Raw genomic sequence first — 57,671 nt, 5'->3', positions numbered from 1 at the left:
TGCGCGTGGCACTGCGCCAGGGCAACGATGTGCACTACCATCCGGGCGCGCTGGCACATCTGGCACCGACGCTGATGCGTTACTGGCGCGAGTCGGCGCCCGATCGCTATGCCCCGATCGTCACGGCCTACAGCGCACTGATCCGCCACTGCCTGAGCGAGCACGAGCGACTGATCACACTCGCCGGCGCGCAAGACCTGGTGCGCAAGTCGGGGTGGCTGCAGGCCTACCGCTCGGCACAGGCATTCGACCGGGCGGCGCACGAGGCAAGCGCCGTCGCCCGCGTGCACGACCTGGATTGGCAGGCGCTTGACCAGGCTGGCGCGGCTGCCACGGAGCCGGCCCTGCATGGACGGCTCGCCGGCGCGATCCATTGGCGCGATCCCTGGACGGTCGCCGACCCCGGGGAACTTGTTACTCGCTATGCCGCGCTGTTCGAGCGCATGGGCGGCGAATTCCGCCGCGGCGACGCCACGACGCTGAAACCGGCCGGGGCCGGCTGGACCGTGGCCACCGAAGACGGCCCGCTCAGCGCAGCACACGTGGTGATCGCACTCGGCCCATGGGCCTCGGCCCTGATCGAGACACTCGGCTATCGCTTTCCGCTATTCGTCAAGCGCGGCTACCACCGCCACTATGCGGCCGAGCCGATGCCGCGACTGCCGGTGCTCGACGTCGAGAACGGCGTCATGCTGGCACCGATGCAACGCGGCCTGCGCCTGACCACGGGCGCGGAGTTTGCCCTCCGCGACGCGCCGCCGACGCCCGTTCAGTTGGGGCGTGCCGAAAACTACGCGCGCGAACTGGTGCGGCTGGGGCCTCCAGTCGAAGCGCAGCCGTGGCTCGGCGCACGCCCCTGCGTGGCCGATATGAAGCCCGTCATAGGTCGGGCCCCGCGCCATCAAGGCCTCTGGTTCCACTTTGGGCACGGCCATCAGGGCTTCACGCTGGGACCGGTCACAGCGCGCTTGCTCGCCGAACTGATCGACGGCGAGCCGCCCTACATTGATCCCCTGCCTTACGATCCCAAGCGCTTTGCATCCTGAGATGTAACCAGGAACGTGTATCCCGTTCCCTTGGTTTGTGCGCCAAGTCCCCGCGTCTGCACGGGAATGGGGTCAGCTGATACGACGAACATGGCGAGCCGTTCAACTGGACCGCCTCAGCGGTGGTCCCGATAAATCCGGCCTCCGGGTTCTACCGCCAACTTGTTCCGCTGGCCGGCGATAGTCACCGAAGGACCCGAATTCACTCCCACTCGATTGTCAAGTCGCGGGCCAAAGCCGCATGGTTATTGGCTTTGCGCCCGTCGCACCTCCGCCATACCGTCATTGATACCGTCAAGACCCTGTTAGCATTCCGGGCGGCGCACACGGCAATACGACATGCAGGCCTGACCGGAGCAGCTTTGCTGTGTCTCAAAGTCCTCGGCATTCGCAATGAGAAGGTCGGGGATTCGATTCCTCTCTTCGGCGCCATTCAAATCAAACACTTAGCCCAGCCCGCCCGATTTGACCTTGACTTGTTGTTTCAGAGCGTCATGTAGCCCCCATGCAGCCGGCGTCGCGGGAATTTATGCGTACCGGACCAAGACGGCACATATTACCCGCGGAAGGAGGGACCCAGCATCTCAATTCCACCGGGAGCGACGCTGATCGCCGCCAAGAAGTCTGGAAGGTTGGCTCGGCTGATCGAACTCGGTCCATTCGTCGACGTGATCGTGCGCCGCTGGCAGGACTGCACAGGCAAACAGGCCACCTGGAGACAGACGGCCTGGCGTTTGCCGAGATCAAAGGGATGTCAACAGATCCGCCAGTCGACCATCCTGCGGAACACATTTGATCCTCCTGCCAAGCAACTGCCGACATTTTTCCATGTGGTTGACAGGCCCTCGATCTTTCGTAAGATCTTTCGACAATAACTCCGATGGGACGGCATCATTACACGGCAACAACAACCCGTGGGTTACGTTCTTGAACTGGCTGATCCCGTTCTCGATCCTGAACTCGTCCAAAGCAATGGATGGCACCACAAAGATGGCTTTCACATCGAAGTTTTCGTCGAGCCCGACGCAGACAAAGTGGGTCGGAGCCCTGTTGCCCTCCTTTTTCTTCATTGCCCAGCCCCAGTGCTGAAAGCCTTGGACGTTCGTGAGAAATTCTTGCTTCCGGCGGGAGGTCTTCACATCGATCTTAATCGCCGGAGCGTTGTCGTTGGGCTTGTACTCGAGATCGATGCCACTCTGCTTACCTTTGTGCGTGACGTCGCCGGGGCGTTCTGCATCCAGCATCTTCCTGACGAGCAGTTCACCCAAAAACCCAATAATCGTTGATAGGTTGAGGTTCTCTTTGCATACGTCGGACCGAAGCACTTGGCGCATTAGCGCGATGGTGTCGTCAATGGGGGCTGGAGGATAACTTTTCATTTTCTGCCCGGCAGGATTATGCAAAGAGATCAGCTTACCTGAGTCCGGCGAATTCAGGCGCCTGCATCGCAGATGTTTCGCACCCGTCGGCGGGCACCATGGTAAATACCGGCAGATGCTCGTATCGCAACGCTTCCGAAAACGTTGGGGCTAAACCGCGGGTTATGGACCAGGAAAAGGGATCCGCATGGCTCCCTCGATTGAGGGGGCGGGTAAATGCTACCCCCCGTATCTTGCGATGATTGCATTAACTCGCGTTCCCCGCAATAGGTCGATGACCTCATCCAAGCAGGCGATACAGTATGACATTGCTATCAGCTCCCCTGTGGTATTCCGGCCGAACACCCAGCGCGTGCCGAGGCTGAGCTATTGTCGCGCCCAGTGGGCTTCAATCTCCGCAATGATTGCGCCAATCTCATCGATCAAACTCAATCCTTGACCTCCCTTCCACCTGATGATCCGCAGTGATGGATGGTTGAGATCTTTTGCAATCGACCGCCCCAGTAGCCCCAAAAACGCCGCAATTAATCAACGCAATGGCACATCATTTTCGAAATGGTCGCCAGCCTGAATTCCTCTTTTGGCACGAATCAAATCAAACAGCGGAACCCGCTGCCCTTTATGCTACGCATGGCTCGTTTCAGCCAAGCAAGTTATGGCCCGTGGCTGAGCCAAATGAGCTCTGGCCCAGTCAGCGTATGCGATCAGTGTGGCAGAGTCGGTGAGCGTCATGGTCGAGGCCTATGGCGACGAGGTCGAGCCCAACCTGCGAAATGCTGTCAAGCGCCGCTTCTTGAGCGGAAGAGACGACCTTTCAAAACCGGCTGGCTGGACACCTTCAGCCGCTCACGCTGCTGCTCCCACAAAGCCGGCGGATCCACCGCCAAGTCGTACCACGTGATGTGGTTCGGCAGCGTATCGTCCAGGATACCGGCGACGATGTCCGGCGCGAGCGTAGTCAGGTTGACCATGCAGCTGACGTAGCTGTTATCGACGCCTTCGCGCTCGGCGATTTCCTTGAGACCTCGCCCGATACCAGCATGGCCAACCAGCGGTGGTCCGGGGCCAGCGCCAATTGCAGTGGTGTCACCGTCGTATTCCAGGGCCACGCCTTCACGGTTTCGGCAGCGTGACCAGCTTGCGGCCGCACCGCCGTTTGATCCGAATCGGCACGGACAGGGTCAGGCGCGCATCGCTGGTTTTGGCGATGTTCGGCTGGCCGGTCTGCTGGATGCGCGTCTCGCTCATGCCAGGCCCTCCTATGCTTGATCATCGGTCGCCGGGTGCAGCTAACGCCGCGCATTCCTGCCCCTTCCGCCCAGAGCCGGTTTGTCTAGCGACCGCGAATAGCGTATGGAAGCCTCCAACAGCGGAAAATGTATTAAGCAATTATTCGGGAATCCACTCCGTCTGAAGTTGCTCAATTGTCATTACCCATTCCGTGACTGAAATTCCGGCTTCCCATGTGGAGGCAGGCACTTCGTATCGCAGTGCTGAGGCATTACGGATCCCGACGGAACTGGTTTTTGCGGCTTCGATGAAAAAACATGTTTGCTTGACCATTCCGCCAATATCCGGGACGATCCTGGCTAGCGGCTCGACCCTCGCCGCTGTCCACTCGGCCGCCGAATCCTCATCGGTGAGGAAACGGAGATCGACTGCGCACAGTACGTACCGGGATGATTCTGCGGATGCCCTTTCAGCCTGCATCGGCGTCAGGCGAACGCCACCCGTTGTCGTCGCCTTCACTTCAAGAAGGTAAGGCCCAACCTCAAACTTGGTTGCGACTTCCTCAAGCACATCATCTGCGGAAAACGTGACCTCATAGTCAAAGCCCCTATCAACTAGCTCAAGCTTCAAACCATGGCTTTCGAGCGCTAATTTAACCGCTTCTTGAACGGCCAATCCCAAGCGGCGGCATCGCTCGACGTCGCGGCTGTGACGCTGCCGCGCCTCAATCTCATTGGCGAGTGATGCATATAACTCGAGGTTCGCGCCACCCGTTTCAACAAGCTTCGCAAGGCTGTCCCGTAGTCCTCTTCGTGTTTCCACATCGGGGGCAACCCCAAGCAGTCGCATCTCTAGCTCGTCTAATCCAAAGCATTCAGTGAGCAGCCTGATCGCAGCGTCATTATTCCGAAGCCATCCTGGATCTAGCAGGCTATCCAGCGTTTTTGCGTTGGCGAACCGGGGGACAGGGGACTTGGCGTCTTCTTCAACGATCGGAACCCAAGCCATAAATTTGAGGTCGGCGAGCCAGAGCGCACCTCGAACCCGCACATCCACATCGTCACGCCCCCTATGCCCTCTCACGATTCGCTCTTCCCGCCACGCAGGATCGTTAGGGGCGACGTGGCATAGGACAAGGCCGAGCAACGCCCGGGCCTCGTTTTCCCCCACTTTGCAGCGGTTCAGCATATCGGGCTGCAATAGGGCGATCTGGCTAAACGTCTCCCGTCTAATAGCAATGCCCACTGTGTCCCCAGAGCTGATTGCTGCAAGACGCCGACCTTCCAGTTCAACTGGGGTATCGGTCGTAATCGGATCAGCGATGGCGATCCCCAACGAAACCAGTACTGGAACGCAGTTTGGGATTCCGTTGTCTTCAGAGCCCGCATATAGGTCGTTCAATACGCGATGCGGTGGGTATGCAGTTTCAAATGGCCTCGCTGATTCATGCCATGTGCAAACTGGAGCCATCATCATTCGATCATGACTCCAGCGAACGGCGCGTTGCTTCGATGTGATCAGCGGCATTCGGCGTGCGATCGCTGCGGCACTCGCACCCTTCGATTCCCACAAGTAGCACAAGAGGCTGACACTGGCTCCTTGCAAACTGCGACTCCCTTCGTCGCAGTCTTTGTCCTCCGGGAATTTGGCATCCAGATGCCGTACCACCTCTTCAATCACATCGTCTTCAGCATCGCGTTTGCTGATAGCCTTTGCGAGCATCTCCGGTAGATAGCGCAGACAAGCAGGTTCTTCCAGGTCGTTGAAGCCCTGGAGAAGGAGCCGGTTCCGCACATTGTGCCCCATATCTGCACAGATGTCTTTGAGCCGATCGGAAATACCGTCATCGTGCCGCAGCCCATCCGGTGAACAAAGATGCTGATTTTGATTCGGAATAATGCCAGTAAGTACAGAAGTTTCTACACCGGAGCGGCAGCGCCAGCATTCACCTACAATATCCAGAAAGTTCGCCAGCCATTCTTTACGATTTCCTTCAACGCGTAATTCATCGAGCGTTTGAGCGTCTTCCCGGACATAGCCCGCGAGCCTACTTACGGTTATTCGCCCAAGTTCAAGGCCCAATTCATGCCATCCCTCGGAGATTTCGCTCCAGTCTTGAGCCAATTCTCGGCGCGGGGGTAAGAGATCCACGGCCGCGTCCACAAGAGGCCACATTCGTTCGACTGTGGTTTCGTCGATTGTTGAATTTGGCAAAAGCCGTGGAATCACAAAGTCCGCATATGGCGGCTCGGCGGCATTTGCCGGCAAAAACCGCGATGTGCAGTCGACAATCGGTAGTCTGGCGATTCGATCCGCGAATCCGAAAAGTTGATCGGACCACCACTGTTTCTCGTCAGGGTCGCTTGGATCGAACGCGGTAGCGGGCTTTCGTGCGCGCGCAAGCAGATGAGCACCTTCCCATTTCTGATTTATGGCATAACTCACAGCCACTACTGCGTCAGCAAAGGCTTCCTTAAGAAGTTCTTTGTCTTTTTCGCTCATTAAAAGGCCGCTGCGCTCTTGTTCGGGCTCGAATTTACCATCTAGCACGATGGTGATCGGGACGAAATTCGATCCGCGTAAAGGGTATTCGCGATACAAGCGCGGGGCATCCGGCGCGGGCAGTCTAACTTTCCAATCAGACTCAATTTTGTCAACCACCACGAGAGCCGAGGCGCCGGTATTTTCCGAGGACATGAATCGGAACACACGCAGTTCAGCACATGCGCCATTGATATGCTCAATTCGAAGTAGGCGATGTTCAACGAAACCGTCCCCGAGCGCCTCCCGTATGACTTTCCCAGGTATCCAGACTTCTATGTCGCCCCCCCCTCTTTGGAGTTCGACGCGGCCCAAGCTTTGACGCGTTGCGTACAAGTAGGGTAAGGCGCTTGTCAGTGCCTCGAAACCCAAGACCAAGGTGTCATCATCGCCAATTGCGTATTCAAAACGTGCGGAAGAGACCGAATCCAACTCGCTAACCGGAACTGCAGCCAGGATCGCGTTGTTGCAGGAATGGATGTTCGTCAATATCGCGTCCTCGTCGCCCCCCCTGTCGAGCGTCAGACTGAATTGCTCGCATCCCGTGGGTACGTCGAGGAGCCCGCAAAGACCAACACGCTCTGCTAGGACATGTGTAACGAGAAAGCCTGTGCCAAAGCGCCCGGTCGTCTGGTCAGATTCGAATTCCTTGCTCGATCCGCCAGACAGCAGCGCAGCAAGTTCAACGGAGGTAAACGGAGCACCGTCGTGCTCGAATAGCACATGTGACTGCTCTCGGCGAAGACATACTGTCACGGAGGCCCTGCCCACACGCGGTCCCGCATCCAGAGCGTTCTGAAATAACTCGAAGGGCCACCGAAGGCCGGCAGAGTGCGGCTTACCCCGAGCCTCAGCAACACGCGTGCGAATTCGCCTAGCTTCGTTGCGGGTGTGCTGCTCTTTAAGGGCTTCCTCGTATATTTGGAATGCTTTCTGGCTCATATATATTTTCTCCGCCACACTCCGTCAGACCGAGATGACTCGCCTGCGGACAATTCCGGTGATGAATTGACGAGACAAATGACTATGCGGGGAAGCGATCGTGCGAATAACCGAGTCGAACGTGTCTTTACGCTCTTCCACGCAGGCGACGGCACGACACCCGAAACCGCGTCTCGCCGCCTGCCGCCATAGATCGCTCGACGATCGCCGGGTCAAAGCCCTCGTCTCGTTTCCAACTAAGGTGCTCACAAGCCGTCGGCTTTCTTGGTCGACATTATTCTCCCTGAGCCGATTTCCTTTCTTGGGCAGCGCGCAATCAAGCTGCACCGAGCAGTGAGAGCATTAGCTTGACTGGCCCACCTGTTTGCGCCAAGTATTTCACACTGTGAGTAACGGTTGAATTTTTATCGACCCGTGGTCTACCATCTTGGCGGGCTGACCCAGGATTCGGTTCTGCAAAGCGTTTCCAAATCGCCCCTGGCAGCAGGCAGCCTCTGAAGCACTGAAGCAGATACGAACGGATCCGGTTTGGGGATGAGTCAGCACCGCTTTATCACCACGACCGCCGGGCGGCGGCAAGGTGGCGGCAAGGGCCAGCTGGCTTTTGCTAGCGAAGGAGCCAAACTCGCATCAAGGACAGGTTCATATCGGGATTCGCTCGATCCGCAGTTCCCGGGGGGCCTCGATGGCGAGGTGTGAGAAATTTTTGAACTGCTTCTTGCCCTCCGACCAACCAAGGGACACCATCACGAACACGCTTGGGAGTACTTCTTGGCGCTTCAAGTCGGTGATGGTGAAGATTTTGTCGCCCGCCTTTAGTCTGGTTGTCTTCGCGTCGTGAATGTCTAGCACTTCCAGCAAGCCATCGCCCACCCGGATTTTGCTACCCACAGTAACCCCAAGAGAAAGAGGCATTTTGTTCTCCACTCAATTGAACGGATTCGCAAGTATGTAGATGTGCCATGTTCCCGTTGGCATTCTCCAATGGGTTCAACCGAAGCGACTTTACGTTCGACCCCAGGTGATTTCAGGGTGAATCACCCGATGTCTCGGCCTTCCCCGCCAAACCACCGTTGACCTTACCGACCTCACGCTCAGATTTGTACACGGCCGGGGACGAAAACATATCGATCGAACGACGGATTACACCGCGGATGGCCTCAACAAAAGGTTGATTCAGACCTGAAACGAACCGCGCGGATGACTAGCTGGCGCTTTTCGCAATCCTCGGTAAGGAGGCTTCAGGCGTCTGATCCGCAGGCCGGCATAGAAACTACGGGAGCAGGATTGCCCCAGAGAGGGTGCTGCAAAGACGCCCCGCCTTTTCCTCAGTTCGCAAAAATCCTCGACACGGTTGCCGACAGCGCTTCGTTTTCCGACTCCGGAAAGCCGTAATGGTCAAACAGGTGATTGACCGCTCCGAAGCTTCGCTCCATGAAACGATAAAAGTCCTCCGGCGGCATGTATACCTTGCCGGGGGCGACCTTGACAGCAGATGCCAGACACATCCCGACCAGCTTGATCGAGGACGGAGTGAGGAAGAAGAACCAGAATGGCCACTCCTGATCGAGCCCGCGCAGGTAGCAGCACACCTCTGGGATTTCGAAAAGCTCGCGAGGATCGTCCTCATAGCCGCCGCCGCCCAAGGGACAAAATTCCCTTCCTGCTCCACACTTGCTGAGGGTTCCGGCACCAGCATCTGAAGAAAGCTCAGCGAACTATCCAGGTCGAAGGTCGCTATCTGCTCACGGTAGATGCTGAAGATGATGGGATCTTCAAAGTCGTCATCCTCTCCGCTTCCCTCAAGCATCACCCTCGTCCTCTTCGTCCTCGTCATAGTCCGGATCATCCTCGCCCCAGATGTAACGATAAAGACTGGGGCTTTCGTAATCCGCAGCGGTCGATAGCACCTGTCCTTTCAGTTGCGACACGATATCGCCAATATTGAGCGGCGTCCCAATAACGCCATCCTGATCTGCATGGTGATCGCAGATGTAGTCCCAGCCTTCATCGGTGACTGCCCATAGAGCCAATTGGGCATCCCTGTCCAACCCTCCCACAACGGAGCGCAGCAGATCCTCGATGGTGCCTTCATAGATCGACCAGTCAACCGACTCTCGCGCTGAACCTGAGCACACACTTCTTCCCACGCATTTTTTAGGTCCGAGTCTCCAGACAAAGTCGCTTCGATCCCCTCGAGGCTGTGAACCACATCGCTCACCGCCTGCTCACTTAGCCTAGCCGCCCAAGACGCAACGATGTGTTGCTCGATACGCATTCGTAATCTCTCCATGGTCAAACGCTTTGATTTATCGTAAGAGCGCAGTCGGTCGCCCCAATTCCATCAATGCAAAAAGCCTGAAGCGCTCGATGCGCCAGACCCACAAGGCCGGTGAGAAGCTGTTCGTCGACTATGCCGGACCGACCATCGCTGTGGCCGACGGCGACCGCGCTCACGTGTATATTGCAGCCGTGGCCCGTTGCGGTCCTTGCGCGCGCGGCCACCGGTGGCTTCACCACCGTGCCCGAGCATCTGCCCGCCGCCCTCGCGCCCACCTCGAGTCGACACCGCAGCGACTCATCCGTTGGGGCGAGCAGACCGGTGGCGCCACCGGCGCGGTCGTGCGCCCGCTGCTCGAGCAGCACAAGCATCCTGAACACGGTTACCGCGCCTGTCTGGGGCTGCTGAGCCTGGCCAAGCGCTATGGCAACGAACGCCTCGAGGCAGCCTGTGCGATCGCACTTGAGCTCGGCGCCTATCAGTACCGCCACATCACGAATGCAAGAATGTGCTTGAAACCGACAGGGATCGGCAGAGCGCGGCCCCCCTGCCGAGTGGGTCAGCCCCGATCACGCGCACCTGCACGGCCCTAGCTACTACCAATGACGCCGGCCGTCAGGCGGCGCTGATTCCCGCCATCCGCGTCAAATGCCCTGCGCCTCTGCTATCCAATATGCCGCCTTCTTGCAAATCTTGATACCCGCTTCCCCCCCAATGCCTTGTCACCGTCGGCTGAATTAGTTGTCTTTCAATTTCAACAGTTCGTCGTCCAGTCCATAGCGAACCACATCGATCCTGTCGCTGCGTTGGGATACAAAGTTACCGGTCAACACGGGAAGCTGGAATGGGAAAAATGCCGGATTGTTCAGGAGCAATCCCAAAGCGCCTTTAGCATCCGGGGTGGCAAGGAGTACGGACTCGAACATAAGGATGGCCAGGTTGGCATCGGCAACGCTCACCGGAGCGGCTTTCTCATAGCAGCCCTTAGCCTCGGAATCCCTCAGAACTCCCCAGGCAACAAAGGAGCGGATGACAAATCGCGCATAGCGGCTGACGGTTTGCCGGTCACCATACTGTTCCTTCAGGCGGTTGATGATCTGTGTCTGAGTCACCTGATCCTGCAAGGCCAGCAAGCGGCCAGTTTGCCGGGCCACATTGAACCAGAATGGGTAGACCGCTGAAATCACCCCCCAGTGAACAGCCAGACTCATCGAGGTATGTCCCCGTAGAAACGCCAATGACGCATCGCGGAAAGGAACCAACTCAGGATCGGGAGATACCCAGATTTTCATCAGGTTGTTGACGAGAAAGGTTCGGGTTTGATCGCTTCGTTCGCCCTCGGAGCCGTTGCCTTTTCTGTCCACGAGAAACTCGTGCAACTCCTGGCGGATGGTTTTGGGGTCGAGTCCCGCCAGCAGCAGATTGGCTGCTTTCTGCATCCACTCGAAACGGATCGCCTGCTTGATGCCGATGGTTTCGTGTCTTTTCCCCATCATTGTGCCCTCCTTTCAAACTTCACGAGGGGCACTATGACTTCTTCAATTGCCACACCGCCGTGACCTACGATGACCTCTCCCGGATTCACGAATGCGTCGTGACCACTAGTAATCAGGGGAAAATAACCCGCCGGCAATCCGACCGGCTGCCACTCGTGGGCAAACGGGAAGGATTCCGCGACCTGAGAACGAAGTTCCGGCGTCGGGTACACACGAACCCGCTCGCCGCGAGTCTCGGCAATCACACCTTCCGATGGACGGCCTTTGCCATCGCATTGGATGTTGCCGTGATCTGCCGTCAGCCAGACCTCATACCCATAGTCCAGCAGATCTCTAACCAACGCAGCGAGGAATCCACCCTGGCACCATTGCTTGATCTGGTTGTGCATCCCGGCCGAGCCAAGTTGCATTCCGTGCATGATTTTGTCCACCTTGTCGACGACCAAGCCCACGACCTTGGTCTTGCCGGGGTGGATTGCCGCGTCCAGCACGCTGGATGCATCGCCGTCGCCCAAGCCGCGCAGGTAGGCGACATCCAGTCGGGACTGGCCATGCCCCTCCCAGAATTGCTTCCAGAGCTTCTCTTCACTGTTAGTCGAGTTGATGGATGACGGAAAATAGAACGGCGGCTTGCCCGCAAAAATGGATTGTCTCGACACGGAAGTCAGCGTCGGAATCCAGGCGAAGGTCGCGGATTCACGCATCAGCAGGTTGGTATCCTGCTTTTGCAGAAGTTGGCGAATGGTCACCCACTGATCCAGAGCGAGACCATCGACAACGATCAACGCTGCGCGGCCGTTACCGGACTCCTCGATGTCTCGAGCCAAGCGGCGCGGCACATGGTGCAGCATGGCGGGAATTGTCGGCGGCAGGTTGATCAAACTGGCAAAGTGGTCGGCCAGCCAACCCGCAAATGTCGCGTTTAAGGCATCCCCGATTTCCCTGAGCCGATTCTGATGCTCGGCGCTGTTGCCGCAATGAACCAGCGAAGAGAGCTCGGCCCATTTCAGCGCAAAGGCGATCCAGTCAGAGTAACGAGCTTCCTCTTCGGGCAGCTCTTTTTCAACAAGGCCAAATAGACGAGAGATCCGCAGCCCCTCATCACCCCCACCGCCTGTGGTAATTCCGCATCGAACCCAGGACCCGGCATCCACTTCAATATCTCTGGCCTCGACGGGTGTAAGTTTCCCCTCCAGGAAAAGGTTGTCGATGTAGACCTTGATGTCCTGATGCTCGAACGGCAGATGATCAGGGCCGGGATACTTAAGACCATATTCCGGTGAGTCTTCCAGGACTTGATTGGTATGGCCAAGCCTGGAAAGGTAGACCGGCCAGCGTTCCTGCAGGAAGGCAAAGAACACCTCGTCGTCAGGAACGATTTCAGATAGCGGCCAGGCCTTGAATCCCGCATGGCTCTTGAGCACCCGAATTAGTCGCTCGGCCAACATCAGCGGGATCTGAAGCTTCCCATAGTGCAGACGAAGCAAGGCGCGAAGCAATTCCACCTCGCCCACAATCAACTCTGCGGCGATGCCGAATACGTGGCGGAGAATGAAATCCTTGGTGGCGTTGTCACCCATTCGATCCGGCGACGACTTGAGCTGTGCCTCAAAGAGCGCGTCGAGCAGGCTCCGGTCGAGCTTCTCGATCACCGGGTAGCTCAGGTTGGGAAATAGATCCCCCAGATTAAATGAAAGCTTGCGGCCCGCCTTGAGCAGGTCGTAGGGCAGGGATTCCAGCTCGGCATGCTGCAACCGGAGAATCACCACCAGATCGGTGTGCTCGCCCCGGTCCCAGATCGAGCGATATTTGGACTCATAGGCGTATCTGAATTCGACTGGGTCAATGAACTCGATCAGGTCGAATCCGCGCTCGCGAAGTTCCAGCGCCAACTTTTCCTCGGTCAGCAGACAGTCCGGGTCAGCGACCAAGGTCAGCTTGCTGACGTTGGGTACAAAGTCGTTCAGGATGGCATCTCGCCAACTACTCATTGAGCGCCTCCCCTGATAATGCGCAGCATCAGCAGCGGCCGGATTTCCGGCACGATCTGACGTGCTGATTTCAGTTCATTTCGCCACTCGGCTTCCTCCGCATCGCAGCGGGCCAGTCTGTATTGACGTACCTCAGGCAGACCAACCCGTTCAATTGCCTTACGGCGCGAGGCAAATGAAACAATTCCGCGTTCCTCCTCACGCTCCACAGAGGCAAGGTGCGCCTGCTGCAGAGAGCCGAAGAAAAGTTCCTTTCCGGCTTGTTCGGCCGCGGCCTGCAGACGCTCATGGGCGGTAACGGATTCATCCTGCCCGAGAGTGGCTTGCACCTGGGATTCGGCTGTCGGCAACGCGTCCCAAATATGTCGGGCCGTGGGCAGAAAAAGCTTGCCTTCCTCGCTCAAGAACACGCTGACATAGCCACGCCGAACCATGGGGATGCGCAGGAGTTGCGTATTCTGGTGCATCCCGGCCTGGAGTCGAATCTCAAACAGCCCCCAGAAACCGGAGATGCTGGCTGGCAGCCCACTGACGGTGACACAAGGCAGCGGCTGACCAGCCGCGACCTGCGGCAGGTTCAGGGCGAGCCCACGGACACGGCTGTTTTCAAGATTGAGCAGTGTGGCATCGGTCAGATGATCCGCTTCCCGGGCGCTGAACACGCATTTGCGATGTTCCTGGCCGTCCGGCCAATTCAACTCCCACCACGAACGCTTGCGGACGGCCACGCCGCCATGGGAGTTCAGATATCCTATAGTCATCCGTTCCACCCAATGGGGCAGCGGATTTGAGCGCAAACGGTCGGCGGTTTGCACATCCGGCTCTTCGGAAATGCCGTAGATTGCTGAGGACTTGCGCACCTGCTGAATCTCATCCCGAATCCGGGCCACCGTGTGATCGACGGAAGTCTCGATACCATCGGGGTTCAGAATCGCCGAGGCAAATACATCCTCGAACAACTCACCAGCCTGGGCGGAGTCGAGCACGTCACCGGTTTTGTCGATGCCGAACTCGTCAAAGATCACCGAGAGCTTCTGCTCCAGCACTTCGCGGACGCGGAACTCGACCGAATCCTCAAATACGAAATTGATCGCCCGCACCGTATGGGGCTGACCGATACGATCCACGCGGCCGATCCGCTGTTCGAGCCTCATCGGGTTCCAAGGGATGTCGTAATTGATGATCACGTGGGCGAACTGCAGGTTCAAACCTTCGCCGCCCGCGTCGGTGGAAACCAGCACGCGGTGCGTCTTGCGGAAGGCATCCTGGGCCTGCTTCCGGTCGTCCATATCCATGGAGCCGTTCAGGGTGGCCACCGAGATCCCGCGAGCCTCAAGAAATTCCTTGAGCATCTCCTGGGTCGGCACGAACTCAGTGAATATCAGCACCTTTAGATCCAGCTCGTTTTCCTCGGCCTGCAACTGATAGATCCATTCAATCAGCGCCTCAGCCTTGGCGTCCGAACCGGCCTGTTCACAACGAACAGCCGCGTCGAGCAGGGTTTCCACGTGGCTGCCCTCGCTAAGCAGGGCCGACACCTGGGATTTCAGCAACTCATCGAGCAACTCCTGGCCATCCATGTCATACAGTTCGTCAAAATTCTCGGAGCCATCCCCGCCGCTCTCAAGTTCCGCCAGGCGCAGGCTGACTTGTTGCTCGCCATCCTTCAGCGCTGCAAGCCGTCGCTCGAGTGTGGTGCGGATCGCCCGAGTGCTGGAGACCACCAGGCGCTGCATCAGGATCATCAAAAAGCCGATGTGGCGCTTCTTGTCCCGCAGTGCTTGGTTGTAGCCTTCGCGCACATAGTCGGTCACCGCTTCGTAGAGGATCCGCTGCAGATGGTGACGGCTGTCCCAAGCCACCGGTGCCATTTGCGTGCGTCGAGGCTTGAAGAGCGGCTTGCCGTCGGCATCGACAGCCTTGCGCTTTTCGGTGCGGATGATGTACGGGGCCACCCGGTCGCGGGAGACGCTCTCCGCATCCGGAAATGCCTCGTCATCCAGCAGGTTCATCAGGCGGTGAAAGGCATCGGTCTTGCCCTGGTGAGGCGTTGCGGAGAGCAGAAGCAAATAGGGCGCGGCCTCCGCCAGGCCTTTCCCGAGCTTGTACCGGGCGACTTGGTCGGTGCTACCGCCTAGGCGGTGCGCTTCGTCCACCACCACCAAATCCCAACCGGCGGAAATCAAATCCTCGAACCGGCTGCGGTTGTATTCGGCAACCCGTTCGGCGGTCCAGCCACGCCGCTTGTCCATAGGCTTGACCGAATCAAGCGAGACGATGACCTGATCGTACATCGACCAAGCCGAGTTCCGGTGGTCGGGCCCTGGAGCCAGGCGTTGCAGTGTGCGGATATCGTCGCCCAGAACGAGCTGGAATTGCTCGTTGAAATGAGTTTGCATTTCCGCCACCCATTGGGTGGCGAGGCCCTTCGGTGCGACCACCAGGGTTCGTCGCACATGCCCGCGCAGTTTGAGTTCGCGCATGACAAGACCGGCCTCGACGGTCTTACCAAGGCCCACCTCGTCGGCCAGCAGATAACGCACACGGTCGCCGGAGATTGCCCGGAACAAGGCGTGGATCTGGTGCGGCAGAGGAATGACATTGGACTCCATGGGAGCGAGCAGCGCATGGCCGTCAGTGCCACTGGTGGAGCCTTCGAGCACCTCGGCCACCTTGGCAGCAGCGGCCACATAGGCAATGCGTCCAGCTTCGACTTCTGGCTGCAGGTCGGCATTAAGCGACTGCAAGGCGGAGCGAGGAACGCGCACCACCTCGTCCTGGTTCGGCAGCCAGACACGGCACACCGTCTGCCCCCACAAGGTCTGTTCCTCGATAACCTTGCAGGTGCTGTTATGAACGGTGCTGTATTGCCAAACATCCTGCATCGGCATTATCCCGGAATTGAAAAATCATTGTGATAAACCACCGACGCCAACTCGACTGTCCCGTCAGCACATTCCCAGTAATGGAGGTGAAACTCCCTGTCGATATCGCGACGCTGCGCCTTATCGGAGCCTCTCATTCTTTGCGGATCATTCCCTCCAGGCCCCGTTCGAAGAGCGTGTACCGCTGAAAAATTCTGTCCTTTGATGGTCTCTACGATTGATCGGAGAATTTTTGGAGGCAAAGAATCCCCTTGGTCAGCACAAACTTGTTGGCACAACTCCCGAAATTCTGACCCTATGTTTGGAACAATCACGCTGCCCCAGTCAGGGGTATCGCCTTGTGTGATAGCGTACTTGAACAAGGCAACCCGAACGGCAAGCTCAATTCCAAGGTTGTCAGACGCGTCGACTAATATTGCCGACTCATTGAGACATTCGATCAGCCCGCGAAAATCATCACAGACCAACACATCGCCCTCAAAGACTTCCGGCGGGCACGGCAAAACAGGAATATCGTCTCTGGCATGTTCAAGATCGTGAATCTGGGCTCCTACTTGGATCACCTGTTTTGGTGCCTCCCTCAATATGAGCGAATGGCCGCCAAGAGGTTGGGAGCAGTGCTTTCGCAGAATTGCAATCAAGACAACGCATCGAGCGAGATCAGATTGGAGACCATTGTATGTCGTAAGCCGGATAATATCGGGATCTGTTTTAAGCTGATCCAACAACACATCTTTGATCCGATAGTAAGTTTCGAATGAGGGCGTAAGCGACAGTAGTCTTTCCGCGACCGTAGCGATGTCATTCACGCTGTATTCGACGATTCCATGTCTATTGAAGAGCTCGCGGAGGTGGTTTCTTAGTGGGAAGAGATCATCATCAATCAAAGCTTCTGAAGCCCTCTCGCTCATGTAAATGGCGACCCATGGCTCATCAAGCAACTTGCTCCAATCCAGTAGTGTGTCCACAAACTGGAAAGCATCATCCTTGGTGCAATCAACGCAAGGAGCCGCGAGCACGCCTGCGTCAATTGTTACGCTAGGCAGGCTATGCATCATTATTCCTCCGGCTGGCTTTCCGTTTCATCGCCGCAGCTCTCAGGATTTCTTCGGCCTGCTGTTGGGACTGGTCAAAGAACCCTTCCGGCCAGTCTGAAATGGCCCCATACTCGTTAATCACCACCTCACGGAAAGAAGAACCCTGTGATGGCTTTTCCACGAAGTAAATTTTGGCCTGACTGTTTAGCTCCTTCTCGGGTGATGCCGCTGCAATTCGGAAACGGAGCCGATCAATAAAATATTCGCTGTGGGTCTCAACAATGCACTGCTTATTGCACAACGCCATCGAAAGGAAGAAATCGCCCAGCAAGGTCTGAACCTTAGGATGTAAATGCAACTCCGGCTGCTCAAAAACCAGAGTGGAGTCCATGTCGGCCAGAAGACACATAACGAGAATCGGTAATACTTGACTGACGCCTACGCCCACATGTGTGAGGTCGTGAGTGCTACCCGAATTAGAAAGTCCTACCTTCAATTCATGACCCAACTTCCCCTGGTCCCGGCTTTCTACTGAGCTGGCCACACCCAGATATTGGAGCCAATCGATAACCGCAGCTTCGAGTGTTCGGGTAACTGTTCTGCGATCGATTACAGGATCTTTGAAATTTGCAGATGGGATGTACCGGATCTTCTTGTTCTTGTGCAATTCAAGAATGGAAGCCGTGTGTTCACCGCGTAATCCTACGTCATGTGGGTCGGCCGCTGGTGAGAGGGGGTAGAGCGGCTTGGGAGCATCCCTCAATGGCCCGAGGTATTTCAAAGACGAGGCAAAGAAATTGTCCAAATACCACGTGGCCTCTGTTATTAAGCGAGGTGGTCTAAGTTCGACAAAGGCATGCGTCTCCGACTTCTCCGCTATTGACGCCTTCATAGCCGCATGAATGCGGTCAAAAAGGTCCTCACGCTCACGAAGTGCCTGCTGCACTTTCAGACGCTCTTCGCGTGGCAGGCCACGTAGTCGTTCATGCCATGCGCTGAATGTGAGCGTCTCGGACTCGGGACCAAACAGTGACTCCTGCCGATACTTGTCGTTTAAGATCTGGTCGAAATCGATTGTTCGTTCCAGGAGTTCGCGCAAAACCGCAATGATCTCCTCGGAAAGAAGAATCTCCCTTCCCATGCTGCGCCGGAAACCCATGGCGCGACGCCCATCCTCCTGGAGTGCCATCGTGATGGCGTTCGCATCCTCTTCAATGGTATCGATGGCGTATATGACTCTCTCTGGAAGGAAGTGTCTTAGCATGCAGCCGATAGGCTTGGCGGAGCGAAAGTCCTCCTTGACTTCGGTCATGGAGCTCTCGTCTAGTTCAACAGCGTAGGCCAAGCTGGCACGTAGCTGATCGTCGATTTCGCTTACGCCATCAGCTCCTTCAATCTCGGAAATGGCCTTGCTGGAGTGGTGAATGGAGATGTTTGCTTTCTGATCAACGTTATCCTCGTCCCTGGATAAGCAGGACAACTGCGTGGCAAAAAGCCGAGGTTGAATTTGAAACAGATCACGCTGAGAGCTCGATGGATCAGCGTCGAAAGAGATCTCACAAGCGATTTCCTGAAGCTGATTGGAACGCGACCCATAGTAAATAGCACCACGAGGAGCGAATTGGGACCGCCTCGGGATTGCGGCCTCCCGATCCGGCAACGGTCGACATGTGCATTTGATGGTAATTTGATCCGACTCTCCACCGTTGGACTTGAGGTCATCAAACTGGCCCAGACTGGTGAGCGCTCCATTTAATACGACAGATCGTGAGCCGACTTTGTGCGCCAAAGTCTGTGCAACGAGGAGAACTGACTGGATAAAAGTGCTCTTACCACTGCTGTTCGCTCCGGCAAAGATCGTAAGCGGGCCAAAATCCAGTTCGGTTGCTTCGCGTATCGATTTGAAGTTGAAGACCTTCCATTTTGTAATCATGAGCTATTCCCCTCCCATCCGTGTAATGGCCTGGTCGTACCACATGAGCAGTTTGGGATCGTCTTCCAGGACGTTGCTGGGAATCTTGTCCGCCACGCCGACGATGACGGCGTAGTCGCGGTCCTGCCAGGCTTTCTTGAATCCAGCACGGACAGCTTCCAGGCGGAAAATCTTGAGCTTCTTCTTGGCGGCTTTGTATTCCTCGAACTCCTTGAGCAGCGCCTTTTCGCGCAGCTTCTCAAGGTCACCGGCCTTGTTGGGATCGGGCACATACCAACGGTCTCGGGCCTTGGCGACCAGAGCCGGATCATCCTTGGGTAGGTTGCGCAGCTCTTTCCAGTTAGTGGAGAGATAGGCGTGAATCTGCTCCGGTACTGGGCCTTTTCCGTTATAGCAAAGAAAATTTTGCTCCAGAAGGGTGGAAAGTTCGAGGAGTTTTTCTGATTTGCTCCAACCCCCTATCTCTTTCATGAACTGCGGATGGATCTCCTGAAAGGTCTGCGGCCTCTGACGAATTAACTCTCTTAGCCATTGGCGAGCAGACGCCTCATCAGATACGAAAAGCGTAAATTGCTCCACGCCCTGGACCATGAGACGTTTCTTGTCATATTCAGCAGCCTGCTCTGGTAGAAAGTACATGCCGTCTCGCTCAGAAAATCGCTGCTCAAGTCCCGCATAAAATTCCGATGCCGACAATGGCACAGTTACGCCGCGCTGAACATGAAATGCAACCATACGGTCATACAAGAGATACTCTTTACGCTCCGAGATGAACTCAGACTTTCCCCGTTGCTCAACAAAAGTTGGCAAGTTACCAAGATGAAGTCTAACAAACTCCCAAACACCACCTTCAGTGCCCGCCGACAATCTAAAGCTATTCTCTAGATCTTCATTTGCCTTATAAGCAGTTACTATGAGGTCTTGCTTCACTGTATAGCCAGAATCTTGATGAATTGTTCCGTGCTTCTTGTCGAGCGAACGAACATCTGCAACAACGAATCCCGCCTTGAACAAGGCTTCCTGCATTGCGTTCCAAACAGCGTTGAGAGAATTGTGAAATTCGAGAGTGATCCAACGGCCAGGCTTTAGAACTCTATAGAACTCAGAAAAACATTCTTCCATGAGGGCACCGTAATCGAGAATCCCTTTGCCCGTGTGCTCATTAACAATGGCCTCATCGCCAGTTGCAGTCCTTACCCCTAACCATGTTTCATAAATTAAATTCAAATCAGAGTAAATAATGTTTTTCCCAAACGGCGGGTCAACAAAAATATAGTCGACGGATGCATCCCCTAGGATCAGTTTGGTCGAACTACTGGTTTGCATGCATGCATCCCTACCCAGGCGGCACTCCCAAGCCTTGACTTGTTTTTTAAGCGTTTGCCTCCATTTTGCGAAAACATTCACCTCGCATTGCAGCTCTGGAACAAAAAGTGAATTTGATAAGGGGCCGCACGTTGTCCCTTCTGGGTGATGTCGATCGATTAAATATCGATTCCTTTTGTTCGCGTGACCATCAACAAAGCCAGTTAGAATGAATAGCATTTCATTCTTGAACTTTGACCGCATGCAGGCATTCCGCAGAACTGTCAAAGCCAAGAGATTTCTACTTGTGTAGAGATGATGCGTATGAGTGTATCCCTTTAGATGATTTCCATCCTTAACATGTCTCCATGTATGTTCCATTGGTAACGTCGGAGCACCTATTTTGCGCAGCAGGTCTTCTGCCCGTTTTTGAACTTCGTCATCAATGTTGGTTGATGTTCTTTTGAAGATCTTACTACCGAATTTGTATTGGATAAACTTTGGCTTCTGTTTTGGCTGGCTGATGATATTTCCAGACAAAACGTCTACCTTCGCCTCCATTTGCCTAGGCAATTCACTTCTTTTTAAAGTGGCTCCACATGATGGACAGGAAAATTCTTTCCTAAGGATTTTATTTTCCCGATCCACTACTGCTTCGTAGGCATCTATTTCGGCCGCACACTCTGTGCACAAAAAGAAGTCTGTCCATACAACATAATCTACAGCTCCTTGTTGACTACTATTCGCATGCGGCGTTGCGTAAAGCCATCCAAACTCTTTCTCAACATCACCTATTAATTTAGTTGCCTCTCGGACTATTGCGATGGCATGTTCCTGGCTTAGCAATCCCCTTGTAATAAAGGGGCCAATGGGAGCCAAATCATTGGTCACGCACTTTCTAGGGATATAATCCGTGGGGTATTTAATATTTGATTGCATTTGCGACTCCCGATTTACCAATTGAGTCGCAATAGAAGTCATCCCGGTTCCAGAAAAACCGTCAAATACAATATCGCCCGGTTCGGTGTAATGAGATATGTACTTTGCTATGGCTTTAGGTGGCACCTTGGTATGATAGGAGTGCGCGTTGTAGATTGGGTCGTTTTTCCCCTCGCTCACGTCGGCCGCAAAAGGCTCCCGGTGATAATGGTAACCCTCGGGATGTTCGGGCTTTTGGGCCTCCCACTCGGCGATGAAGTCGGCGATCCAGGGGTTCGGGCAGGCGGTGTAGTACGGCGGATCGCTCAGGTTCAGAATGTCCTCGTCGCTGCCGATCGGAAAGCCTTCAATCTTGCGGAACTCCGGGGACTGCAGAGTCTTGCGCAATTCCTCTGTGAAGTGGGCGCGGCGGGCCTCGTCGTTTTCAAAGATCATGCCGAGGCAAATCACCGGGCCGGATGGCTTCTGCGGCTCCTCAAACAGCGAGTCGAACAATGTGTTTTCTTTCATCTTCATAATCCTTGCTGGCGTCTTATTCTCAGTTTGGTCACTTGGCGGGCGACCAAGCTCGGCGGAGTTGGTCACTCGCCTAGCCCACCGAATCATTGAAATTGGCTGCATCGTGCTTCGGCATGCAAAGAACGATGCTGAGGAGCGAACAACATACAGAACTGGAGGCCATCATGCGCAAGCGCCACGGCAATGCGGCCCTTACACGACGCGCGCGCTGCTCTCGCCGGGACAGGCAGAAACTCACAGCTTCGAATACAAGCGCAATAGCACGCTCAGCCTGTTCGCCGCGCTGAACACTGCGACGGGTGAAGTCCTTGGTAAAACGGCCGCCCGCCACACCAGCGAGCAGTTTGTCGGCTTCCTCGAAAAGGTGGTCGCCAGCCAGCCCAGTGGCCGCCAGATCCATGTCATCTGCGATAACGTCAGCAGCCACAAAACCGATCTGGTGCAAGCGTTCCTGACCAGGATACGGGCGAAACAGTTCTCGACCTGGTTCAGCCATGATGAATACGTCGGGGTGTAGTCCATCGCAACGTGATCAGCCGCGGTGTCATCACTTCGGGCAAAGACCTCGATAAGAAGTTCATGCGCTCTATCCGTCAGTACAACAAAGACCCCAAGCCATTGAAATGGATTTACGCCGATCCCACACGGCGTATCACCGCCGATTCTTCTGAGGACTAGTGACTCTCATTCCATGACGATCCGCACCTTGGCCGGGTCCTTGCCCTTGGTGAGCCGATCGATGTACTCCTCAAAGCGTTTCTTCATCTCGGCCGGACTGGCCGGCCCGTCGGTGACTTGCAGGGCCTGTTGCAGCTCCTGCGCCTTGACGGTGACCTTGACCAGACCGGAGAGAACCTCCTTCAGGGCGTGGACGACATTGCTGTCCAGCGGCACCGGCAGTTCCTTCGATTTGATGAAGGCCTCCAGCGGTTTGCAGTCCTCGATCTTTAACAGGTCCATGTTGGCCTGAGTGATCGGGTCCTCCAGGTTGCTGAGGATGGTGGAGGTCCAGGCCGCCACCATGGCGTCGAGCTGGTCATCCATCTGATCGATCATCTGCGAGCCTGCCGCCTCACCGGTTTCCACAGAAGGCCGGTATCCACAATGCGGACAGATTGGTGAGGCGTCGAGGTTTTGCTCGGTCAGGGCAAAGCAGCTCTTCAGTCCAGCCAGTCGGTTCTGGTAATCGGTGAGCTGCTGCCGGGGCATCAGGTCGATTCCGGCGAGTTTCAGCAAAGTTTGCAGGCGCTGTCCATTGAGCAGGCCCGCCTTGCGTTTGTCGTCGTTCACGCCCAGCCGAGCCTTGGTATGGAGGTCGAAGTAAGCAGTGGTGTAGTCCCTTTTGAGCTTCTGTAGTTTTCCGCCGATGCTCTGGGATTGGGTGACCAGCTTGATCTGGTCAGCCTGCTTAAGTGCATCCAGAACGTCCTGCCGCGCGGCCTTCATGCGATCCACCCAGTCATGGTCGGCAGGCAGCACCGCTTCGGCGGTGGTGAGCCAGGACGCCGTCGGGCCGTGGTCCATAATGAACTCGCGTAGGGCGTCCAGCTCATCAAGAGCCTTGACGGCTTTTTCGTGGGCCAGAACCTCAGGAGCGCTATAGCGGAAATTTTTGAGTTTGCCCGGCAAGGAATAGGCCTGGAGCGATTCAAAAAAGCCCTTGGCTTCGTCCAGTCTGCTGACCTGGCTCGCCAGATCGGCGCCCGCGAGCAGATCCAGCCCCCAGAACGAAAGCCCTTCGCGCAGGGTCTGCTGCGTCGTGACGATGCGTTTGACGATCTTGCCCACCGCCTGCTGCAGGTTTTGCACTGGCTCGTCCTTGCCCTGGGTGACGAGCTGGGCCATGCCTGGCGTCATGCCGAGCAGTTCAAACAGCGCCTTGAGCGCGGGCAGGTTCCATTCCTTGGGCTGCTCCAGGTGTTTGAAGCGGACCAACTCGTCCATGCCGGTCGCGGCAAGCTGCTGAAGTCCGGTGGCGTCGAATTTCTTTCCTGGGATGGAGAGCACGATGTCGCCGGAATAGACCAGCGCCGCGACCAGGACGGTCACCCATTCCGGCTCGAGCCGCGAACCGCCCGGGTTCAGGTATTCGAGCCCATGGTCGTCCTGGATGATCTCGCTACGGTTGACTACCTGGCCGTGGCCCTTTGCCTTTACGGCATCGAGGATGAACTGAGTGTATTTCGACTTGTAAGGGTCTATCTTCTCGCCGTCGAGCAGCTCCAGGGCGTCCAGCACGGCAGTGGCCTGCTTGGTGCGGTTCTGTCCGGCGATGGCCCGCAGGGCGTCCTGCGCGGCCTGGGCGCGGTTGTTGCCGGTGATCAGAACCGTGAAGAATGGATAGTCCGGGGCCTGGTTCTCGAAGTTTGGAGCCAGACAGACACCAGCAATAGTGTTCACCAGGTCGCGGAAGTTGATGGATTCGTGTGGCGACAGGCCGGACAGGTCGCGGATGGATTTTCCCTTAGCCCATTCGGTCATGAACTTTGCGCGACCCTGGTAGGTGACCTCGAAGGCATCGCTCATGTGCTTCTGCAGCCACTGAACTAGCTTTTTCAGAAAGCCGTTGGCCTTTGATTCATAGGTGGCCTTGGCATGGCCCGAAGAGGTGGCTGCAAGGTCTAGGGCGGCAGCGTAGCTTTTCAGCGCGGCCTGGAATTCCTCGTCAGCGCCTTTCAAGCGGAAGAAGACCTCATCATTGACCTTGTCGTCCTTGAAACGGGGAGGATCATTGGGCTGGATGAAGTAAAGGTAGAAGTCCCGCTGCGGCACGGCGGTGGAGCGCTCGTTGGGAGCGCCGAAAAAAAGGTAGCCGGTGCGAGCAGCCTTGTGCTCCTGCCAGACCAGCTCGTGCTGCCAGATCTTGTAGCCGGTCACGTATGTGGCGTCCTGGCATTCCATGACGCGCTTGAGCGCCTCATAGTAGAAGCGGTCGAGCTGAGCCTGACCCAGGCTTTCAGCCCTCTTGTCGATCAGGGCGTCGAAGTCGTCGGTCTTCTTCAGGTCGAGGTAGAACTGGCCGTTGTCGGCATTGAAGGAAATGAACTGGCCGCTAACAGTTTTGTGAATCTCGCGCAGGACCGTCTCCACATGGGTCTGCAGGTCTTTGTCGGGCTCGTCACTGCCCAGCTCGGCGATCAGCGGATCGAACAGGCAGAGGCTGTCGCGCAGCTCCTCGGCGGATGCGCCCATGGGAGCATAAATGTCGCCGGTGGTGAGGCGGTGAACAGACAGCGCATGAATCAGGCGCAGTGCCATCGGCTTGTATTGCTTGCGGGTGATGGCATTCTCGATGCGGGATTCCAGAACCTGGCTGCAATCGATGACCGCCCGGATTTCGGGAATGGCGCGGAAGGAAGCGTTCTGCTTGAGCGTGTTCCAGTAGTTGTCGAAGGCGATGAGGCCGGGTTCATCCTGCGGCACGTCCTTGCCCAGAATAGCCTTCATGCCCATGGACAGCGTCTTGAGTACCTCGCGCTTTTCCACCACGGTGACCCGCTCGAAGGTGTCGATGTAATCGGGATGCACCGGGAAGAGCCGGACAAATTCGTCCATGCGCTCGTTGAGCCCACCGTAGTATTTGGCAAAGGGCACCAGGTAGTCGCGGATCTTAGCCTGTTGCTCCGCGGTCTTCTTGAGTAGTCGCTCGGCCACCACGAATTTGACGTCGCTGCGGGCAATGAGGATCTGCTCGAAGCGGTCCTTCACTCGCCGGATGCTGTCGGCGACAAAGGCGAAGCGCGGGCTATCAAAAATGGCTTCCTGAACACCGGCCATGAACCGGAAGCGCAGATCCTTGCAGACCTCGCCGACCTCGCGGAGAAAGTTGAGGTCGAGAATTAGCTCCTGATCCTTTCGGGTGCGCAGGTAGTCGAGCAGCTCATCGACCACCAGCAGAAGGCCGTGTTCGGGGAATGCCTCGCCGAACTTGGCCATCATGTCTTCGAAGGCCCGTTTATGGCTGGTGATGGTTCCCGCTTCGGGGAACACGTACTCCACGTCGAGTTTCTCCAGATTCTCTTCCAGTTCGGCCACCAGGATGTCGCGCAGCGACATGGTGGTGGCTCCGATCTCGGTACGAATGACCTTGAAACGCCCGGCAATCTGAGTAGCGGCGTCGCGGACACCGGAATGGTTCAGCCCTTCCAGCAGGGAGGCATCTGCGGCAAGACTGGAAACCACGGACATCAAGTGCGATTTACCGGTGCCATAGTTGCCGACCACCAGCAGTCCCTTGTTGTCGACTGGCTGGTCGAACTGCATTTGAGGGATGACAAGCTGTGTGAGCCGTTCCGCCATTTCTTCTGAAATGACATAGGTGCTCACCAAGTGATGCGCAGCGCTCGATTTGTCCGCGTCACGCAACTGAACGACTGACTCAATCGGGTCGAATTGGATAAGATCTCCGTATTTCATGCCTGTCCTGCCTCTCTGTTGTTTTTTGCCGCATCGACCGTGGCCGAGCCATCCATACCCACGATCAGCGCATCAACCGAGTCATAGCTACGGTACTCGGGATGGCCGGTTTCGGCGTATAAAAGCCTCCCGCCGCTAGAGGTCCCGTTCCATGAAGCCACCACGGTCCGGTTTCTCGAGATGACCTGCAGCAACCGCAAGGGATCCTGCTTGAGGTCCTTGTCGAAAAGGATCTCGAGGTTATCCAGCACCACCGGTGCTTGAGTTCTATCCGCGATCTGGTCGAGGATTCCCGGCAGCCGCAGTGACCGCTGCTTCGCTGTCAGCTCAAGCAGTTCGCTTGAAAGCGCCAGATTGACGTTGATGACAGATGTCCCGAACCGCACGGCGACATCCCGAAGAACGCCGGTCTTACCGGAACCGGTCTCACCCACCAGCAACACCAGGCGGTGATACAAGCCTTCGGCAGCTTGCAGGGATCGATTTATCTTGTCGTGTATCGGCTCGGCCATGGACGCTCCTTACTGCCCGGTGTCCGGCTTATCGGATTTGTCAGCCGCACCACCTGAGCGGACCCATGCGTCCACCTCATCTTGCTTGAACATCCAACGACGGCCGACGCGATGACCGGGCATGTCCCGTTGTTCGATCCACTTGTAGATCGTCTCGTTGCTTACATTCAGATATTTGCAAATGTCATCAACTGTTAGCCATCTCTCATCCATAGCCTTCGTCCTTCGTTCATCAATTTTTCGGTAAGAGCCCGAAGGTCTCCGGGAAACCCGAAATCCGGACACAGCGCCGCAAGTTGCACATAAATTACGTTGAAAGATTGCCAAAATCAAGGGTTTTGTGCCGAATAGTGCCAACTTCTCCAAAATAGAGCTGCTTGTCACTAGTGATCCGAACGCCGCTTTGAAGCATGTTCGTCGTGTAAGCAGCACAGGCGCGGTTGAGCCTTCTAAAGAAGCCACCATCACCCGCTGGTACATGCTGTGCCCGCCAAGGTCGAAGCCTTCCAGCCGGTCGAAGGCGGCAGATCGCGCATCGAATCGGTAAAGGTCACCAGCCATCAGGTCCCAGTCACTGACCGGGCAGTCGAAGCGCGGCTTGCGGATCTCCTGCTGCCTACGGATGTCGGCCAGCGGGTCGCCTGGACCCTGGGGCCAGGATCAGACCGCCCGGCACCTCGAGCGCCGGGAATCCGGCATGGAGATGGTAGAGCCTGCCCCAGACCACGGCCGGTTCAATGACTCGCCCCGGGGTCTAGATTGCTGCCTCGCCTTCGGATTCCGGCTCCAATGGTTCGAGCTCAGCCTTGTCGTTCGCCGGGCCCTTTCCTCGAAAGCCAAACCGGACCGCCTGCTGCTCGTCGCGCAGAATTGCGACGAATACCTCGACAGTATCGATAGCCCTATCGATCGTCCGCGTGTGCACTGTCCCGTCCGCTCGCTGGTACGTAACGCTGCGTGCGTACAGAGCCGCCAGCTTGACCGGTTTGGTGCCCTTCGCATTCTTGCCAACGAGGAACTCTCTCTGCCTGTTATAACAAGAAATACAGAGATGCTTGCCGATTAGCCTTGAAGCGACGCTATGGCACCGGCCACAGATCCTCAATCCGCGAAAGGGTGAGCAACTGGCACTGCCCTCGCCGGCGTGCAATGCACCGAGTTTGCATCCCTTGCAACAATGGCGCGCAAGATCTCGCTCGTGGTTCGCACGGCGCCAGTTGCTTGAGCAAGCCTCCACCGACAAGCTCGCCTTGAGGCGCTCGCACTCGAAGTGCTGGACGCCCGGCAGATACTCATTCTCGAAGTAGGTGACGTCCACTAGTGGGAATTGGGGTTGGGATTGACTCTTTACCAGTGTATCTGCACGACCTCGATAAAAGGCGCTCTGCCCACTAAGCCAGACGACAGGCTGACAGTATCAAACGCGAGTGAAGCGGCGAGGTACGAAACCGGACAGATATGGACATGGTGCGCCATTGTGTACGAAACTAGGCTTTCTCAACTTTCGTACACATATCATAATTGGTACGTCACTTTCGTACACAAGAGCCGAGCATGTCCCGCGTCTTCGCTTACTTCGCGTTTCCACCACCGACCAAACCACAGAGAACCAGCGCCGAGAGATTGAGCAGGCCAGGTTTGCGTTGATTCCTCGTCGCATCGTCGAGGAGGCCATCAGCGGATCCGTCGCCGCCTCGAAGCGCCCCGGGTTCACGCGCATGCTCGACCGCCTGAAGGCTGACGACGTGCTCGTGGTGACAAAGCGAGATCGCCTCGGCCGCAATGCGATGGATGTTCGAGCCACAGTCGAGGATCTCGCGAGAATCGGGGTGCGGGTCCACTGCCTCGCACTGGGAGGCGTCGACCTGAGCAGTACGTGAGCTACGGGCCGGGCGAACTCATCGAACGGCCCTAGATAGGCATTGCGCGGATTGACGGCCGCTCGATTAGCGACAATCGACCGCCACCGCCACAACCTCGCCGGGATCCAATGGCGTCGGATTGTCGTTGAACTGGCACCGGACGCCCGGCAAGCTGCATGCGCAGACCACAACCTCAGACTCGCCAGCACGCTCGGCGCCACAGTCGGAGCAGTGGTACACCAGCGCCTCGCCTGTACCCTCGCGGGCAAGGACACGGGCGTAGCACCTGCCGCAGCAATGGTCAATCAAGCTCCACAGATGACCCAGGTAGCCACCGACGCCATCATGGTCCATATCGCCCTCTATTGTCAGAAGCCACGCAACTCGGCCTCTGTGGAGACCCGGCGGAGCCGTTCTATTACACGGCGCTGTAGATCGGGCGACTCTGCCTCAAGCTCGGCGACGATCGCATCATAGAAATCCTGCATGCGACTCACGCTCCAGGCCGTCTCTGCGTGCTGAAGCGCAAGCCGGATCAGGTCGCAGCGCATGCGGTGAGCGTCTCTCAGCGCGAACGGCACCTTGACCTTCCGCCGCCCGTCGGCGCCGGTCATCGTCGCAAAATCGCGCAGCAGCCGCGCATCCTCGTCGAGCTCGTCGAGCATCCGCCAGAAGTCCAGGGCCCGGCGCGTGGCCGGCACCGCGTCCTCCTGCGTGATCAGAGCCTCCGGCGCGGCGATCTGCTCCCGCACCGTCGAAGCGAGCGCCGCCACGGCATCGCCGTCAGCTTTCCGCTGGCCCGCCATGTTGCCCACAGCCATCTGCCGCCAGCGGCCCCAGGTACCGTCCGGTACATCGGGGAATTGTTCGCGTGCGAGGCGGACGCCCTCCTGCGAGCCGTGCTCAGCGGTCAGCCGGCGGATCGTAGCAATTACCTCGTCGCGCAGGGGGTCAGGGGGTCGGGCCATTGGAGCTCCAGAATTCGCAATTGGGAGCTTCTAGTATCGATTCACGACTCCGACGGGATCACGCACGTTGCATTCTTCTTTTGAGAACTACAACGCCGCCCTAATCCCAGTGCTTCCTCCGGTTGAGACGGCATGCGCAAGCCTCGATAGCCCTCGATTCTGACGGCTCTACGGTGAAGGCGAATGGAAGGTGCGCAAGCATGGCTATTCCAGGCGCCGCACCCGGCGCATGGCACTTCGGGCGACGGACGCGAAGACCGGCCAGATATGCGCGGCTCTGATGACGCATCAGGACGTGGCTGATGTCGATGTATTGCCTGAACTGCTCGAACAGATCCCGAGCGACACGCCGATCGAAACCATCGGTGACGAGGGCGCATACGACACCAGGCAATGCCACGCGCGATGCAAAACCGTCGATTCCGCCGCGTGAGGAGCGATACCATGGCCACAGTGCACGACGCGCGGAGCGGTGCGGTCGTTGGGTTTGAGCGCGATGAGAAACCATCACTGTTTCTCAGAACGCCCCAACAAGACTTTCCCTATCGATCCAATTCCGACACTCACTCGCCCAGCTAGAACGCAACATCAAAGGGCAGTGGGCGGCCGCCCCCCAAGACTGTAGGTTCCTTCCGCGTCGCGTCCGATGTCAGCCTAGATATGGTGCGCCCTCAGAACATTTCCTCAGCGGCTGCAGCAGTTTTGTCCTCCTGCCCGCCAAGATTCTCGTCAAGAATTCTAGACCTAACAGCATAGAACGAGGCTCGAGTTGGCAACGCAGCGACCTTATGCTTGCTCTTTCGACGCTTAGTATCGTTCTTGAAAAGCAATCCTGCATTTTCAAGCGCAGATAATGCTGCCTCTTTCGCTGTATCGCCAATAGCTGCGCGCAAGCCCTCGTCAGTCAGCAGGAACAGTTCGCCGCTCGAAGATTTGGCTTTGTAACCCGCTACAGTTTGCGGAAGTCGCTCGACTTCATCCGCGCACGGAAACCGCCCAGGATTGCTCAATATGAAGCTGCGGAGGTTCCGCAACGCACGCCTGCCATCGTCCAGGTCCGGTACTGCAGTTCGCCAACTGTCCCACACAGCAGCCACAGCCGAGGCGACACGCTCCGCCGTGCAGGGCAGAATCCCGGCCTCAATCGCCAATTCACCGGCAATGCGAACGAGCGCAAATCTCTGTGCCGCGCGAGCGATTTCCGGTCGCTCGTGCATTGCCAGCTGCTGCCCATACCTGCTCTGCCTCGGCCTTATCCATTCATGGGCGGCCCGGTGTGTGCCGAACTCGTCGATCAACCAGGCCACGAACTCGCGACCGGCGACGCCATGACATTCCGCGCAAGCAAATTTCAAAGCGTCAATCCGCTCGCGGGCGTTTGCGACACCAGGAAACAGGCCGGTCTCCGGAAACGGGACATCCATGATTCGCAGCGCCTGGCCGCCTTTTTGATTCTGTCCGTTCTGTGCCATCAGTTCGGCAATGCCGATCTCCCCGCTACTTATAATGACCGTGCGCCATTCCCGTACCGCGCGCCGACTCGCGTCGGATCTCAAGCGCTCGGTCCCTCGCCCGCCAGCAAGCGCATAGACGGCTCGGCCGAGCTCTGCAGCGTTGCGGAACTGACCAAGTTCATCAATGCAGAGCGCAACATCGCTATGCTCCTCTGCGATTGCCTCAAGTCCATTGGAGGTGGAGTTCCAACGCCGCACAAATGCGCGCGAGTCTGAGCTAGGGTCGGAGCCGCGTCCCCATATGGACGCAGCCAATTGAAGCGCCGTCGTCTTGCCCCTCGAGGTGAGTCCCGCAAAGTTGAAGCCAAAGCTATCCGATGCCGCCGGCCGTACAAGCGCAGCGGAAACCCCTGCACACAGCGAGAACAGGGCCAGATCGCCGCCACAACTTGGAAGCGCAACTCGGGTCCGCCACTCTTCCAGCGTGCCCCCTGACGTACAAATTTCAGTCATCCGATTGAAGCTCACAGGCTGATAGGTTGCGTCCTTGGTACCCAGCACGACGTCCGGAAAGACAAACCGCATACGCTCGCCATCGGCCCAGCCCGTTTGCCGCATCGCCGTGATCCACGCACGCCTTGACGCGAGTGTGCGCGCAGCATCCAGATACGCGGCAAGTGCCTTCTCCTTTGAGGGGACGACTCGCACCCCGCGCTCCGCCAGCATTTTGGCAAGCTCAGCTGGCTCTCCATGCAGGCGGCCCGCCGGAATCGCGAGCTCGATACGTCGCCCATCCAGGGTCATGGCCGCCAATAGGAGGCCATAATCACCGCCGGCATCGCCTCGCGTGAGGGATCGCACGATCAGCGGCCCCACGATCGACTCCGGCTTCCCGCCGCCACGCGCTTCGACATCGGCTTTGCGCCGGATACCCTCAGCTGATAACACATAGTTTGCCGGGATATAGTCCCCGAAATTCCCATGCACCTGCCCTGCAGGTTTTCCGGGCTGTCCCACCTCGACCTCTTGACGCGGGACAGCCAGAAGCCTTGTCAACACCGAGTTTGTCTCGTCTGCCCCGCTTGTCCCGGTTGAATGGGGAGGCACCTCGGCGGCACCCGTCATTTCCCCCGATTCCGCGCGACCAACGTGCTGTTCGTAGGAGACTGAGTGTGGGGGGATGAACTCTGATTCTCCCGGTGTGGCGAGTGGCCGCCAAAATTTGTCGTCAGCGGCCCTCATTTGCTCACCTTCGCGACCGAATCTTCCTGCAAGATCGCGATCAGTTGCGCAGTATCTTCATTGAACCGTTCTACCCTTAGGAGGACATCTTTGCCCGAAACAAAATCGCCGCACCCTGGAGGCAGGAGCCCCTCACCGCCACGCTGAATCGGCAGCCTGACAAGGCTGAGACCAGCCACCGTTCGGAATCCGACCTCGATCTCTTTGACGAGATGCTGGTCGAGCGACCTGGCAATCGACGTTGGTCGCACGCTCTCGAGCACCGCGGGAATCAGTTCGCGCTTCGAGCCCAATGAGAGACCGAACAAGTATCGCTCCACATTCAGGCGCCAGCCGTCGCTTTCGGCGTAGGGTCGGCCACGCACTGCGATCAGCTGGGCTCCGGCAATCTTGCCGTCTGCACCTACGCACGAGGGGATCCATTCGCGAACATCATTCCAGCCCCGGCCCCAGGCCGATCCGGACCTTGCCGATGGGTCTAGGGCGTATTTCAGGCCATCACTGCCAATTGCGTGCGGTGCGTCATCCAAAATGAGCTCATCGATATGGACGCGGAACTTCATCGCTAGCCACGTGCGGAATTCTGCCTTCCACGTTTCCAAGTATGCTGCGCGGATCGAGGTAGCATTCATTTGAGGGCGCCTCCAGCAAGCAGAGCCTGCAGGTCCGACACGCGCCAGGCGAGACGACCGTTAATACGTACGGGGCGAATTGGCCCATTTTCCAGACATGCCCACTTCCGCAAGGTTTGGGGTTTGCGGTTGATAGCGGCCGCGGCCTCTTCCGTCGGAAGGACTTCGCGCAAGCTCGCTTTCCCGAGCAGTTGCACAGTTGCGCTCATGTGGTATCACCTTTCCCGCGACGTTCGCGGTGTTGAATTTAGGTGACACGAAATGTAGCGATGGCAAGGGTGCCCCCGGTGTTGCGCAACTGCGAGAGCCAGATCTGGGGCGGCTTCTGAGGCAGCGAACGCAACGATTCAAGGCAACAGTTTCGGCCAATGCCATGTCAGTCGGCGATAGGCATCCTCACGTTCGCCGCTTCGTTAAGCTTGGATAAGATGCGACTGGGAAAGGCGACGCGGACTTACGACCTAGGAATTTGCCCCTGGCTTCAGCGAGCTTCTTGCTGATCAGTTGGCGAGTGACCCCATATTGCTCCGCGAGCTTCGCTTGCGGCATGTCAGGCAGTCTCGAGCGTTCCAGTAGCGCCTTAAGGTCGGCGTCTGTCCACTTTGCGCCAACTTGTCTCACATTGGCTTGCGCAGATCGCGGAACGGCGGCTGTGGATGAAGTCGGTGAGGGTTCGGCACCCACTTCCAATTCGCGCAACATTTCTTGGTACTTCGCCCCGTGCGCTTGGATGTCATCCACCAGTCGATGGAACGCGGTCGGCAATGCATCGACCTCCGCTGGCGAAAGCCGAATCGCACTGCGAGGCACGGGCGTGAAGGTCCGATAGCGATGGCCGTGGGCGATCAACGCTTGCGGTAATGCCTCGCCTCCGATTTGAAGTAGATGCAGGAAATCGCTCGGCATAACGACTTCCATTAAGGTCGAGTACCCCGCCGGCATTGGCCACGCCACCCACTCGCCACCGACCAAGCGAACCACATCACAATCGGAACGGATGCACACCGTGACCGATTTCAGCCGAAGGTCCTCCAGGCGGGAAAGTACCGCATTTTCCGTCCATTTTTCGCCCGTTCGGTCCGTCAGGTACTCCGCAGCCTCACAAAGCGTGCTCCACTTGGCAAGCAACATCATCTCCCTCTCACAGCGCTCAAATTAGGGGCAAGACGAGAGGGGGCCTGCCGCTCCCTCCATTGGCGTAGACACGAGGTCAGGCTGTGGCGGCTACCCAGGCATTGTTGCCCACTCCAATTTCTGCTCGACGCTGCCAGCGTGAGCATCAAGACGCCAACCAGACCATGCACCGCTCTGCCGGCGCACCGCTGAACGCGCGATGCAGGCCATGCGGACTCTCATGTTGGAGCGGCCCCCTGAAACGCCGGACACAGTCCCCCACTTACAATAGCGGGTAGGCATACGACTGTGTTTATGACTAAAACGAAGCAGGAATTGGTGGAAGTGTTGACGGGGCCGGAGCGCCGGCGGCGGTGGTCGCCGGACGAGAAGCTTGCGATGGTGCGCGAGAGCTGCGAACCGGGCAAGACGGTATCGATGGTGGCGCGCCAGCATGGAGTCAATCCGAATCAGCTCTTCCACTGGCGCAAGCTGTACCAGGACGGCAGCCTATCTGCGGTCAGTGCCGGTGAGGAAGTCGTGCCGGCATCGGAGCTGAGCGACGCGCTCAAGCAAGTCCGTGAGCTACAGCGCCTGCTGGGCAAGAAGACCATGGAGAACGAGATTCTCCGTGAGGCAGTGGAGGTGATGAAGTCGCGAAAATGGATTGCGCGCTCACCCTCATTGCCGGGGGACGACCTGTGAAGCGGGTCTGCGAAGTTCTCGGTGTAGCGCGCTCAAATGTGGCAGAGAAGCTGGCTCGTTCTGCAGACTGGCGGGATGGGCGCGGTGCCAGGCAAACCGACGATGCGGGGTTGGTCGAGGAGATTCGCAATGCGGTCGCGCATCTGCCCAGCTACGGTTATCGCCGGGTCTGGGGCGTACTGCGCAGGGAACGAGAGCATCGTAGTGCGCCTCCGGTCAACGCGAAGCGCGTCTATCGGGTCATGCGAGTGTACGGCCTGCTGTTGCAACGCAGGGTGGCACCGCCACGCCCGCAGCGCAGGCATGAAGGTAAGGTCGCGGTAGCAAAGACAAACCAGCGGTGGTGCTCTGACGGCTTTGAATTCCGCTGCGACAACGGCGAGCCGCTGCGCGTGACGTTCGCCCTGGACTGCTGCGACCGCGAGGCGATGAGCTGGGCGGCGACAACCGGCGGGCATAGCGGTGACGTGGTCCGCGACGTGATGTTGGCCGCCGTTGAAAATCGCTTTGGAAACGCACTGAGGACGCCGATGGAAATTGAATGGCTGACCGATAATGGCTCGGGCTACACGGCAGACAAGACCAAGGCGTTTGCGTCGGCACTTGGCCTGAAGCCACTGACCACGCCGGTTTGCAGCCCGCAGAGCAACGGGATGGCCGAGAGCTTTGTGAAGACCATGAAGCGCGACTATGTCGCCTTCATGCCCAAGCCTGATGCCGAGACGGCAGTTCGCAATCTGGCCATTGCCTTTGAGCACTACAACGAGCAGCACCCCCATAGCGCCCTGAATTACCGCTCTCCGCGCGAATTCAGGCGTGCGATGGCCTTATCAACCTAAGGGTGTGACCGTGTCCGGGGACACGGGGGCAAATCCACATGTCGCAACCGGCTGGCTTATTGTCACAGCCGACGTACGTTAAGTTATTGATTTTTAAAAATTATATCAACCCGCATCAATAACAGGGAATTGAGGTGCCGACTCATTCTTAATGAGAAGGTTGGGGGTTCGATTCCAGTTCGATTCCTCTCTTCGGCACCAATCAAATCAAGCATTTAGCCCAGCCCACGCGGTTGGGCTTTGTTGTTTCTGGGCATCATGTAGCCACTGTGTAGCCAGTAGGACGAAGTCTTATGCGGCGCGGACTACACACAGCACGTTATCCCGCGAACGGAGCCGCCCGCTACCCAGTTTCCGGAGAGACAAGCAGAAAACGCGGGACAACCCTCAAACGCGGCGCACCTAGCGCTGTCTCGAGTCACCGCAGCCATGCGAGACAGCGGGACTCTTTACCGAGAGCAGACCCAGACAGCAAACCGAATGGGTTGGCTGGTCTGAGCAGCCTTGCGAACGCTGACTAGTTCGATTCGCTCACTGGCGGGCAATCGGCCAAAACTTGCCTAATCTGGCCGAGAACGTAGACGTTTATTTGGACGATTGCAGGGAATCGCACTGTTCTCCGCCCTGCTCCCTGGCAATTCCGTACCAGCGCTTGGCCTGCGCCGGAACCTCTGCCTCCGCTATCTTCTTCGTCGGCGGAAACGCTGACTAGTGGCGTTTCCGGGTACGCAATTCCAGAATCGCTTAAAGCGAAAAGCTCAGATTTCCTACCAGCAGTAGGTGCGGCACCTGTTTGCGGTCGCGTTCAGCGCGATCTTGAAATAAGTGGGTTAGCAGCCCCGACGATGGTTCGATTGGAGGCACCACAGGCGCGCCGTGACGAAGCGTCGATCGATCATAGTGCAAGCCCTGTCTTGGGTCCTCTCTGCGCTTTGCCGAGTGGACGGCGTCAAAATCTGAACCCGTCCGCCGCTCGGTACAACTGAGCCGGACGCTGCGCCCCTCGCAGGAACTCTCCTTCCATTTCGACTAGACTGGGCTCATCCTTGAGTCGGCGACGGAAAACACTCTTGTCTAGCGGGCCGCCGAGAATTACCTCGCAGGTCCGCTGCAGTTCCGTTAGCGTAAAGCGCGCCGGCAGCAGATGAAGAGGAAGTGCCGCACGTTCCACCTTGTCACGTAGCTTGGCTCGGGCAGCCGCGAGCAGTTGGTCATGATCGAACGCGAGTGCCCGATCTGGTGCGAAGGCATCCGCCCACTCAACTGCATCGGTCTTGACGCCAGCCACTGCGGTGATTTGATCACGAGGCAACAACGCGTAGTAGAGCACGCTCAGGGACCACCCCCGCGGATCCCGGTCTGGCCCACTAAAGGCGGCCACTTGTTCGAGAAAGGGCACCTCGACGCCCGCCTTGCTGAGCAAGACCCGTCGTGCAGTGTCATCCAGACTGCGATCCTCGGCCGGCTTCAATACCCCGCCAGGCAGCGCCCAGCCTCCGGGCTGCGGATCATTGGTCCGCCGCACTAGCAGGACCCGCAAGCAGTGGTCATGGACGGTGAACAGCGCGATGTCTGCTGTCACCAATGGGAAAAGTTGCTTCACCCCAATCCTTAGTTGCTCTTTGTCACTATGCTGCCTACCATAGTAGTGTACTGCAACTAAGGGGAGGAGTGATGGGTTACGACATTATCGGGGATATCCATGGTCAGGCGCCCAAGCTCCGCAGCCTGCTAGTGAAGTTGGGCTACGCCGAGCGGAGCGGGGTATGGTGCCACCCAGGCCGTCAGGCGATTTTTGTGGGTGATTTCATCGACCGTGGTCCGCACCAGTTGGAAACGCTGGATATCGTCCGACCCATGGTCGACGAAGGCTATGCTCGGGCAGTCCTCGGCAATCACGAATTCAATGCGATCGCGTGGTTCACAGAGGACCCCGCTCGACCAGGGCATCATCTACGCACACATTTTGACGAAAAGGGAAAGACAAACCACCAGCAGCATCGGGCCTTCCTGAAGGAAGTCCAACAGACGCCGGAGAAACACCAGGACATTGTCAACTGGTTCTATACCCTCCCCCTTTGGCTCGATCTGGATGGGGTGCGTGTCGTTCACGCCTGCTGGCATCCGGCCTATATGGCCGAACTCGAGCCACGCCTGCAACTAGGCCGGAATCTCAATTTGGCAATGGTCGTCGCCGCGAGCGAGAGGCGTTCGGCCGAATACCACGCCGTCGAAGCGCTCACTAAGGGACTCGAAATTCCGCTACCCGAGGGATGCAGCTTTCTCGACAAGGACGGTGTCGAGCGCAGAGAGATCCGGGTACGGTGGTGGGACATGAGCGCCACCACATTTCGTCAGGCTGCGTTGCTCCCCGAGGAGACGTCGAGAACGCTGCCCAATACTCCCATCCCGCACCCGACAGCAATTGGTTACCCGACGGACAAACCCATCTTCTTTGGCCACTACTGGATGACCGGGATACCGCGCGTCCTGGCACCCAAGATCGCCTGCGTCGACTATAGCGCCGGCCACGAAGGGCCGTTGGTAGCCTATCGGTGGGACGGCGAGTCGACTTTGAACGACAAGCATTTTGTGACCTCAGATTGACGGAGTGCGCGATGTCGGGCGATGTCGAATTCACCCTGACATGAGTCCAATCCGGCGAGGCGACGCGCAACTCGCCGTGAGTAAGACAGACCGTCCCGGCGATGACGTGAGCAAAGCGCGAAAACCCTGGAAGGAAGGTGTGCATTGGCCGACGAAAAAGCGAATCCAAACGACAAGGCGAAGGCATCTCCGTTCGCAACCGGAATAGCTGGCCTGATGAAGATACCAGCGCCTCCCGTAACGTTTACGACGCAGTCCAACGTCGACGAAGAATGGGCACGATTTTCTGCGGATCTGACATTGGTATTGTCCGACCTCGACGAAGATGAATATCTGATCATTTCTGCGAAGAAGACCGGCCTGTACGTTCAGTTCGCCGCCCAAGGCCAATTCGGCATGCGAGCAGAAGCGGTGTCGACGAACTACATCGAAAGCAAAACCCTCTCGCAAGACGCATGCGTCGTTATGCAGGATCTGGGCTGGAATGCCCCAACGAACTTGCCAGCGAAATCCGATCCGGAAGGACACACACCCGATGGTTCACCGAATTTCTTTATTGACGTTGCCCCACCTGTCCCGTACCAGGCAATCGCATCGCTCGCGGTTGTCACCCTGCGCTTCGCTTTCTGCGTCGGGCATCCCGGTGAGCTGAAGTACCACAGCTTTGGCGACAGGGCGAATTCGATTCGTTTTCCGACGCTGCGGATTGCCCGGGAACGGCCATAGGCCGATTGGTACGGAGCTTTGAGCGGTTGTTGGACCGCCAAGCTGAACTGCTTTGATCTGCTTTCTGACTGAGGTATTCGCATGAGCTGGTTCAAACAAACTTTCGGCTTTACGGAACTGACCTATGCAGAAACGCAAAAGCGGTTTCGCATAGAGTCAGACAAGCTCCATACCGATACGCAGCCACCCAGGAGTTTTCAGGTAGGCACGCTGACCACGCCGAGCTTGGGCGAGCTACGAACGCAAGTTGGCGCTCTTACGCCGCCAACCGGAACGCGTTTGACGCTGGGCACGATCAGCGCCGACGCCTATGCACTGCACGCCTGGCCCGAAGCCCATGGGGCGCTGATCCAGGTGGCCAGTCAGTTCAATTTGCTGGAGATGCCGGGCACCAGCACCACGCCGGAGCATGGCATCACGGGTTATGAGCATGATCATACCCAGGGCCCAGCCTGTGCCAGAGCCTGCGCCCCCGCCACGGTTTTTCGCAATTACCTGGTTTCCGTGGATGGTCAGAGTGGGCAGACCCAGACGCGTCAAATCAATACCTTAAGGGATCTGGATTGCGCGATTGGCATCCCGGGTATTCGAATGCAGAACGGCTATGCGATGCTCGAGGCCGAAACCATTCTGGCGATCGGCCAGCACATTCAAGGCCTCGACGAGGCCGGGCGTGATGCGTTGCGCCAACAGTTGCGCATTGGTTTGCACAGCAATACCGAGGTCACTGCGGACGGTGCCCCACCCCAGCAACGCGTGACCCAAGCCTTTTGCTCGGCACTGCCCGTGGCCTACAACAGCGCGCCGCGTTCGGATTGGGCGCCATTTGCGTCCCTGGTGCTGGAAGCCAGTTATGAAGCGACCCTGTTGGCCGCCGTGCTCAACCACCGGCAGACTGGCAACCCCAGGGTCTATCTGACCATGGTGGGAGGCGGTGCTTTTGGTAACGAAACCCGTTGGATCTTTCAAGCACTGCGTCGTGCATTGCATGGCGTGCACCATCACTCCCTGGATGTCGCCGTGGTCTGTTATCGCCAAGTGTCGCAGGACCTAGTGGACTTGCTGACTGAGATTAACGCGGGCCTTTAACCCGCAATACAGCGACAAAATATCTGCTGTAGAGTCCGCGGCACGTACAGAGGCCGAAAGAATCGTCCAAGCGGTGATAAATGAGCTGCAATCGCGCTCGCCACGACGTCGCGGCCCGCCACATGTGGGACGAGTACTGGCTTCGTACAGGTATCGCGCAGGAGGTACGAAACCAGGCTTACCCCTATTTCGTACATGGCCTAGTATTTGTACGGGACTAACGTACACGCAACGGGACCATGAGCCGAGTTTTCGCCTATTGCCGAGTTAGCACGACCGACCAGACCACCGAGAACCAACGCCGAGAAATCGAGGCGGCCGGCTTCTCCATCGACACGCGCCGCATCGTCGAAGAGAGCATCTCAGGATCCGTTGCGGCCTCAGACAGGCCTGGGTTTGTCCGGCTGATCGATCGACTGGAGGACAGCGACGTGCTCGTTGTCACCAAGCTCGATCGGCTCGGCCGCAACGCGATGGACGTGCGCGGCACAGTCGAGAATCTCGCCGAGATGGGCTTACGAGTGCATTGTCTGGCCCTGGGGGGCGTCGACTTGACGAGCCCAGCCGGAAAGATGACGATGGGCGTGATCGCCGCCGTCGCCGAGTTCGAGCGCGACCTACTGATCGGCCGGCATCGGCCGCGCCAAGGCCGCTGGAAAGGCGTTCGGTCGCCCCTCAGCGCTTTCGCCCGCACAGCAGCAGGCTGCGCAGCGCATTGCCGCAGGCGACGCGATCGCCGCCATCGCCCGCGACTTGGGCACAACGCGGCAAACTATCATGCGCCTGCGCACAAAGCAAGAAAGCAGTTCTCTCTGATACGGAGGCCCTATGACCGCCCAACGATTTGCTGTCTTAGTGGACAGCAATTTCAACTACATGGACGAAAGCGAGCGTTACAAGTTGGGGGAGTTCGACGATCTCGATACTGCGATTGCTGCATGCCGGCGCATCGTAGATGACTACCTGGACAGCGTTCGCGAGCCGGGCGTCGCGGCAGAGGCCATGTACAAAAGCTACACCCTGTTCGGTGAAGACCCGTTCATTGTTGGCGCCGATCACCCCATTCCGTTCTCCGCTTGGGACTACGCCAAGGTGAGATCCCGGGAAATCTGTGAATGCCAGGCACCGTTATGACGTTCAGCGATGCATGGATCGAGACGGTCGACGACGAGGACTTTGCCGCCTTTCTTGAGCAGCATCCCCGTATTGGATTGCTTCCACCGCCTGACCAGCCGTATTGGATCAATCACGTAAAAGAATGGGCGCAACGCGAAGGATTCCCAATTGAGTACCCGGATTACAACGTGGTTCGCGTGCCCATATCGAAGGCGCACCTACAGCGCTTCCTTGAAGAGATGCTGGGACCAAAGCTACTGACCGACGACCCCGGAACATTGGCAGGCTATGTCTGGCAGAAATGCCGAGATGACCGGACCTATGCGATTGGCGCCGACGAATTCTAGGGGATCACGCGCCCGACCTGCGCCCGGACGGCCAGCGACGCTAAGTGACTGATTTGGTATCGCTGGCGCGGCTAGAGCAACGGCTTTTGAGGCTGCTGAACGCCGCTGATGAAGTCCGACCAGTCCATCGCGAACGCCTCGCGCAGCGCGCGGCGGAACGGCGCCCTAACCCGTCGTTGTCGAAACGCACCAGATCTGGTTGAGCACCAACTTTTGCTGCACGATCCGGAGAAGTTACCGGATGATTCATTTATCAAATGGCGTGTGAAGCCCGGTGTCCTGCTCGAACAGGCCCGGTTTTTTGCTATGCCGGGACGGGCGGGTTGCATGGGCAGTCGCTCTTGTCCATCACGCCTATCGCGCTGTACAGACTGATAGTTTTTAAATCGCGACTGCAAACACCTGATTCAAAAGGGATTCCTCAGGGTTTCCTCAAATACGAGCAAGCAAATTCACTCGATTGTTCCAACGACGTACAGTAGCGCGCAGCTTTATGCCGCTGATAACACTACGACCCAACGAAGCACTGTGAGTCGAGAACTTGCACCGCTCGCAGTGCCATTGCTTGCCTTGACGAGCGCGCCGACCTGCACCCGCGTTCCTGCGGTAGGTGGCGGTACAGAGGGGTGGAAGCGCGCCACGACATCACCGACCGTGCTGCCGTCAACGCGTACGTGCCTTGCAGCGGCGACTTAGTGTAGCTTCGGGATGCGGCTGTTCGCCGATGATCAAGAGCGCGGTCGTCTCAAACCCGCCCGACCATTGGCGTGACTTCCTCTCGCCCGACTGCAGGCGCGAGGCGTGCCACTGCGCGGGTGGCTGGCGCAGCTTGCGATCCGGGCTGGTATGCGGGTCGCTCTCGGCGAAGGTCCACGCCGGGCGCTTCTCGATGTGCGCACTCATGCTGCCTCCTGCGCGGCGCCCACTTGCGAACGCTGCCACTCCCGAATGACGGACATGGGCCAAGCTGAAATGCCGTTAATTCGCACCGGCGTCGGGAAACTTCCGTCCTTGACCTTGCGCCACAGCGTGGAGGCGCTGAATGGCACGAACCGCTCTTTGATCAGTTGAGACGGACGAATGTACTGTTCCAAGCCAAGATCGTTCTTCATTTCCACTCCTCATGCAATTGCATGAGAGCAATTGAAACGTCACGACACGGCGCCGTCAAAACTGCCAAGAATCTCTTATTGTTCGCGCACGGCGTTTCACACTGATTCACGCATGTCGACGAAAAAGTAACGCCCCGCACTAGACGGGGCGTGTTCGGGGCAAGTCGATGCTACAGGTCGACGTCTAGATCATCCTCATGAACTTCCGCAGCCCGCCGCTTAGCATCGGCGATCAACTCGCGCGCCGACTCACCACGCATCCAGCAGTCGATCATGTCCGCCCAACACTGCAGCATGATCTTCCGCTCGGACAGGTACCTGTTCACATTGTAGACAGCTGCAATCCTGTTTCGCGGCGCGTGCGCAAGCGACATCTCAATCCACCGCTCATCGAACTTCGCGCGGTTCAGACCGGTAGAAAACGTACGCCGCAGATCGTGAACGCCGAAAGTCTGGAATTCGGGATCGTCTTTTCGAATGCGCTCCACCGCAGCGTCGATAATGCGGTTCAATGTCGCATTGGAGATCGGGATCTCACTGTCGTACCGACCGGGGTGCAGGTACTGGCTTGACCCGAAGCAAGAACGAAACGCCGTCAAAAAATCTAGTGCCTGCTCGCTCAGCGGCACGACGTGAGGCTTTCCAGCCTTCATTCGACTTGCGGGGATCGTCCAACGCTCCGTATCGAAGTCGACTTCGCCCCAAGTCGCGTCGATGAATTCGCTTTTGCGCACGCCGGTCAGTAAAACGAATTTCAGTGCCAGGCGCAGCGTTGGCGCGGCCGCAACCTGCTCCAGAGCCGTGAAGAACTTTCGGATCTCGGCCGGGGACAATGCGCGATCACGTGGCTCGAAGGTGGCGATTGCGCTAGCGCGGACACTATCCGCCGGATTCGGGATCGAAATGCCGCTGCCCTGTGCGTGGCGGAACACCGCATGCACTACCTCGCGAACATGGACGCCAACAGCAGGGCCGCGCTTCTCCTTCGCGTCAAGGCACAAACGCATCAGGCGCTGCGGCGTCACCTCCTCGAGCTTCAGGCGGCCCAGCTCCGGTTCGATCACGCGGCGGTAAGTAGATCGGCGAAGCTCGAGCGTGCTGTCCGCTAACTGCTCCGCTCCGCTCTTGGGGTCCGCCTTGTGCCGAAAGTAGGCCTGCGCCCAGCCGCCGAACGTCAGCGCCTCGGCCGCTGCGGCGCGCTTCTCTGCCTTTGCGCGCGATGGCGAAACGCCCCGTTCCACGTCGCGCCGTGCACGGTCGAGAAGCGTTCGCGCCTCGCGCAGTGACATGCTCATTCCGTACTCAAGCGCCTCGGGATCGCGTGTCACCTTGTAACCTGGGTCGTAGCGCCCGATCGCCAGGGTCTCGCGCCGGCCGTTGAGTCGGTAGTCGTACCGAAAGGCCCGCGTACCAGTTGGGAGCACCGCCACGTACAAGCCGTCGCGGTCACTCACCTTGAACATTTTTTCCTTAGGCGTCAGGGCGCCCAGCTCACGATCAGTTAGCAAATCAGCCTCACTCTGATTTGCCGCTTGATACCGCCAGACCCTCTGTCGGTACCGGAAGCGGCGTTTTCGACCGCTTCCAAGAATACCGTCACGACAACCGTCAAAATAAGCGAGATTGGGTGATAGCGGCTGAGACTGCCTGAGCCACTAACTCCTTATCCCGCTTGGGTTTCGCGAGGATTTTGATATTGCATGAAGCGGTGTGAGACGATGCTAGATCACTCCCACTCGATCGTCGCCGGCGGCTTCCCCGACACGTCATACACGACCCGGTTAAGGCCACGTACCTCGTTGATGATCCGGTTCGAGCAACGACCCAGCAGAGAATACGGCAGGTGCGCCCAGTGGGCCGTCATGAAGTCGGTCGTCTGCACCGCGCGCAACGCAACGACGTAGTCGTAGGTCCGGCCATCGCCCATCACGCCCACCGACTTCACCGGCAGGAACACGGCAAAGGCCTGGCTGGTCAGGTCGTACCAGCTCTTGCCCACCTGTTGCGGCTCGCACAGGCCGGCAGCGGCATCCTGTTCTGTCGCGATGGTCTTGCGCAATTCCTCGATGAAGATGGCATCGGCACGGCGCAGCAGGTCGGCGTAGTCGCGCTTGACTTCGCCCAGGATGCGCACGCCCAGGCCCGGACCCGGGAACGGGTGGCGGTACACCATCTCCGGCGGCAGGCCGAGCGCCACGCCCAGTTCGCGGACTTCGTCCTTGAACAGGTCGCGCAGCGGCTCCAGCAGCTTCAGGCCCAGCGTTTCGGGCAGTCCACCGACGTTGTGGTGGCTCTTGATGGTGGTGGCCTTCTTGGTCTTGGTGCCGCCCGACTCGACCACGTCGGGGTAGATCGTGCCCTGGGCCAGCCACTTTGCGTTGGTCAGCTTCTTGGCCTCGGCCTGGAAGACCTCGACAAACTCGCGGCCGATGATCTTGCGCTTCTGCTCGGGGTCGGTCACGCCGGCCAGGTGGCCAAGGAACTGTTCCGAGGCATCGATGTGCACGACCTTGGCATGCAGGCGGCCGGCGAACATCTCCATCACCATCTTGCCTTCGTCCAGGCGCAGCAGGCCGTGGTCGACGAACACGCAGGTGAGCTGGTCACCGATCGCACGGTGGATCAGCGCGGCCGCCACGGACGAGTCCACGCCGCCGGACAGGCCGAGGATCACCTCCTCGTCGCCCACCTGCTTGCGGATCAGGGATACGGCTTCCTCGATGTGGTCCTTCATCACCCAGTCCGCATTGGCGCGGCAGATGCCCAGCACGAAGCGCTCGAGCATCTCGCGGCCCTTAGACGTGTGGGTGACTTCCGGGTGGAACTGCACGGCGTAGTAGCCGCGCGCCTCGTCGGCCATGCCGGCGATGGGGCAGCTCGGCGTGGACGCCATCAGCTTGAAGCCCGGCGGCAGCTCGCCGACCTTGTCACCGTGGCTCATCCAGACCTTGAGCATCCCGTGGCCTTCGGCCGTGGTGAAATCCTCGATGTCCTTGAGCAGCGCGGTATGCCCATGTGCGCGGACTTCGGCGTAGCCGAATTCGCGGTGATCACTCCACTCGACCTTGCCACCGAGCTGCACGGCCATGGTCTGCATGCCGTAGCAGATGCCCAGCACCGGCACGCCCAGGTCCCATACGGCCTGCGGCGCGCGCAGCTGGTGGTCCTCGTAGGTGCTGGCGTGGCTGCCCGACAGGATGATGCCCTTGGGCGCGAATTCGCGGACGAACTCGTCGCTCACATCGTTCGGGTGGATCTCGCAGTAGACGTGCGCCTCGCGAACGCGGCGGGCAATCAGCTGCGTGACCTGCGAGCCGAAATCAAGAATAAGGATTTTGTCGTGCATGATGGGCGGGTGGCGTATCTTCCGGTTCGGGTTCGGTTGTCACTTCCGTGCCCGGTCCGTAGCCGGGCGGCGGCGTGATGACCGGCTCGCGCCGGTTGTCGGGGAATGTCGATGTTTGCGCGCGGCGCACAGCGCCGGGTTGCGTGCGCGAATTATTGGCTTCGGTGGCCTGCTGCAGCTCTCGTTCTGCCTTCTGCTGCCGCTCGCGGTTGCGTACGCGCTTGGCCGCCGGTATCTGCACCAGCGCGAAGAAGCCAAGCATGACTACCAGTACGGGCACCCAGACCTTGCCGGCGCCTTCGAGCGGCAGTTCCAGGAACACCAGCCAGGAGAGGATCAGCAGCGCGCTGGCCAGGTTGACGTAGCCGGCGGTGCGCGCCACCGTCACCGTCATCTGCCCGTTGAAGGTGGCATGCCACAGCAGCCAGGCCAGGCCGATCAGCGCCACGCCCAGCAGCTGTCCGAACAGCGCCGGTTGCGGCTGCGGCAGTTGCAGGGCCGCGTACAACGTGGCGAACGGCGACATCAGCAGCAGCACGCCGAGCAGCAGGTCGAGCAAGGCGTCGAAGAACAGCACGGCTCGCAGCAGTACCTTCATGAGCGTTCCTCAGCAGGCCCGGCAGGCTTGCCTGCCGGGATGCCTGGCACCTGGCTCGGCAGGCCCGCCGCGCGGGTCAGTCGATGTGGTAGTTCGGCGCTTCCTTGGTGATCTGCACGTCGTGCACGTGCGACTCGCGCATGCCGGCCGCGGTGATCTGCACGAACTGCGAGGTCTCGTGCCAGTCGGCGATCGACTTGCTGCCGCAGTAGCCCATCGAAGCACGCACGCCACCGGTGAGCTGGTGGATGATGGCCATGACCGAGCCCTTGTAGGCCACGCGGCCTTCGATCCCTTCCGGAACCAGCTTGTCGACGTTGGCGGTGTTGTCTTCCTGGAAGTAGCGGTCTGCCGCGCCGTCCTTCATGGCGCCGACCGAACCCATGCCGCGGTAGCTCTTGAACGAGCGCCCCTGGAACAGGAATACCTCGCCCGGCGCTTCCTCGGTACCCGAGAACATGCCGCCCATCATCACGGTGTGGGCGCCGGCTGCGAGCGCCTTGGCCACGTCACCGGAGTAGCGGATGCCGCCATCGGCGATCAGCGGCACGCCGGTGCCCTTGAGGGCCTCGGCCACGTTCGACACCGCAGTGATCTGCGGCACGCCAACGCCGGCCACGATACGCGTCGTGCAGATCGAGCCCGGGCCGATGCCGACCTTGACGCCGTCCGCGCCATGTTCGACCAGCGCGCGAGCGGCTTCACCGGTGGCGATGTTGCCGCCGACGACCTGCACCTGCGGGAAGTTCTGCTTGACCCAGCGCACGCGGTCCAGCACGCCCTGGCTATGGCCGTGCGCGGTATCGACCACGATCACGTCCACGCCGGCCTTGACCAGCAGCTCGACACGCTCGTCATTGTCCGGGCCCACCCCGACCGCGGCGCCTACGCGCAGCTGGCCGTGATCGTCCTTGCTGGCCAGCGGGTTCTCGACGGCCTTCTGGATGTCCTTCACCGTGATCAGGCCGCGCAGCTCGAACGCCGCGTTGACCACCAGCACGCGCTCCAGGCGGTGGCGGTTCATCAGGCGCTTGGCTTCTTCCAGCGTGGCGCCTTCGTTGACGGTCACCAGCTTTTCGCGCGGGGTCATCTTGGCACGCACCGGCGCGTCCAGTTCCTCCTCGAAACGCAGGTCGCGGTTGGTGATGATGCCGACGACGGTCTTGCCTTCCAGCACGGGGAAACCGGAGATGCCGTGCTGCTGCGACAGCGCGATCACTTCTCGCACCTTCATGTCCGGCGAAATGGTGATTGGATCACGCAGCACGCCCGATTCGTAGCGCTTGACGCGAGCCACTTCGCGGGCCTGGTCCGCGGGCTTGAAGTTCTTGTGGACGATGCCGATGCCGCCGGCCTGCGCCATGGCAATGGCCAGGCGAGCCTCCGTCACGGTATCCATGGCAGCGGACACGAGCGGAATGTTCAGGTCGATCGAACGGGTCAGGCGGGTACGAAGGGAGACATCCCGGGGCAGGACGGCCGAATAGGCCGGCACGAGCAGCACATCATCGAACGTGAGTGCTTTCTGGACAAGACGCATAGCAATTCCTCTAGGCGCAAAACCGAATTATACAGGAATGCGCGCACCTTGATGCGCCGCAAACGCCCGCGCACGACGGTCTCTGCTATGCTCGACGTCTTTTTCTTCGAAAAGTGGCAGCAATGGGCATCGGCGTACTGTGCGGACTGCTGGCGGGCGCGTTCTGGGGCATGGTATTCATCGCGCCCAAGCTGCTGCCGGCATTCTCCCCATGGGAGCTCGCCATCGGGCGCTACCTGGCCTACGGGCTGGTCGCGCTCATCGCCGCCCTGCCCCTGATAAAGCGCATTGCGCGCAAGCTCACGCGCGCCGACTGCTTGGCGCTGCTGCGCCAGGCCTTCACCGGCAACCTGCTGTATTACGTGCTGCTGGCCTTTGGCGTGCAACTGGCCGGGGTAGGCCCGACCTCGCTGATCATTGGCATCCTGCCGATCTCCGTGACTATCATGGGCCGGCGCGACCATGGGGCGGTGCCGCTGTCCAGGCTGATCTGGCCACTGCTGGTGGTCGCGGCCGGCATTGCCTGCATCAACATCGACCTGTTCGGCGGCGGCCAGAGCGCCCACGCGTCCGCCGCCGGCACCATGGCCCGGCCCGTCTGGCAGAAACTCGCGGGCGTGGCCTGCGCGGCCGGCGCGCTGGTCTGCTGGACGCTGTATGCCGTGGACAACGCGCGCTACCTGCAGCGCAACCCGCACTACAGCGGCAATGAATGGTCGGCGCTGTACGGGCTGTCGACCGGCGCGGTCTCCGCCGTGCTCGCCCTGGCGGGCTGGCTGATGGCGGGCGACGTGCTCAGCGCCCCCGGCAGCGGACGCGACTGGCAATGGTTCTGGATGATCAACACCGCCGTGGCGTTGGGAGCGTCGCTGATTGGCAACAACCTGTGGAACATTGCCAGCCGCCGGCTGCCACTGACGCTTTCCGGCCAGATGATCGTGTTCGAGACGCTATTCGCGCTGGCATACGGGTTTGTGTTCGATCACCGCTGGCCGCGGTTGCTGGAAATTGCCGCCATCGCCCTGCTCATGGCCGGCGTCGCCTGGTCTGTCCGCTTGCACGCCAGCGACAAGTCTGCGTAGACTTGCACTCGATGCCGCCGGGGTCACATCATTGACGTCCGGCCGGTACTGGCGAGCCGTCGCCGGCCGCCGAAAATCGTCCAGACACTTCCTGCACCCAGCCATGATCCGTTCGTCCGCGCTGTCGCTTTCGCTGCTCGCCGCCGCCCTCGCCACCGTGCCGGCATCGGCCTCCGCCCAGTGGCAATGGCGCGATGCCAGTGGGCGCATGGTGTACAGCGACGTGCCCCCGCCGCCTTCCGTCACGCGCATTCTGAAGGCGCCCGGACAGCCTTCCGGCGAATACAGGCCGGTCGAGGCCGCACCCGCCAATGCCGAAGGCGTCCCGGCGAAGCCTGCCACGGTGAAGCCGGCCGCAGCGCCCGCCCCCACGGCCGAGGAAGCGTTCCAGAAGCGCCGCGCAGAGCGGCTCGAGGCAGCGTCCAAGGAAGCACAGAAAGAGGCGGAGGCCAACGAGCGCGCCACGCGCTGCACCCAGCTGCGCAACTACGCGCAGGGCCTGCAGCAGGGCGCGCGTACCGGCGTCATGACCGCCGACGGCGGCGTGCAGTATCTGGGCGGCGAACAGCGCCAGGCCGAGATCCTGAAAACGAACGCCACCATCGAGAAGGACTGCGGCTAAGGCCCGTACCGCACACCGGGTCTGCCCGGCATGGAGTTCAGCCGCCGCCGCGCAGCCATTTCTGCCCTTCGCGCGTTCCGCTCTCGCGCGTCTTCTGCACGCGCCGGCGCCGGGCCGTTTTCGGATCCGCAGTCAGGGGCCGATAGACTTCGACGCGGTCCCCTGCGCGCACGACGGTATCGGGTGTCTTGAGCTTGCCGTAGATGCCGACGCGCATCGTCGACGGATCCACTTCGGGACAAGCCTGCTGCAAGCCCGAGCCGACGATGGCTGCGGCGATCGTGGTGCCCGCCGGCACATCGAGCTCCTTCAGGAAAACCGAATCCGGCTTCGCGTAGCACACCGAGATGCGTACCATGGCCGGCGCGGCATCAGCTGGCACCATAGACCACCTCGGCGCGCTTGACGAAGGCATCCACGAAGGTATTCGCGATCATGCTGAATACCGGGCCGATAATCTTCTCGATCAGCAGGCTGGAGAATTCGTAGTGCAGGTGGAATTCGATCTTGCAGGCGTTCTCGCGCAGCGGCGTAAATCGCCACGAGCCATTGAACGTCTTGAACGGCCCATCGGCAAAAGTCATGTCGATGCGCGTGGGCCGCTCCTGCGTATTGCGCGTGTGAAAGAACTGCTGGATACCCTTGAACTGGATATGGATCTTTGCATCCAGCGTGGTCTCGGTCTGCTCGAACACCTCAACGCCGCCACACCACGGGAGGAACTTGGGGTAATCCTCCACGCGCGTGACCAGGTCGAACATCTGCGCGGCCGAATAGCCGAGCAGCACGGATTTATGGACGTCTGCCATGAATGGGAAAATCGGGCATCCGGTCATTCCGCACTGCAATATCGCGCCTGTCGGAGCTGGCGCGCCGCGGACATGGACCGGTACCGGGGCTGGTTTGCTAAAATCGGGATTCTAGCCGACGCAGGCGTCCGCGGCATCCCCGCCGCGGCACCTGTCACTGAGCCCGTCAGTGAACCCGCCCTGCCGGCAAAATTTTCCACTTACGCATCCCTGACCCGCACGCATGACCATCGCAGATAACAAGAAGGCCTTTTTCGACTACTTCATTGAAGAGCGATATGAGGCCGGCATCGTGCTGGAAGGCTGGGAAGTCAAGGCGATTCGCGCGGGCCGCGTGCAGATCAAGGAAGGCTACGTCGTGGTGCGCGACGCCGAGATGTACCTGATCGGTGCCCACATCAGCCCGCTGCAAAGCGCGTCCACGCACGTGAATCCGGACCCGGTGCGCACGCGCAAGCTGCTGCTCAAGGCCGACGAAATCAAGAAGCTGATCGGCAAGGTCGAGCAGCGCGGCTATACGCTGGTGCCGCTGAACCTGCACTACACGCGCGGCCGCGTGAAATGCGAGATTGGCCTGGCCAAGGGCAAGAAGCTCTTCGACAAGCGCGAAACCGAGAAGCAGCGCGACTGGCAGCGCGAGAAGTCCCGCATCATGAAGGGCGGCGGCAAGGAATAAGCCGCCGGCCCTGCCCGGTCAGGCTGCCTTCTGGCCTTTCACGATCTGCAGGGCAGAGGCAATCATGCTGCTCATCTCGCCAAGGTTGCCCGGCACGATCAGCGTATTGCCCTGCTTGGCCAGGTTGCCGAAGGCCGTGACGTATTCCTCGGCAACCTTCAGGTTCACCGCCTCCATGCCGCCTTCCACGCGGATGGCCTGACCGATCTTCTGGATCGCCTGCGCATTGGCTTCGGCCACCGCCAGGATCGCCGCCGCCTCGCCCTGCGCCTTGTTGATGGCGGCCTGCTTCTCGCCCTCGGACTTCTGGATGGCCGCTTCGCGCGCGCCCGATGCCAGGTTGATCTGTTCCTGGCGCTTGCCTTCGGACGCGGCGATCAGCGCGCGCTTCTCGCGCTCGGCGGTGATCTGCGCCTGCATGGCATGCAGGATTTCCTTAGGCGGCGTCAGGTCCTTGATTTCGTAGCGCAGCACCTTGACGCCCCAGTTCGAGGCAGCCTCGTCCAGCGCATTCACCACGCTGTGGTTGATGAATTCGCGCTCCTCGAAGGTCTTGTCGAGCTCAAGTTTGCCGATGACCGAACGCAACGTGGTCTGCGACAGCTGCGTGATTGCCACCACGAAGTTGCTCGATCCGTATGAAGCCTTCATCGCGTCGGTGACCTGGAAGTACAGCACGCCATCGACCTGAAGCTGCGTATTGTCCTTGGTGATGCAGACCTGGCTGGGCACGTCGAGCGGGATTTCCTTCAGGATGTGCTTGTAGGCGACGCGGTCGACGAACGGCACCACGATCGTCAGCCCCGGTGTCAGCGTGGCGTGGTAGCGCCCGAGGCGCTCGAGCACCCACGCATGCTGCTGGGGCACGATCTTGATGCCCTTCGCAATCAGCACGATCGCGGCAATCAGGATGATCAGCGGCAACAGGCCAAGCTGAAAGACTTCCATGTAAGACCCTCCGGACAGTTGACGGCAAGACCGCGCCGCCTGGGCGCGGCAACAACGGGAATCAGCGCGGCAGGACGATCAGCGTCGAGCCGCGGACCTCGACAATGCGGAAGCGCCCGGGCGCGGCATCGGCGCCGGGAGCAAGCTCGACGGTCCAGTCCGCGCCGCGGTACGGCACGCGCGCGCGGCGGTAGGTGTCCCACGCCGGCACTTCGAGCTCCTGGCCGATGTCGAGGTTGACGTCGGGATCGGCCGCCGCGCTGCCGCGGCGCAGCCGGCCAAAGCGCGTGCGGCGCAGCAGGACGATGGCGACAACGGCGACCAGCGCCGCGACCAGCGTCTGCGCCGGCGGCTCCAGCCCCGACAGCGCCGCCACGCCGCCCGCGGCCAGCCCGAGCGCCACCATCAGCAGATAGAACGTTCCGGTAGCCAGCTCGGCGATCACGAGCACGGTCACAGCCACGAACCACATGTATTGCGGCGCCATCTATTCTGTCCCCCCCGGGCCTGGCCCGGCGACCATCGTTCAATGCGAAGGGCAAAGAAAAACCCCCGCAACGCCAACGGCGCCTGCGGGGGCCTTTGATCACACCTGCCCGCAGGGCCGGTGCTACCCGGCGCATCGCGGCGCCGGCAGTCCTCGTTATTGTGACGCCAAATACATCACGACGCCAGTTGTTGCCAGGTCTCGACCACCGAATCCGGGTTCAGCGAGATCGACTTGATGCCTTCCTTGGCCAGCCAGAGCGCGAAGTCCGGATGATCCGAAGGACCCTGGCCGCAGATGCCGACGTACTTGCCCAGGCGGTTGGCCGTGGTGATGGCGCGCGACAGCATGAAGCGCACGGCCGGATCGCGCTCGTCGAAGTCCTTGGCCAGCAGCTCCATGCCGGAGTCGCGGTCCAGGCCCAGCGTCAGCTGGGTCAGGTCGTTCGAGCCGATCGAGAAGCCGTCGAAGTACTGCAGGAACTCTTCGGCCAGAATGGCGTTCGACGGGACTTCGCACATCATGATGATGCGCAGGCCGTTCTCGCCGCGCTTCAGGCCGTGCTTGCCCAGCAGTTCGATGACCTTCTCGGCCTGGCCCAGGGTCCGCACGAACGGCACCATGATCTCGACGTTGGTCAGGCCCATCTCGTCGCGCACGCGCTTCATGGCCAGGCATTCCATCTCGAACGCTTCGGCGAAGTCGTCGGCGATGTAGCGCGAGGCGCCACGGAAGCCCAGCATCGGGTTTTCTTCATCCGGCTCGTAGCGCGAACCGCCGATCAGCTTCTTGTACTCGTTGGACTTGAAGTCCGACAGGCGCACGATCACGGGCTTCGGATAGAAGGCCGCGCCGATGGTGGCGATACCCTCGGCCAGCTTGTCGACGTAGAAGGCGCGCGGGCTGGCGTGGCCACGCGCGACGCTTTCCACGGCCTTCTTCAGGTCGGCATCGACCTGCGGATAGTCGAGGATGGCCTTCGGGTGAACGCCGATGTTGTTGTTGATGATGAACTCCAGGCGGGCCAGGCCCACGCCGCAGTTCGGGATCTGCGCGAAGTCGAATGCCAGCTGCGGGTTGCCGACGTTCATCATCAGCTTGACGTCGATCTCGGGCATTTCGCCACGCTGGACTTCGGTCACTTCGGTTTCCAGCAGGCCGTCATAGATGCGGCCTTCGTCGCCCTCGGCGCACGACACGGTCACCAGGGTGCCATCCTTCAGGATGTCGGTCGCATCGCCGCAGCCGACCACGGCCGGCACGCCCAGTTCACGCGCGATGATGGCCGCGTGGCAGGTACGGCCGCCACGGTTCGTGACAATGGCCGAGGCGCGCTTCATCACCGGCTCCCAGTTCGGGTCGGTCATGTCGGCCACCAGCACGTCGCCGGGCTGCACGCGTTCCATTTCGGACGGGTCGTTGATGACGCGCACCGGGCCGGTACCGATCTTCTGGCCAATGGCGCGACCGCTGGTCAGGACCGGAGCGGTGCCCTTGAGCTTGAAGCGCTGCTCGGCCTTGCCGGCCGACTGGCTCTTCACGGTTTCCGGGCGGGCCTGCAAGATGTAGATCTTGCCGTCCTTGCCGTCCTTGCCCCACTCGATATCCATCGGGCGGCCATAGTGCCTCTCGATGATCATGGCGTACTTGGCCAGTTCCGACACGTCGGCATCGGTGATCGAGTAGCGGTTGCGCAGTTCGGCGGGAACGTCCACGGTCTTCACGCGGCCGGCTTCGCCCGGCTTGGTGAATTCCATCTTGATCAGCTTGGAGCCGATCGAGCGGCGGATGATCGGGTACTTGCCGGCCTGCAGCGTCGGCTTGAAGACGTAGAACTCGTCCGGGTTCACGGCGCCCTGCACCACCGTTTCGCCCAGGCCATAGCTCGAGGTGATGAAGACCACGTCCGGGAAGCCCGATTCGGTGTCGATGGTGAACATCACGCCCGACGCCGCCAGGTCCGAACGGACCATGCGCTGCACGCCGGCCGACAGTGCCACCACGTCATGGGCGAAGCCCTTGTGCACGCGGTAGGAGATGGCGCGGTCGTTGTACAGCGAGGCGAACACGTGCTTGATCTTGTCGAGCACGTCGTCGATGCCGCTCACGTTCAGGTAGGACTCCTGCTGGCCGGCAAATGACGCGTCGGGCAGGTCTTCGGCGGTCGCGGACGAACGCACGGCGAACGATGCCTCGGCGCCTTCGCGCTCGGCGGCGCGCGCGTAGAACTCGCGGATTTCCTGTTCCAGGCGCGGCTGGAACGGCGCCTCGACCACCCAGCGGCGGATCTCGGCACCAGCCTCGGCCAGGGCCTTCACGTCATCGACGTTCAGGGTCTTCAGGCGCTCGGAAATGCGGGCGGTCAGGTCGTTGTGGGCGAGGAAGTCGCGGAATGCGAGCGCGGTGGTGGCAAAACCACCGGGGACACGGACGCCGGCTCCGGCCAGCTGGGAGATCATCTCGCCCAGCGACGAATTCTTGCCGCCAACCGTTTCCACATCCGACATGCGCAACTGCTCGAACGGCTGCACGTAGGCGCCGTTATTTGCCTGGTTAGTCATGAAAGCCTCAAAACAAAGTAAGAAATCTGGCGCGGGTGTCCGGTATGTTCTTGTTGTTCTGTTCCCGAACGGATCGCTTGGCTAAACAACCCCGCAGAATTCAGGGGAATTGTGTTTTGTGGCTGTCGTCTCGCAGCGCACATTGTCGACAATTCCGGCCGGGATAGCCGCAAAGGCAAACGCCTACAGAATTGCTTAGCGAAAAGATCGCCGCTATTCTACCGTGCTGCGCCGCACTTTTCTGCGGAACATTGAATCTATTTATTCTGCTCGCCCATGTCTGAGCCAGTCGCGCCGGACGGCGCCCAGCCGGCCAATGCCGGTGCAACGCCGCAGCCTCCCCAAGCCGCCACGAGCGACCGCCCCGCCACCCGCACGGTCTTTATTGTCTCGGACGGCACCGGCATTACAGCCGAAACCTTCAGCCATTCGATCCTGGCGCAATTTGAAATGCGTTTCCGCAAGGTGCGCATGCCATTCGTCGACACCGCGGAAAAGGCACATATCGCCGTTGGCAAAATCAATGAAGCGTTCCACGCGGAGGGCGTGCCGCCCATCGTCTTCACCACGCTCGTCAACCAGGAAGCGAACAAGGCACTGCGCCGCGCCAAGGCGATGATCCTGGACATGTTCCAGACCTTCATCGAGCCGCTGGAAAAGGAACTCGGACTCAAGTCGACGCATGCGATCGGCCGCTTTCACCAGAATGCGGATACCGAGGCCTACAAGAACCGCATCGAGGCCATCAATTTCTCGCTCGCGCATGATGACGGCCAGTCACACAAGAACCTCGAAGAGGCCGATGTGATCCTCGTCGGCGTGTCGCGCAGCGGCAAGACGCCAACCAGCCTCTACCTGGCCATGCAGTACGGCCTGAAAGCGGCGAACTATCCGCTGATTCCCGACGACTTCGAGCGCGGCAAGCTGCCCAGGGCCCTGTACGACTACAAGAGCAAGATCTTCGGTCTTTCCATCGACCCGCAGCGCCTGACGGAAATCCGCAATGAGCGCCGCCCGGGCAGCAAGTACGCCGCGATCGAGAACTGCCGCTATGAGGTCAATGAGGCCGAAGCCATGATGCGGCGGGAAGGCATCAAGTGGCTGTCGTCGACGCACAAGTCGATCGAGGAAATCGCCACGACCATCCTGCAGGAAATCAAGGTCGACCGCGACAACTACTGAACGGCGCTACGGCTACAGCTTCGCGCGCCGCTGCCGCACTGCCTCGAACAGGCAGATCGCGGTGGCGGCAGCCACGTTCAGCGATTCCAGGCCGCCAGGCTGCGGGATGCCGACGGTGCGTTCCACGCGCTCCATCCATGCCGCACTGACGCCTGCGCCCTCGTTGCCGACGATCCATGCGACCGGCTGGCGCAGGTCGGTATCGAACACCGCCGCATCGGCATGCGACGATGTCGCCAGCAGCGGCACTGCCAGCCGCGGCGCCAGCATGTCGATGGTGCAATGCTCGACGATATTCAGGTGGAAGTTGGCGCCCATGCCGGCGCGCAGCGTCTTGATCGACCACGCGAACGCGCAGCCGGTGCCCAGGAAGGCGTGACGGATACCAGCCGCCGCCGCGCTGCGCAGGATCGACCCGACATTGCCGGCATCCTGCAGGCCGTCAAGGATGATGCAGTCTTCCTCGATGCGCGCCGGCAGATGCCCGGCCGGCGTCTCGATCACCAGCATCAGGTCGATGCCGTTGGCCACGCCGCTGATCTGCACGAACAGCGCGTCGGCCAGCACCACGACCCGCTGGCTGTCGATCCCCGCCAGCAACGGCGCCACTTCGGCATGGTCGTAGTGGCGCTCCGAGACCACGCAGCTGACCGGCTGCCCCAGCGCCGCGACATAGGCCTGCGCGAGGTGCACGCCATCCAGCAGCGACTGCCCTGCCTTGCGGCGCTGGTGCGTCGACGTGGCGAGGGCCTTGAGATGTTTGAACAGCGCGTTGTCGCGCGAAGTGACGTGCTTCACAGGTGAGTGTCTCGTTGAGCGCGCCGCGCTCAGAAGGCCACCGGGCCGCGGGCCAATGCCTCGCGCACGGGTGCGAAAGAACGACGATGGTGCGGCGTGGCGCCGAATTGTGCGAGCGCCGCCAGGTGCTGTGGTGTCGCGTAGCCCACGTGGGCATCGAAGCCGTACTGCGGATAGGCATCATGCAGGACCAGCAGCTCACGGTCCCGCGCGACTTTCGCCAGGATAGACGCCGCCGAGATCGCCTTGACCAGCGCATCGCCCTTGACCACCGCCTCGACCGGGAACGGCACCTGCGGGCAGCGGTTGCCGTCCACCTGGACCAGGTCCGGGATAATGCCCTTCTCTGCCAGCCCCTGCACCGCGCGCTGCATCGCCAGCATGGATGCATGCAGGATGTTCAGCGTATCGATTTCCTCCACGGTGGCGAAGGCGATATGCCAGCCCAGCGCACGCTCGCAGATCTTGTCGTAGAGCTCTTCGCGCTTGTTCGCGGTAAGGACCTTCGAATCCGCGAGCCCGCGAATCATCGGCTTGCCCGGATCGAAAACCACCGCCGCAGCGTACACCGGCCCCGCCAGCGGTCCCCGGCCGGCTTCATCCACGCCGCACAGGAACTGAACGCTGGCCGCGGCCGGCGCAAGGTCAAGCCCCATCTGCGGCGACGGCGATTTGCTGCGAGCCATCAGAGCAGCCCCCTTGCGCGCACCAGGTCGATCACCACGTCGGCGGCAATCTGCGCCGTATTGCACTTGAGC

The 57,671-nt window shown here is 59.4% G+C and carries 48 protein-coding genes and 7 pseudogenes (2 of these 55 cut by a window edge); 18 read left to right on the top strand and 37 right to left on the bottom strand.

What is annotated here, in order from left to right; all coding sequences use genetic code 11:
* Both AC3FNH_RS14125 and AC3FNH_RS14120 read left to right on the top strand, forming a co-directional pair.
* Window positions 1-1,046: the 3' portion of an NAD(P)/FAD-dependent oxidoreductase gene (locus tag AC3FNH_RS14125; protein ID WP_488720474.1), read on the top strand. The gene continues 196 nt to the left of window position 1, outside the view; only the last 1,046 of its 1,242 coding nucleotides appear in the window; its start codon lies off the left edge, out of view; the stop codon is at window positions 1,044-1,046.
* 596 nt (window positions 1,047-1,642) lie between these two features.
* Window positions 1,643-1,842: pseudogene (locus tag AC3FNH_RS14120) on the top strand (hypothetical protein); the annotation flags it as partial.
* Here AC3FNH_RS14120 and AC3FNH_RS14115 read toward each other — a convergent pair.
* From AC3FNH_RS14115 to AC3FNH_RS14085, 7 genes are all read right to left on the bottom strand, one after another.
* Window positions 1,790-2,449, bottom strand: coding sequence for a hypothetical protein (locus AC3FNH_RS14115; protein ID WP_488720473.1), 660 nt, complete (start codon window positions 2,447-2,449; stop codon window positions 1,790-1,792). The pseudogene AC3FNH_RS14120 and the gene AC3FNH_RS14115 sit on opposite strands and share 53 nt — an antisense overlap.
* Before the next feature lie 755 nt (window positions 2,450-3,204).
* Entirely contained in the window at window positions 3,205-3,534 is a 330-nt protein-coding gene (locus AC3FNH_RS14110; RefSeq protein ID WP_488720472.1) for a hypothetical protein, read from the bottom strand.
* 4 nt (window positions 3,535-3,538) lie between these two features.
* The gene (locus tag AC3FNH_RS14105; RefSeq protein ID WP_488720471.1) at window positions 3,539-3,673 is read right to left on the bottom strand and encodes a hypothetical protein; all 135 of its coding nucleotides are present in this window, start codon (window positions 3,671-3,673) and stop codon (window positions 3,539-3,541) included.
* A 141-nt stretch (window positions 3,674-3,814) separates the two neighbouring features.
* Window positions 3,815-7,138, bottom strand: coding sequence for a sacsin N-terminal ATP-binding-like domain-containing protein (locus AC3FNH_RS14100; protein ID WP_488720470.1), 3,324 nt, complete (start codon window positions 7,136-7,138; stop codon window positions 3,815-3,817).
* A gap of 642 nt (window positions 7,139-7,780) precedes the next feature.
* Complete coding sequence (locus AC3FNH_RS14095; RefSeq protein WP_488720469.1) at window positions 7,781-8,053, bottom strand: hypothetical protein; 273 nt, start codon at window positions 8,051-8,053, stop codon at window positions 7,781-7,783.
* A gap of 413 nt (window positions 8,054-8,466) precedes the next feature.
* Complete coding sequence (locus AC3FNH_RS14090; RefSeq protein ID WP_488720468.1) at window positions 8,467-8,784, bottom strand: hypothetical protein; 318 nt, start codon at window positions 8,782-8,784, stop codon at window positions 8,467-8,469.
* Window positions 8,785-8,940: 156 nt separating this feature from the next.
* A complete protein-coding gene (locus AC3FNH_RS14085; RefSeq protein ID WP_488720467.1) occupies window positions 8,941-9,288 on the bottom strand; it encodes a hypothetical protein in 348 nt (115 codons plus the stop codon).
* Window positions 9,289-9,644: 356 nt separating this feature from the next.
* Here AC3FNH_RS14085 and AC3FNH_RS14080 point away from each other — a divergent pair.
* A pseudogene (locus tag AC3FNH_RS14080) lies at window positions 9,645-10,025 on the top strand (IS21 family transposase); the annotation flags it as partial.
* 131 nt (window positions 10,026-10,156) lie between these two features.
* On the opposite strand, the gene AC3FNH_RS14075 reads toward AC3FNH_RS14080, so the two are convergent.
* Genes AC3FNH_RS14075 through AC3FNH_RS14050 form a run of 6 tightly spaced genes read right to left on the bottom strand, consistent with a single transcriptional unit; the run spans window position 10,157 to window position 21,515 of the window.
* Window positions 10,157-10,915: a hypothetical protein gene (locus AC3FNH_RS14075; RefSeq protein ID WP_488720466.1), complete on the bottom strand. Its 759-nt coding sequence runs from the start codon at window positions 10,913-10,915 to the stop codon at window positions 10,157-10,159.
* Window positions 10,912-12,906: a BREX-3 system phosphatase PglZ gene (gene pglZ, locus AC3FNH_RS14070; RefSeq protein WP_488720465.1), complete on the bottom strand. Its 1,995-nt coding sequence runs from the start codon at window positions 12,904-12,906 to the stop codon at window positions 10,912-10,914. The genes AC3FNH_RS14075 and pglZ overlap by 4 nt, the downstream gene beginning before the upstream one ends.
* Window positions 12,903-15,791 carry a DEAD/DEAH box helicase gene (locus tag AC3FNH_RS14065; RefSeq protein ID WP_488720464.1) on the bottom strand — a complete coding sequence of 963 codons (2,889 nt, stop codon included), beginning with the start codon at window positions 15,789-15,791 and terminating at the stop codon, window positions 12,903-12,905. The genes pglZ and AC3FNH_RS14065 overlap by 4 nt, the downstream gene beginning before the upstream one ends.
* 5 nt (window positions 15,792-15,796) lie before the next feature.
* Window positions 15,797-16,849 (bottom strand): hypothetical protein, encoded by a 1,053-nt coding sequence (locus AC3FNH_RS14060; protein WP_488720463.1) that lies wholly within the window; start codon window positions 16,847-16,849, stop codon window positions 15,797-15,799.
* On the bottom strand, window positions 16,839-18,761 hold the full coding sequence (locus AC3FNH_RS14055) for an AAA family ATPase (RefSeq protein WP_488720462.1): 1,923 nt from the start codon (window positions 18,759-18,761) through the stop codon (window positions 16,839-16,841). Before AC3FNH_RS14055 ends, AC3FNH_RS14060 begins: the two co-directional genes overlap by 11 nt.
* Window positions 18,762-18,764: 3 nt before the next feature.
* Window positions 18,765-21,515, bottom strand: coding sequence for a DNA methyltransferase (locus AC3FNH_RS14050; protein ID WP_488720461.1), 2,751 nt, complete (start codon window positions 21,513-21,515; stop codon window positions 18,765-18,767).
* Between the two features lie 220 nt (window positions 21,516-21,735).
* Here AC3FNH_RS14050 and AC3FNH_RS14045 point away from each other — a divergent pair.
* Together AC3FNH_RS14045 and AC3FNH_RS14040 are read left to right on the top strand one after the other, a co-directional pair.
* Window positions 21,736-21,978 (top strand): annotated as a pseudogene (locus AC3FNH_RS14045) (transposase); the annotation flags it as partial.
* Window positions 21,979-22,046: 68 nt separating this feature from the next.
* Window positions 22,047-22,202, top strand: a pseudogene (locus tag AC3FNH_RS14040) (IS630 family transposase); the annotation flags it as partial.
* Window positions 22,203-22,208: 6 nt separating this feature from the next.
* On the opposite strand, the gene AC3FNH_RS14035 reads toward AC3FNH_RS14040, so the two are convergent.
* The 4 genes from AC3FNH_RS14035 to AC3FNH_RS14020 form a co-directional block, all read right to left on the bottom strand.
* The gene (locus AC3FNH_RS14035; protein ID WP_488720460.1) at window positions 22,209-25,940 is read right to left on the bottom strand and encodes a DUF6079 family protein; all 3,732 of its coding nucleotides are present in this window, start codon (window positions 25,938-25,940) and stop codon (window positions 22,209-22,211) included.
* Window positions 25,937-26,452: a BREX-3 system P-loop-containing protein BrxF gene (gene brxF / locus AC3FNH_RS14030; protein WP_488720459.1), complete on the bottom strand. Its 516-nt coding sequence runs from the start codon at window positions 26,450-26,452 to the stop codon at window positions 25,937-25,939. Before brxF ends, AC3FNH_RS14035 begins: the two co-directional genes overlap by 4 nt.
* 9 nt (window positions 26,453-26,461) lie before the next feature.
* On the bottom strand, window positions 26,462-27,013 hold the full coding sequence (locus AC3FNH_RS14025; RefSeq protein ID WP_488720458.1) for a helix-turn-helix domain-containing protein: 552 nt from the start codon (window positions 27,011-27,013) through the stop codon (window positions 26,462-26,464).
* 193 nt (window positions 27,014-27,206) lie between these two features.
* Window positions 27,207-27,770: a hypothetical protein gene (locus AC3FNH_RS14020; protein WP_488720457.1), complete on the bottom strand. Its 564-nt coding sequence runs from the start codon at window positions 27,768-27,770 to the stop codon at window positions 27,207-27,209.
* Between the two features lie 236 nt (window positions 27,771-28,006).
* Between AC3FNH_RS14020 and AC3FNH_RS14015 the strand changes: the two are divergent.
* Window positions 28,007-28,326: pseudogene (locus AC3FNH_RS14015) on the top strand (recombinase family protein); the annotation flags it as partial.
* A gap of 356 nt (window positions 28,327-28,682) precedes the next feature.
* Here AC3FNH_RS14015 and AC3FNH_RS14010 read toward each other — a convergent pair.
* The gene (locus AC3FNH_RS14010; RefSeq protein ID WP_488720456.1) at window positions 28,683-29,282 is read right to left on the bottom strand and encodes a hypothetical protein; all 600 of its coding nucleotides are present in this window, start codon (window positions 29,280-29,282) and stop codon (window positions 28,683-28,685) included.
* Between the two features lie 163 nt (window positions 29,283-29,445).
* Between AC3FNH_RS14010 and AC3FNH_RS14005 the strand changes: the two are divergent.
* Window positions 29,446-29,781 (top strand): annotated as a pseudogene (locus tag AC3FNH_RS14005) (transposase); the annotation flags it as partial.
* A 172-nt stretch (window positions 29,782-29,953) separates the two neighbouring features.
* On the opposite strand, the gene AC3FNH_RS14000 reads toward AC3FNH_RS14005, so the two are convergent.
* From AC3FNH_RS14000 to AC3FNH_RS13985, 4 genes are all read right to left on the bottom strand, one after another.
* Window positions 29,954-31,861, bottom strand: a complete 1,908-nt coding sequence (locus tag AC3FNH_RS14000) for a DUF927 domain-containing protein (protein WP_488720455.1) — start codon at window positions 31,859-31,861, stop codon at window positions 29,954-29,956.
* Between the two features lie 113 nt (window positions 31,862-31,974).
* A complete protein-coding gene (locus tag AC3FNH_RS13995; RefSeq protein WP_488720454.1) occupies window positions 31,975-32,610 on the bottom strand; it encodes a hypothetical protein in 636 nt (211 codons plus the stop codon).
* Window positions 32,607-32,819: a DNA-binding protein gene (locus AC3FNH_RS13990; RefSeq protein ID WP_488720453.1), complete on the bottom strand. Its 213-nt coding sequence runs from the start codon at window positions 32,817-32,819 to the stop codon at window positions 32,607-32,609. The genes AC3FNH_RS13995 and AC3FNH_RS13990 overlap by 4 nt, the downstream gene beginning before the upstream one ends.
* Window positions 32,820-33,006: 187 nt before the next feature.
* Window positions 33,007-33,744, bottom strand: a complete 738-nt coding sequence (locus AC3FNH_RS13985) for a hypothetical protein (protein WP_488720452.1) — start codon at window positions 33,742-33,744, stop codon at window positions 33,007-33,009.
* A gap of 318 nt (window positions 33,745-34,062) precedes the next feature.
* On the opposite strand from AC3FNH_RS13985, the gene AC3FNH_RS13980 reads away from it, so the two are divergent.
* Window positions 34,063-35,267 (top strand): IS3 family transposase gene (locus tag AC3FNH_RS13980; RefSeq protein ID WP_488720501.1). Its coding sequence is split into 2 segments (ribosomal slippage): window positions 34,063-34,381 and window positions 34,381-35,267, totalling 1,206 coding nucleotides; the frame shifts between segments, so codons are not numbered across the junction.
* 949 nt (window positions 35,268-36,216) lie between these two features.
* On the opposite strand, the gene AC3FNH_RS13975 is transcribed toward AC3FNH_RS13980, so the two are convergent.
* Window positions 36,217-36,870, bottom strand: coding sequence for an NUDIX hydrolase (locus AC3FNH_RS13975; protein ID WP_488720451.1), 654 nt, complete (start codon window positions 36,868-36,870; stop codon window positions 36,217-36,219).
* 71 nt (window positions 36,871-36,941) lie between these two features.
* Between AC3FNH_RS13975 and AC3FNH_RS13970 the strand changes: the two genes are divergently transcribed.
* From AC3FNH_RS13970 to AC3FNH_RS13945, 6 genes and pseudogenes are all read left to right on the top strand, one after another.
* Window positions 36,942-37,874 carry a metallophosphoesterase gene (locus tag AC3FNH_RS13970; protein WP_488720450.1) on the top strand — a complete coding sequence of 311 codons (933 nt, stop codon included), beginning with the start codon at window positions 36,942-36,944 and terminating at the stop codon, window positions 37,872-37,874.
* Window positions 37,875-38,018: 144 nt separating this feature from the next.
* Window positions 38,019-38,600 (top strand): TY-Chap domain-containing protein, encoded by a 582-nt coding sequence (locus tag AC3FNH_RS13965; protein WP_488720449.1) that lies wholly within the window; start codon window positions 38,019-38,021, stop codon window positions 38,598-38,600.
* A gap of 81 nt (window positions 38,601-38,681) precedes the next feature.
* Window positions 38,682-39,689 carry a hypothetical protein gene (locus AC3FNH_RS13960; RefSeq protein ID WP_488720448.1) on the top strand — a complete coding sequence of 336 codons (1,008 nt, stop codon included), beginning with the start codon at window positions 38,682-38,684 and terminating at the stop codon, window positions 39,687-39,689.
* Between the two features lie 239 nt (window positions 39,690-39,928).
* A pseudogene (locus AC3FNH_RS13955) lies at window positions 39,929-40,505 on the top strand (recombinase family protein).
* Window positions 40,506-40,517: 12 nt separating this feature from the next.
* Window positions 40,518-40,823 carry a hypothetical protein gene (locus AC3FNH_RS13950; RefSeq protein WP_488720447.1) on the top strand — a complete coding sequence of 102 codons (306 nt, stop codon included), beginning with the start codon at window positions 40,518-40,520 and terminating at the stop codon, window positions 40,821-40,823.
* Window positions 40,820-41,152: a hypothetical protein gene (locus AC3FNH_RS13945; protein WP_488720446.1), complete on the top strand. Its 333-nt coding sequence runs from the start codon at window positions 40,820-40,822 to the stop codon at window positions 41,150-41,152. The genes AC3FNH_RS13950 and AC3FNH_RS13945 overlap by 4 nt, the downstream gene beginning before the upstream one ends.
* 663 nt (window positions 41,153-41,815) lie before the next feature.
* Here the strand turns inward: AC3FNH_RS13945 and AC3FNH_RS13940 are convergent.
* The 6 genes from AC3FNH_RS13940 to guaB form a co-directional block, all read right to left on the bottom strand.
* The gene (locus AC3FNH_RS13940; RefSeq protein WP_488720445.1) at window positions 41,816-42,055 is read right to left on the bottom strand and encodes a hypothetical protein; all 240 of its coding nucleotides are present in this window, start codon (window positions 42,053-42,055) and stop codon (window positions 41,816-41,818) included.
* Window positions 42,052-42,264 (bottom strand): helix-turn-helix transcriptional regulator, encoded by a 213-nt coding sequence (locus AC3FNH_RS13935; protein ID WP_488720444.1) that lies wholly within the window; start codon window positions 42,262-42,264, stop codon window positions 42,052-42,054. The genes AC3FNH_RS13940 and AC3FNH_RS13935 overlap by 4 nt, the downstream gene beginning before the upstream one ends.
* Before the next feature lie 170 nt (window positions 42,265-42,434).
* A complete protein-coding gene (locus AC3FNH_RS13930) occupies window positions 42,435-43,772 on the bottom strand; it encodes a tyrosine-type recombinase/integrase (RefSeq protein WP_488720443.1) in 1,338 nt (445 codons plus the stop codon).
* A gap of 218 nt (window positions 43,773-43,990) precedes the next feature.
* Complete coding sequence (gene guaA / locus AC3FNH_RS13925; protein ID WP_488720442.1) at window positions 43,991-45,610, bottom strand: glutamine-hydrolyzing GMP synthase; 1,620 nt, start codon at window positions 45,608-45,610, stop codon at window positions 43,991-43,993.
* Complete coding sequence (locus AC3FNH_RS13920; protein ID WP_488720441.1) at window positions 45,585-46,208, bottom strand: hypothetical protein; 624 nt, start codon at window positions 46,206-46,208, stop codon at window positions 45,585-45,587. The genes guaA and AC3FNH_RS13920 overlap by 26 nt, the downstream gene beginning before the upstream one ends.
* Before the next feature lie 76 nt (window positions 46,209-46,284).
* Window positions 46,285-47,748 (bottom strand): IMP dehydrogenase, encoded by a 1,464-nt coding sequence (gene guaB / locus AC3FNH_RS13915; protein WP_276100372.1) that lies wholly within the window; start codon window positions 47,746-47,748, stop codon window positions 46,285-46,287.
* Between the two features lie 122 nt (window positions 47,749-47,870).
* Between guaB and AC3FNH_RS13910 the strand changes: the two genes are divergently transcribed.
* Together AC3FNH_RS13910 and AC3FNH_RS13905 are read left to right on the top strand one after the other, a co-directional pair.
* On the top strand, window positions 47,871-48,830 hold the full coding sequence (locus AC3FNH_RS13910) for a DMT family transporter (RefSeq protein WP_488720440.1): 960 nt from the start codon (window positions 47,871-47,873) through the stop codon (window positions 48,828-48,830).
* Window positions 48,831-48,933: 103 nt separating this feature from the next.
* The gene (locus AC3FNH_RS13905; RefSeq protein WP_276100368.1) at window positions 48,934-49,452 is read left to right on the top strand and encodes a DUF4124 domain-containing protein; all 519 of its coding nucleotides are present in this window, start codon (window positions 48,934-48,936) and stop codon (window positions 49,450-49,452) included.
* A 37-nt stretch (window positions 49,453-49,489) separates the two neighbouring features.
* Here the strand turns inward: AC3FNH_RS13905 and AC3FNH_RS13900 are convergent, their stop codons facing one another.
* Entirely contained in the window at window positions 49,490-49,837 is a 348-nt protein-coding gene (locus AC3FNH_RS13900; protein ID WP_276100367.1) for an RnfH family protein, read from the bottom strand.
* The gene (locus AC3FNH_RS13895; RefSeq protein WP_276100366.1) at window positions 49,824-50,261 is read right to left on the bottom strand and encodes a type II toxin-antitoxin system RatA family toxin; all 438 of its coding nucleotides are present in this window, start codon (window positions 50,259-50,261) and stop codon (window positions 49,824-49,826) included. Before AC3FNH_RS13895 ends, AC3FNH_RS13900 begins: the two co-directional genes overlap by 14 nt.
* A 223-nt stretch (window positions 50,262-50,484) precedes the next feature.
* Here AC3FNH_RS13895 and smpB point away from each other — a divergent pair, with 223 nt between their 5' ends.
* A complete protein-coding gene (gene smpB / locus AC3FNH_RS13890) occupies window positions 50,485-50,937 on the top strand; it encodes an SsrA-binding protein SmpB (protein ID WP_276100365.1) in 453 nt (150 codons plus the stop codon).
* An 18-nt stretch (window positions 50,938-50,955) separates the two neighbouring features.
* Here the strand turns inward: smpB and AC3FNH_RS13885 are convergent, their stop codons facing one another.
* From AC3FNH_RS13885 to ppsA, 3 genes are all read right to left on the bottom strand, one after another.
* Window positions 50,956-51,885 (bottom strand): SPFH domain-containing protein, encoded by a 930-nt coding sequence (locus tag AC3FNH_RS13885; protein ID WP_276100364.1) that lies wholly within the window; start codon window positions 51,883-51,885, stop codon window positions 50,956-50,958.
* A gap of 61 nt (window positions 51,886-51,946) precedes the next feature.
* The gene (locus AC3FNH_RS13880; RefSeq protein WP_488720439.1) at window positions 51,947-52,372 is read right to left on the bottom strand and encodes an NfeD family protein; all 426 of its coding nucleotides are present in this window, start codon (window positions 52,370-52,372) and stop codon (window positions 51,947-51,949) included.
* Between the two features lie 176 nt (window positions 52,373-52,548).
* Window positions 52,549-54,933 (bottom strand): phosphoenolpyruvate synthase, encoded by a 2,385-nt coding sequence (gene ppsA / locus AC3FNH_RS13875; protein WP_488720438.1) that lies wholly within the window; start codon window positions 54,931-54,933, stop codon window positions 52,549-52,551.
* 276 nt (window positions 54,934-55,209) lie between these two features.
* On the opposite strand from ppsA, the gene ppsR reads away from it, so the two are divergent.
* The gene (gene ppsR / locus AC3FNH_RS13870; protein ID WP_276100361.1) at window positions 55,210-56,115 is read left to right on the top strand and encodes a posphoenolpyruvate synthetase regulatory kinase/phosphorylase PpsR; all 906 of its coding nucleotides are present in this window, start codon (window positions 55,210-55,212) and stop codon (window positions 56,113-56,115) included.
* Window positions 56,116-56,127: 12 nt separating this feature from the next.
* Here ppsR and AC3FNH_RS13865 read toward each other — a convergent pair whose 3' ends face one another.
* The 3 genes in view from AC3FNH_RS13865 to lpxB are tightly spaced (at most 29 nt apart) and all read right to left on the bottom strand, a layout consistent with a single transcriptional unit that may run on beyond the window.
* Entirely contained in the window at window positions 56,128-56,913 is a 786-nt protein-coding gene (locus tag AC3FNH_RS13865) for a TrmH family RNA methyltransferase (protein ID WP_488720437.1), read from the bottom strand.
* Between the two features lie 29 nt (window positions 56,914-56,942).
* Complete coding sequence (gene rnhB / locus AC3FNH_RS13860; protein WP_276100359.1) at window positions 56,943-57,599, bottom strand: ribonuclease HII; 657 nt, start codon at window positions 57,597-57,599, stop codon at window positions 56,943-56,945.
* On the bottom strand, window positions 57,599-57,671 hold the end of the coding sequence (gene lpxB / locus AC3FNH_RS13855) for a lipid-A-disaccharide synthase (RefSeq protein ID WP_488720436.1). 1,136 nt of this gene lie beyond the right edge of the window; the window shows 73 of its 1,209 coding nt (coding positions 1,137-1,209); its start codon lies off the right edge, out of view — the gene reads right to left on this strand; it ends in the stop codon at window positions 57,599-57,601. The genes rnhB and lpxB overlap by 1 nt, the downstream gene beginning before the upstream one ends.

The sequence above is a fragment of the Cupriavidus sp. 22TCCZM01-5 genome, assembly GCF_057798915.1.
This window is presented reverse-complemented; position numbering and strand designations above follow the sequence as displayed.

Bases quoted from the DNA above. Each gene is read 5' to 3' on its own strand.
- AC3FNH_RS14105 (WP_488720471.1), bottom strand. From the start codon at position 3,673: ATGAGCGAGACGCGCATCCAGCAGACCGGCCAGCCGAACATCGCCAAA.
- AC3FNH_RS14100 (WP_488720470.1), bottom strand. From the start codon at position 7,138: ATGAGCCAGAAAGCATTCCAAATATACGAGGAAGCCCTTAAAGAGCAG.
- AC3FNH_RS14095 (WP_488720469.1), bottom strand. From the start codon at position 8,053: ATGCCTCTTTCTCTTGGGGTTACTGTGGGTAGCAAAATCCGGGTGGGC.
- AC3FNH_RS14075 (WP_488720466.1), bottom strand. From the start codon at position 10,915: ATGATGGGGAAAAGACACGAAACCATCGGCATCAAGCAGGCGATCCGT.
- pglZ (WP_488720465.1), bottom strand. From the start codon at position 12,906: ATGAGTAGTTGGCGAGATGCCATCCTGAACGACTTTGTACCCAACGTC.
- AC3FNH_RS14065 (WP_488720464.1), bottom strand. From the start codon at position 15,791: ATGCAGGATGTTTGGCAATACAGCACCGTTCATAACAGCACCTGCAAG.
- AC3FNH_RS14060 (WP_488720463.1), bottom strand. From the start codon at position 16,849: ATGATGCATAGCCTGCCTAGCGTAACAATTGACGCAGGCGTGCTCGCG.
- AC3FNH_RS14055 (WP_488720462.1), bottom strand. From the start codon at position 18,761: ATGATTACAAAATGGAAGGTCTTCAACTTCAAATCGATACGCGAAGCA.
- AC3FNH_RS14050 (WP_488720461.1), bottom strand. From the start codon at position 21,515: ATGAAAGAAAACACATTGTTCGACTCGCTGTTTGAGGAGCCGCAGAAG.
- AC3FNH_RS14035 (WP_488720460.1), bottom strand. From the start codon at position 25,940: ATGAAATACGGAGATCTTATCCAATTCGACCCGATTGAGTCAGTCGTT.
- brxF (WP_488720459.1), bottom strand. From the start codon at position 26,452: ATGGCCGAGCCGATACACGACAAGATAAATCGATCCCTGCAAGCTGCC.
- AC3FNH_RS14025 (WP_488720458.1), bottom strand. From the start codon at position 27,013: ATGGCTGGTGACCTTTACCGATTCGATGCGCGATCTGCCGCCTTCGAC.
- AC3FNH_RS14010 (WP_488720456.1), bottom strand. From the start codon at position 29,282: ATGGCCCGACCCCCTGACCCCCTGCGCGACGAGGTAATTGCTACGATC.
- AC3FNH_RS14000 (WP_488720455.1), bottom strand. From the start codon at position 31,861: ATGACGGGTGCCGCCGAGGTGCCTCCCCATTCAACCGGGACAAGCGGG.
- AC3FNH_RS13995 (WP_488720454.1), bottom strand. From the start codon at position 32,610: ATGAATGCTACCTCGATCCGCGCAGCATACTTGGAAACGTGGAAGGCA.
- AC3FNH_RS13990 (WP_488720453.1), bottom strand. From the start codon at position 32,819: ATGAGCGCAACTGTGCAACTGCTCGGGAAAGCGAGCTTGCGCGAAGTC.
- AC3FNH_RS13985 (WP_488720452.1), bottom strand. From the start codon at position 33,744: ATGATGTTGCTTGCCAAGTGGAGCACGCTTTGTGAGGCTGCGGAGTAC.
- AC3FNH_RS13970 (WP_488720450.1), top strand. From the start codon at position 36,942: ATGGGTTACGACATTATCGGGGATATCCATGGTCAGGCGCCCAAGCTC.
- AC3FNH_RS13960 (WP_488720448.1), top strand. From the start codon at position 38,682: ATGAGCTGGTTCAAACAAACTTTCGGCTTTACGGAACTGACCTATGCA.
- AC3FNH_RS13950 (WP_488720447.1), top strand. From the start codon at position 40,518: ATGACCGCCCAACGATTTGCTGTCTTAGTGGACAGCAATTTCAACTAC.
- AC3FNH_RS13945 (WP_488720446.1), top strand. From the start codon at position 40,820: ATGACGTTCAGCGATGCATGGATCGAGACGGTCGACGACGAGGACTTT.
- AC3FNH_RS13940 (WP_488720445.1), bottom strand. From the start codon at position 42,055: ATGAGTGCGCACATCGAGAAGCGCCCGGCGTGGACCTTCGCCGAGAGC.
- AC3FNH_RS13935 (WP_488720444.1), bottom strand. From the start codon at position 42,264: ATGAAGAACGATCTTGGCTTGGAACAGTACATTCGTCCGTCTCAACTG.
- guaA (WP_488720442.1), bottom strand. From the start codon at position 45,610: ATGCACGACAAAATCCTTATTCTTGATTTCGGCTCGCAGGTCACGCAG.
- AC3FNH_RS13920 (WP_488720441.1), bottom strand. From the start codon at position 46,208: ATGAAGGTACTGCTGCGAGCCGTGCTGTTCTTCGACGCCTTGCTCGAC.
- guaB (WP_276100372.1), bottom strand. From the start codon at position 47,748: ATGCGTCTTGTCCAGAAAGCACTCACGTTCGATGATGTGCTGCTCGTG.
- AC3FNH_RS13910 (WP_488720440.1), top strand. From the start codon at position 47,871: ATGGGCATCGGCGTACTGTGCGGACTGCTGGCGGGCGCGTTCTGGGGC.
- AC3FNH_RS13905 (WP_276100368.1), top strand. From the start codon at position 48,934: ATGATCCGTTCGTCCGCGCTGTCGCTTTCGCTGCTCGCCGCCGCCCTC.
- AC3FNH_RS13900 (WP_276100367.1), bottom strand. From the start codon at position 49,837: ATGGTGCCAGCTGATGCCGCGCCGGCCATGGTACGCATCTCGGTGTGC.
- AC3FNH_RS13895 (WP_276100366.1), bottom strand. From the start codon at position 50,261: ATGGCAGACGTCCATAAATCCGTGCTGCTCGGCTATTCGGCCGCGCAG.
- smpB (WP_276100365.1), top strand. From the start codon at position 50,485: ATGACCATCGCAGATAACAAGAAGGCCTTTTTCGACTACTTCATTGAA.
- AC3FNH_RS13885 (WP_276100364.1), bottom strand. From the start codon at position 51,885: ATGGAAGTCTTTCAGCTTGGCCTGTTGCCGCTGATCATCCTGATTGCC.
- AC3FNH_RS13880 (WP_488720439.1), bottom strand. From the start codon at position 52,372: ATGGCGCCGCAATACATGTGGTTCGTGGCTGTGACCGTGCTCGTGATC.
- ppsA (WP_488720438.1), bottom strand. From the start codon at position 54,933: ATGACTAACCAGGCAAATAACGGCGCCTACGTGCAGCCGTTCGAGCAG.
- ppsR (WP_276100361.1), top strand. From the start codon at position 55,210: ATGTCTGAGCCAGTCGCGCCGGACGGCGCCCAGCCGGCCAATGCCGGT.
- rnhB (WP_276100359.1), bottom strand. From the start codon at position 57,599: ATGGCTCGCAGCAAATCGCCGTCGCCGCAGATGGGGCTTGACCTTGCG.